Source organism: Lederbergia wuyishanensis (assembly GCF_022900255.1).
Lineage (GTDB): Bacteria > Bacillota > Bacilli > Bacillales > Bacillaceae_C > Lederbergia > Lederbergia wuyishanensis.
On sequence record NZ_JALIRM010000001.1, the window covers coordinates 980,415 to 1,037,487 of the forward strand.

The 57,073-nt window shown below is 35.1% G+C and carries 67 protein-coding genes and 1 riboswitch (2 of these 68 only partly in view); of the genes, 17 read left to right on the forward strand and 50 right to left on the reverse strand.

Annotation, left to right across the window (positions count from 1 at the left end; genetic code table 11):
* The 20 genes from MT489_RS04840 to MT489_RS04935 form a co-directional block, all read right to left on the reverse strand.
* Nucleotides 1-648, reverse strand: partial view of a polyprenyl synthetase family protein gene (locus tag MT489_RS04840; protein WP_244680355.1) — the 5' portion only. 237 nt of this gene lie to the left of the window's left edge; only the first 648 of its 885 coding nucleotides appear in the window; it begins with the start codon at nt 646-648; the stop codon falls past the left edge of the window.
* The gene (gene xseB, locus MT489_RS04845) at nt 645-875 is read right to left on the reverse strand and encodes an exodeoxyribonuclease VII small subunit (protein WP_244680356.1); all 231 of its coding nucleotides are present in this window, start codon (nt 873-875) and stop codon (nt 645-647) included. Before xseB ends, MT489_RS04840 begins: the two co-directional genes overlap by 4 nt.
* Nucleotides 868-2,223: an exodeoxyribonuclease VII large subunit gene (gene xseA / locus MT489_RS04850; RefSeq protein WP_244680357.1), complete on the reverse strand. Its 1,356-nt coding sequence runs from the start codon at nt 2,221-2,223 to the stop codon at nt 868-870. Before xseA ends, xseB begins: the two co-directional genes overlap by 8 nt.
* Nucleotides 2,224-2,355: 132 nt before the next feature.
* Nucleotides 2,356-3,216 carry a bifunctional methylenetetrahydrofolate dehydrogenase/methenyltetrahydrofolate cyclohydrolase FolD gene (gene folD / locus MT489_RS04855; RefSeq protein ID WP_244680358.1) on the reverse strand — a complete coding sequence of 287 codons (861 nt, stop codon included), beginning with the start codon at nt 3,214-3,216 and terminating at the stop codon, nt 2,356-2,358.
* 16 nt (nt 3,217-3,232) lie between these two features.
* The gene (gene nusB, locus MT489_RS04860) at nt 3,233-3,616 is read right to left on the reverse strand and encodes a transcription antitermination factor NusB (RefSeq protein WP_244680359.1); all 384 of its coding nucleotides are present in this window, start codon (nt 3,614-3,616) and stop codon (nt 3,233-3,235) included.
* Between the two features lie 161 nt (nt 3,617-3,777).
* A complete protein-coding gene (locus MT489_RS04865) occupies nt 3,778-4,194 on the reverse strand; it encodes an Asp23/Gls24 family envelope stress response protein (protein ID WP_244680360.1) in 417 nt (138 codons plus the stop codon).
* A gap of 15 nt (nt 4,195-4,209) precedes the next feature.
* Nucleotides 4,210-5,565 (reverse strand): acetyl-CoA carboxylase biotin carboxylase subunit, encoded by a 1,356-nt coding sequence (gene accC / locus MT489_RS04870; protein ID WP_244680361.1) that lies wholly within the window; start codon nt 5,563-5,565, stop codon nt 4,210-4,212.
* Between the two features lie 12 nt (nt 5,566-5,577).
* Nucleotides 5,578-6,072, reverse strand: coding sequence for an acetyl-CoA carboxylase biotin carboxyl carrier protein (accB, locus tag MT489_RS04875; protein WP_244680362.1), 495 nt, complete (start codon nt 6,070-6,072; stop codon nt 5,578-5,580).
* A gap of 462 nt (nt 6,073-6,534) precedes the next feature.
* On the reverse strand, nt 6,535-7,065 hold the full coding sequence (locus MT489_RS04880; protein WP_244680363.1) for a SpoIIIAH-like family protein: 531 nt from the start codon (nt 7,063-7,065) through the stop codon (nt 6,535-6,537).
* Nucleotides 7,065-7,730 carry a stage III sporulation protein AG gene (gene spoIIIAG, locus MT489_RS04885; RefSeq protein WP_244680364.1) on the reverse strand — a complete coding sequence of 222 codons (666 nt, stop codon included), beginning with the start codon at nt 7,728-7,730 and terminating at the stop codon, nt 7,065-7,067. The genes MT489_RS04880 and spoIIIAG overlap by 1 nt, the downstream gene beginning before the upstream one ends.
* On the reverse strand, nt 7,720-8,331 hold the full coding sequence (gene spoIIIAF, locus MT489_RS04890; RefSeq protein WP_244680365.1) for a stage III sporulation protein AF: 612 nt from the start codon (nt 8,329-8,331) through the stop codon (nt 7,720-7,722). Before spoIIIAF ends, spoIIIAG begins: the two co-directional genes overlap by 11 nt.
* Nucleotides 8,332-8,349: 18 nt before the next feature.
* Nucleotides 8,350-9,537, reverse strand: coding sequence for a stage III sporulation protein AE (spoIIIAE, locus tag MT489_RS04895; RefSeq protein WP_244680366.1), 1,188 nt, complete (start codon nt 9,535-9,537; stop codon nt 8,350-8,352).
* A gap of 27 nt (nt 9,538-9,564) precedes the next feature.
* Nucleotides 9,565-9,957, reverse strand: a complete 393-nt coding sequence (gene spoIIIAD / locus MT489_RS04900; RefSeq protein ID WP_244680639.1) for a stage III sporulation protein AD — start codon at nt 9,955-9,957, stop codon at nt 9,565-9,567.
* Between the two features lie 16 nt (nt 9,958-9,973).
* Entirely contained in the window at nt 9,974-10,177 is a 204-nt protein-coding gene (spoIIIAC, locus tag MT489_RS04905; RefSeq protein ID WP_213123793.1) for a stage III sporulation protein AC, read from the reverse strand.
* Nucleotides 10,178-10,194: 17 nt separating this feature from the next.
* Nucleotides 10,195-10,710 carry a stage III sporulation protein SpoIIIAB gene (spoIIIAB, locus tag MT489_RS04910; protein WP_244680367.1) on the reverse strand — a complete coding sequence of 172 codons (516 nt, stop codon included), beginning with the start codon at nt 10,708-10,710 and terminating at the stop codon, nt 10,195-10,197.
* Nucleotides 10,703-11,638, reverse strand: a complete 936-nt coding sequence (gene spoIIIAA, locus MT489_RS04915; protein WP_244680368.1) for a stage III sporulation protein AA — start codon at nt 11,636-11,638, stop codon at nt 10,703-10,705. The genes spoIIIAB and spoIIIAA overlap by 8 nt, the downstream gene beginning before the upstream one ends.
* A 125-nt stretch (nt 11,639-11,763) precedes the next feature.
* The gene (efp, locus tag MT489_RS04920; RefSeq protein ID WP_244680369.1) at nt 11,764-12,321 is read right to left on the reverse strand and encodes an elongation factor P; all 558 of its coding nucleotides are present in this window, start codon (nt 12,319-12,321) and stop codon (nt 11,764-11,766) included.
* Between the two features lie 23 nt (nt 12,322-12,344).
* The gene (locus MT489_RS04925; protein WP_244680370.1) at nt 12,345-13,406 is read right to left on the reverse strand and encodes a M24 family metallopeptidase; all 1,062 of its coding nucleotides are present in this window, start codon (nt 13,404-13,406) and stop codon (nt 12,345-12,347) included.
* Nucleotides 13,406-13,855, reverse strand: coding sequence for a type II 3-dehydroquinate dehydratase (aroQ, locus tag MT489_RS04930; protein WP_244680640.1), 450 nt, complete (start codon nt 13,853-13,855; stop codon nt 13,406-13,408). The genes MT489_RS04925 and aroQ overlap by 1 nt, the downstream gene beginning before the upstream one ends.
* An 80-nt stretch (nt 13,856-13,935) precedes the next feature.
* Nucleotides 13,936-14,436: a YqhR family membrane protein gene (locus tag MT489_RS04935; RefSeq protein WP_244680371.1), complete on the reverse strand. Its 501-nt coding sequence runs from the start codon at nt 14,434-14,436 to the stop codon at nt 13,936-13,938.
* Between the two features lie 134 nt (nt 14,437-14,570).
* Between MT489_RS04935 and MT489_RS04940 the strand changes: the two genes are divergently transcribed.
* Both MT489_RS04940 and MT489_RS04945 read left to right on the forward strand, forming a co-directional pair.
* Nucleotides 14,571-15,515 (forward strand): DUF1385 domain-containing protein, encoded by a 945-nt coding sequence (locus MT489_RS04940; RefSeq protein WP_244680372.1) that lies wholly within the window; start codon nt 14,571-14,573, stop codon nt 15,513-15,515.
* A gap of 60 nt (nt 15,516-15,575) precedes the next feature.
* On the forward strand, nt 15,576-15,920 hold the full coding sequence (locus MT489_RS04945; protein ID WP_244680373.1) for an SA1362 family protein: 345 nt from the start codon (nt 15,576-15,578) through the stop codon (nt 15,918-15,920).
* A 202-nt stretch (nt 15,921-16,122) separates the two neighbouring features.
* Here MT489_RS04945 and MT489_RS04950 read toward each other — a convergent pair whose 3' ends face one another.
* On the reverse strand, nt 16,123-17,007 hold the full coding sequence (locus MT489_RS04950; RefSeq protein WP_244680641.1) for a patatin-like phospholipase family protein: 885 nt from the start codon (nt 17,005-17,007) through the stop codon (nt 16,123-16,125).
* Between the two features lie 110 nt (nt 17,008-17,117).
* Nucleotides 17,118-19,670 (reverse strand): vitamin B12-dependent ribonucleotide reductase, encoded by a 2,553-nt coding sequence (locus MT489_RS04955; RefSeq protein WP_244680374.1) that lies wholly within the window; start codon nt 19,668-19,670, stop codon nt 17,118-17,120.
* A 413-nt stretch (nt 19,671-20,083) separates the two neighbouring features.
* On the opposite strand from MT489_RS04955, the gene MT489_RS04960 reads away from it, so the two are divergent.
* Both MT489_RS04960 and MT489_RS04965 read left to right on the forward strand, forming a co-directional pair.
* Complete coding sequence (locus MT489_RS04960; protein WP_244680375.1) at nt 20,084-20,470, forward strand: rhodanese-like domain-containing protein; 387 nt, start codon at nt 20,084-20,086, stop codon at nt 20,468-20,470.
* Nucleotides 20,471-20,536: 66 nt separating this feature from the next.
* Nucleotides 20,537-21,334 carry an AAA family ATPase gene (locus tag MT489_RS04965; protein ID WP_244680376.1) on the forward strand — a complete coding sequence of 266 codons (798 nt, stop codon included), beginning with the start codon at nt 20,537-20,539 and terminating at the stop codon, nt 21,332-21,334.
* Nucleotides 21,335-21,559: 225 nt separating this feature from the next.
* On the opposite strand, the gene gcvPB is transcribed toward MT489_RS04965, so the two are convergent.
* The 3 genes from gcvPB to gcvT are packed head-to-tail and all read right to left on the reverse strand — an operon-like array spanning nt 21,560 to nt 25,485.
* Nucleotides 21,560-23,020: an aminomethyl-transferring glycine dehydrogenase subunit GcvPB gene (gene gcvPB / locus MT489_RS04970; protein ID WP_307415148.1), complete on the reverse strand. Its 1,461-nt coding sequence runs from the start codon at nt 23,018-23,020 to the stop codon at nt 21,560-21,562.
* Entirely contained in the window at nt 23,013-24,359 is a 1,347-nt protein-coding gene (gcvPA, locus tag MT489_RS04975) for an aminomethyl-transferring glycine dehydrogenase subunit GcvPA (protein ID WP_244680643.1), read from the reverse strand. The genes gcvPB and gcvPA overlap by 8 nt, the downstream gene beginning before the upstream one ends.
* A gap of 19 nt (nt 24,360-24,378) precedes the next feature.
* Nucleotides 24,379-25,485: a glycine cleavage system aminomethyltransferase GcvT gene (gene gcvT, locus MT489_RS04980; protein WP_244680377.1), complete on the reverse strand. Its 1,107-nt coding sequence runs from the start codon at nt 25,483-25,485 to the stop codon at nt 24,379-24,381.
* A 155-nt stretch (nt 25,486-25,640) separates the two neighbouring features.
* Nucleotides 25,641-25,731: riboswitch (glycine riboswitch) on the reverse strand.
* 128 nt (nt 25,732-25,859) lie between these two features.
* Here gcvT and MT489_RS04985 point away from each other — a divergent pair.
* Nucleotides 25,860-27,554 (forward strand): DEAD/DEAH box helicase, encoded by a 1,695-nt coding sequence (locus tag MT489_RS04985; RefSeq protein ID WP_244680378.1) that lies wholly within the window; start codon nt 25,860-25,862, stop codon nt 27,552-27,554.
* The gene (locus tag MT489_RS04990; protein ID WP_244680379.1) at nt 27,523-28,338 is read left to right on the forward strand and encodes a YqhG family protein; all 816 of its coding nucleotides are present in this window, start codon (nt 27,523-27,525) and stop codon (nt 28,336-28,338) included. The genes MT489_RS04985 and MT489_RS04990 overlap by 32 nt, the downstream gene beginning before the upstream one ends.
* 6 nt (nt 28,339-28,344) lie before the next feature.
* Here the strand turns inward: MT489_RS04990 and MT489_RS04995 are convergent, their stop codons facing one another.
* The 8 genes from MT489_RS04995 to comGA all read right to left on the reverse strand — a co-directional run bounded on the left by MT489_RS04995 (nt 28,345) and on the right by comGA (nt 33,063).
* On the reverse strand, nt 28,345-28,524 hold the full coding sequence (locus MT489_RS04995) for a YqzE family protein (protein ID WP_244680380.1): 180 nt from the start codon (nt 28,522-28,524) through the stop codon (nt 28,345-28,347).
* A gap of 64 nt (nt 28,525-28,588) precedes the next feature.
* Entirely contained in the window at nt 28,589-29,095 is a 507-nt protein-coding gene (locus MT489_RS05000; RefSeq protein ID WP_244680381.1) for a shikimate kinase, read from the reverse strand.
* Between the two features lie 199 nt (nt 29,096-29,294).
* Complete coding sequence (gene comGF, locus MT489_RS05005) at nt 29,295-29,792, reverse strand: competence type IV pilus minor pilin ComGF (RefSeq protein ID WP_244680382.1); 498 nt, start codon at nt 29,790-29,792, stop codon at nt 29,295-29,297.
* Nucleotides 29,764-30,072 (reverse strand): type II secretion system protein, encoded by a 309-nt coding sequence (locus MT489_RS05010; RefSeq protein ID WP_244680383.1) that lies wholly within the window; start codon nt 30,070-30,072, stop codon nt 29,764-29,766. Before MT489_RS05010 ends, comGF begins: the two co-directional genes overlap by 29 nt.
* Nucleotides 30,059-30,511 carry a competence type IV pilus minor pilin ComGD gene (gene comGD / locus MT489_RS05015; RefSeq protein ID WP_244680644.1) on the reverse strand — a complete coding sequence of 151 codons (453 nt, stop codon included), beginning with the start codon at nt 30,509-30,511 and terminating at the stop codon, nt 30,059-30,061. Before comGD ends, MT489_RS05010 begins: the two co-directional genes overlap by 14 nt.
* Complete coding sequence (gene comGC / locus MT489_RS05020) at nt 30,489-30,800, reverse strand: competence type IV pilus major pilin ComGC (RefSeq protein WP_244680384.1); 312 nt, start codon at nt 30,798-30,800, stop codon at nt 30,489-30,491. Before comGC ends, comGD begins: the two co-directional genes overlap by 23 nt.
* Nucleotides 30,801-30,983: 183 nt before the next feature.
* Entirely contained in the window at nt 30,984-32,054 is a 1,071-nt protein-coding gene (comGB, locus tag MT489_RS05025; RefSeq protein WP_244680385.1) for a competence type IV pilus assembly protein ComGB, read from the reverse strand.
* Nucleotides 31,987-33,063 carry a competence type IV pilus ATPase ComGA gene (gene comGA / locus MT489_RS05030; RefSeq protein WP_244680386.1) on the reverse strand — a complete coding sequence of 359 codons (1,077 nt, stop codon included), beginning with the start codon at nt 33,061-33,063 and terminating at the stop codon, nt 31,987-31,989. Before comGA ends, comGB begins: the two co-directional genes overlap by 68 nt.
* 251 nt (nt 33,064-33,314) lie before the next feature.
* On the opposite strand from comGA, the gene MT489_RS05035 reads away from it, so the two are divergent.
* Nucleotides 33,315-33,560, forward strand: a complete 246-nt coding sequence (locus MT489_RS05035) for a DUF2626 domain-containing protein (RefSeq protein WP_213110322.1) — start codon at nt 33,315-33,317, stop codon at nt 33,558-33,560.
* A gap of 56 nt (nt 33,561-33,616) precedes the next feature.
* On the opposite strand, the gene MT489_RS05040 is transcribed toward MT489_RS05035, so the two are convergent.
* The gene (locus tag MT489_RS05040; protein WP_244680387.1) at nt 33,617-34,240 is read right to left on the reverse strand and encodes an MBL fold metallo-hydrolase; all 624 of its coding nucleotides are present in this window, start codon (nt 34,238-34,240) and stop codon (nt 33,617-33,619) included.
* Between the two features lie 219 nt (nt 34,241-34,459).
* Here MT489_RS05040 and MT489_RS05045 point away from each other — a divergent pair, with 219 nt between their 5' ends.
* The gene (locus tag MT489_RS05045) at nt 34,460-34,633 is read left to right on the forward strand and encodes a DUF2759 domain-containing protein (RefSeq protein ID WP_244680388.1); all 174 of its coding nucleotides are present in this window, start codon (nt 34,460-34,462) and stop codon (nt 34,631-34,633) included.
* A 68-nt stretch (nt 34,634-34,701) separates the two neighbouring features.
* Here the strand turns inward: MT489_RS05045 and MT489_RS05050 are convergent, their stop codons facing one another.
* The 8 genes from MT489_RS05050 to rpmG form a co-directional block, all read right to left on the reverse strand.
* The gene (locus MT489_RS05050; protein ID WP_244680389.1) at nt 34,702-35,835 is read right to left on the reverse strand and encodes a YqgU-like beta propeller domain-containing protein; all 1,134 of its coding nucleotides are present in this window, start codon (nt 35,833-35,835) and stop codon (nt 34,702-34,704) included.
* A 151-nt stretch (nt 35,836-35,986) separates the two neighbouring features.
* Entirely contained in the window at nt 35,987-37,816 is a 1,830-nt protein-coding gene (locus MT489_RS05055) for an LTA synthase family protein (protein ID WP_244680645.1), read from the reverse strand.
* 560 nt (nt 37,817-38,376) lie between these two features.
* On the reverse strand, nt 38,377-39,348 hold the full coding sequence (locus tag MT489_RS05060) for an ROK family glucokinase (protein WP_244680390.1): 972 nt from the start codon (nt 39,346-39,348) through the stop codon (nt 38,377-38,379).
* Nucleotides 39,338-39,562: a YqgQ family protein gene (locus MT489_RS05065; RefSeq protein WP_244680391.1), complete on the reverse strand. Its 225-nt coding sequence runs from the start codon at nt 39,560-39,562 to the stop codon at nt 39,338-39,340. Before MT489_RS05065 ends, MT489_RS05060 begins: the two co-directional genes overlap by 11 nt.
* 80 nt (nt 39,563-39,642) lie before the next feature.
* Complete coding sequence (locus MT489_RS05070; RefSeq protein WP_244680392.1) at nt 39,643-40,770, reverse strand: rhomboid family intramembrane serine protease; 1,128 nt, start codon at nt 40,768-40,770, stop codon at nt 39,643-39,645.
* 170 nt (nt 40,771-40,940) lie between these two features.
* A complete protein-coding gene (locus MT489_RS05075; protein WP_244680393.1) occupies nt 40,941-41,123 on the reverse strand; it encodes a hypothetical protein in 183 nt (60 codons plus the stop codon).
* 41 nt (nt 41,124-41,164) lie between these two features.
* A complete protein-coding gene (locus MT489_RS05080) occupies nt 41,165-41,734 on the reverse strand; it encodes a 5-formyltetrahydrofolate cyclo-ligase (protein WP_244680394.1) in 570 nt (189 codons plus the stop codon).
* A 95-nt stretch (nt 41,735-41,829) separates the two neighbouring features.
* Nucleotides 41,830-41,979: a 50S ribosomal protein L33 gene (gene rpmG, locus MT489_RS05085; RefSeq protein WP_213097383.1), complete on the reverse strand. Its 150-nt coding sequence runs from the start codon at nt 41,977-41,979 to the stop codon at nt 41,830-41,832.
* Between the two features lie 169 nt (nt 41,980-42,148).
* Here rpmG and MT489_RS05090 point away from each other — a divergent pair, with 169 nt between their 5' ends.
* Both MT489_RS05090 and MT489_RS05095 read left to right on the forward strand, forming a co-directional pair.
* Entirely contained in the window at nt 42,149-42,520 is a 372-nt protein-coding gene (locus MT489_RS05090) for a hypothetical protein (RefSeq protein ID WP_244680395.1), read from the forward strand.
* Nucleotides 42,521-42,522: 2 nt separating this feature from the next.
* Complete coding sequence (locus MT489_RS05095) at nt 42,523-42,978, forward strand: endolytic transglycosylase MltG (protein WP_244680396.1); 456 nt, start codon at nt 42,523-42,525, stop codon at nt 42,976-42,978.
* Between the two features lie 29 nt (nt 42,979-43,007).
* Here the strand turns inward: MT489_RS05095 and MT489_RS05100 are convergent, their stop codons facing one another.
* The 3 genes from MT489_RS05100 to sodA all read right to left on the reverse strand — a co-directional run bounded on the left by MT489_RS05100 (nt 43,008) and on the right by sodA (nt 47,340).
* A complete protein-coding gene (locus tag MT489_RS05100; protein WP_442354875.1) occupies nt 43,008-45,059 on the reverse strand; it encodes a peptidoglycan D,D-transpeptidase FtsI family protein in 2,052 nt (683 codons plus the stop codon).
* 131 nt (nt 45,060-45,190) lie between these two features.
* Complete coding sequence (locus MT489_RS05105) at nt 45,191-46,402, reverse strand: MFS transporter (RefSeq protein WP_244680398.1); 1,212 nt, start codon at nt 46,400-46,402, stop codon at nt 45,191-45,193.
* 329 nt (nt 46,403-46,731) lie between these two features.
* A complete protein-coding gene (gene sodA / locus MT489_RS05110; protein ID WP_244680399.1) occupies nt 46,732-47,340 on the reverse strand; it encodes a superoxide dismutase in 609 nt (202 codons plus the stop codon).
* A gap of 198 nt (nt 47,341-47,538) precedes the next feature.
* Between sodA and MT489_RS05115 the strand changes: the two genes are divergently transcribed.
* The 4 genes from MT489_RS05115 to MT489_RS05130 all read left to right on the forward strand — a co-directional run bounded on the left by MT489_RS05115 (nt 47,539) and on the right by MT489_RS05130 (nt 50,460).
* On the forward strand, nt 47,539-48,048 hold the full coding sequence (locus MT489_RS05115) for a DUF1189 family protein (protein ID WP_244680400.1): 510 nt from the start codon (nt 47,539-47,541) through the stop codon (nt 48,046-48,048).
* 53 nt (nt 48,049-48,101) lie between these two features.
* Complete coding sequence (locus MT489_RS05120) at nt 48,102-48,437, forward strand: hypothetical protein (protein WP_244680401.1); 336 nt, start codon at nt 48,102-48,104, stop codon at nt 48,435-48,437.
* Between the two features lie 107 nt (nt 48,438-48,544).
* Nucleotides 48,545-49,657, forward strand: a complete 1,113-nt coding sequence (gene ispG, locus MT489_RS05125) for a flavodoxin-dependent (E)-4-hydroxy-3-methylbut-2-enyl-diphosphate synthase (protein WP_280518484.1) — start codon at nt 48,545-48,547, stop codon at nt 49,655-49,657.
* Between the two features lie 173 nt (nt 49,658-49,830).
* A complete protein-coding gene (locus tag MT489_RS05130) occupies nt 49,831-50,460 on the forward strand; it encodes a 5' nucleotidase, NT5C type (RefSeq protein ID WP_244680402.1) in 630 nt (209 codons plus the stop codon).
* Between the two features lie 54 nt (nt 50,461-50,514).
* Here the strand turns inward: MT489_RS05130 and MT489_RS05135 are convergent, their stop codons facing one another.
* Genes MT489_RS05135 through MT489_RS05145 form a run of 3 tightly spaced genes read right to left on the reverse strand, consistent with a single transcriptional unit; the run spans nt 50,515 to nt 52,587 of the window.
* Nucleotides 50,515-50,940 carry a Fur family transcriptional regulator gene (locus MT489_RS05135; RefSeq protein ID WP_244680403.1) on the reverse strand — a complete coding sequence of 142 codons (426 nt, stop codon included), beginning with the start codon at nt 50,938-50,940 and terminating at the stop codon, nt 50,515-50,517.
* A gap of 4 nt (nt 50,941-50,944) precedes the next feature.
* Nucleotides 50,945-51,796 (reverse strand): metal ABC transporter permease, encoded by an 852-nt coding sequence (locus MT489_RS05140; RefSeq protein ID WP_244680404.1) that lies wholly within the window; start codon nt 51,794-51,796, stop codon nt 50,945-50,947.
* Complete coding sequence (locus MT489_RS05145) at nt 51,793-52,587, reverse strand: metal ABC transporter ATP-binding protein (RefSeq protein WP_244680405.1); 795 nt, start codon at nt 52,585-52,587, stop codon at nt 51,793-51,795. The genes MT489_RS05140 and MT489_RS05145 overlap by 4 nt, the downstream gene beginning before the upstream one ends.
* 136 nt (nt 52,588-52,723) lie before the next feature.
* Between MT489_RS05145 and MT489_RS05150 the strand changes: the two genes are divergently transcribed.
* Nucleotides 52,724-52,978 (forward strand): DUF2624 domain-containing protein, encoded by a 255-nt coding sequence (locus tag MT489_RS05150; protein WP_244680406.1) that lies wholly within the window; start codon nt 52,724-52,726, stop codon nt 52,976-52,978.
* Between the two features lie 302 nt (nt 52,979-53,280).
* Here MT489_RS05150 and MT489_RS05155 read toward each other — a convergent pair whose 3' ends face one another.
* Together MT489_RS05155 and MT489_RS05160 are read right to left on the reverse strand one after the other, a co-directional pair.
* A complete protein-coding gene (locus MT489_RS05155) occupies nt 53,281-54,183 on the reverse strand; it encodes a deoxyribonuclease IV (RefSeq protein WP_244680407.1) in 903 nt (300 codons plus the stop codon).
* A 25-nt stretch (nt 54,184-54,208) separates the two neighbouring features.
* Nucleotides 54,209-55,522 (reverse strand): DEAD/DEAH box helicase, encoded by a 1,314-nt coding sequence (locus MT489_RS05160; RefSeq protein ID WP_244680408.1) that lies wholly within the window; start codon nt 55,520-55,522, stop codon nt 54,209-54,211.
* A gap of 201 nt (nt 55,523-55,723) precedes the next feature.
* On the opposite strand from MT489_RS05160, the gene MT489_RS05165 reads away from it, so the two are divergent.
* Both MT489_RS05165 and MT489_RS05170 read left to right on the forward strand, forming a co-directional pair.
* Nucleotides 55,724-56,311, forward strand: coding sequence for a YqfQ family protein (locus MT489_RS05165; protein WP_244680409.1), 588 nt, complete (start codon nt 55,724-55,726; stop codon nt 56,309-56,311).
* A 105-nt stretch (nt 56,312-56,416) separates the two neighbouring features.
* On the forward strand, nt 56,417-57,073 hold the 5' portion of the coding sequence (locus tag MT489_RS05170; protein ID WP_244680410.1) for a 4-hydroxy-3-methylbut-2-enyl diphosphate reductase. It continues 300 nt past the right edge of the window; 657 of the gene's 957 nt are visible here — the first part of the coding sequence; its start codon is at nt 56,417-56,419; the stop codon falls past the right edge of the window.

Here is a 57,073-nt window from a genome sequence, read left to right on the forward strand (position 1 = left end):
TGCGAGTCCAAGGTGACGGGAAAATTTATCGAAGTGATCAAGTTCCTCTTCTGTCGCTCCTGCAATTTTCGCACCAGCTATTATACTATATGTTAGAAGTCGACCCGTTTTATGTTGATGAATATATTCTAATTCTTTTAAATGCAATTCTTGGTTTTCAGCTTGAATATCTGCAACTTGTCCTCCAACCATTCCTTCCGGACCAGCGCAAGTTGACAACATTTTCATGAGCCATACTTTTTGATGATCATCGAGATGTTCATCCTCGGCTATGAGTTGGAAGCTATATGTAAGAAGTCCATCGCCGGCTAATATAGCAAGTGCTTCTCCAAAAATTTTATGATTGGTCGGCTTTCCTCTCCTTAAATCATCATCATCCATACAGGGAAGATCATCATGGATTAAAGAATAAGTATGGATCATTTCTAATGCACATGCAGTTGACATGCCTGCTTCGGGATTTTTTTCGAAAGCCTCGATTGTTGCAAAAAGTAGAATAGGTCGAATCCTTTTTCCGCCTGCAGTTAATGAATATAACATTGCCGCTTTTAATGGTTGCGGAGCGTTTAGCTTATTAATGGACGCAGATAATTCCTTTTCAAGCATATCTTTATACTTCGATATGAATGTTTCGTGTTGGACTGTCAAGCCTTATCCTCCTCTTGAAGAAGAAAATCTTCCTCTCCATCATCAGTTAAAATTTTTGTAAGTTGCTGCTCAGCATTTTTTAGCTTATCGTGACAAAGCTTTGAATACTCAATACCTTTTTTATATATTTCTAATGCCTCCTCTAAAGGAATATCTCCTTCTTCAAGACGTACAACAATTTTTTCCAGCTTTTTCATCGCTTCTTCAAATGTTAATTTCTCATCCATTACTTTCACCTTTTTCTATATGATCAATTGTACAAAAAAGCTCTCCATCTGTAACCTGTAAAGTAATTTGCTCACCTATATGGGCTTTATTGGTATTATTCACAATATTTCCAGCTTTTGTATAGGCAACACTATAACCTCTTTTTAGAATATTTAAAGGACTTAATGCCTCCAATGTAGCCACTTTAGTGGAAAACTCGCTAGATTTTTGATTCACAATTATTTTAGCCTGCTGTGTAAGCTGCTGCCTAAGGTGAATAAACTTCTCTTTATGCATTTGCAGTTTCATCGCTGGATGATGAGTTGCTAAAACTTTATGTAATCGTTGAAATTGATCCATCTTTTGAAAAAGAATCTTTTCTTGACCTCTTTGCAATCTGTCTGTCATTCTGTCAACAGATTCCCACTTTTGCTCATATAACTTTCGAGGATTTCTTATCATATAAGAATTTTCTAGTAAGTTTAACTTACCTCTTTTTTCCTTCGTTATCTCCACCATCCCACGATAAAGACGATTTTTACGATTAAGAAGTCGTTCCATCAAATCTTCAATATGCGGCACGGCAAGTTCCGCTGCTCCTGTGGGAGTCGCAGCTCTTACGTCGGCTACAAAATCGGCTATAGTAAAATCTGTTTCATGCCCGACGGCAGAAATTATTGGAATTTGTGAATTATAGATGGCTCTTGCTACAATTTCTTCGTTAAAAGCCCATAACTCTTCAATGGATCCTCCACCTCTACCCACAATTAGGACATCAGCCACAGATAATTCATTTGCTTTTTTTATTGCTGCAGCAATAGAAGCTGATGCCTGCTTTCCTTGTACTAGAACCGGCAATACGATTAATTTTCCAATTGGATATCTTCTATTTATCGTTGTTAATATATCTCTAATTGCAGCACCCGTTGGAGATGTGATAATTCCAATTTTTTTTGGATACACTGGTATTTGTTTCTTTTTATCAGGATGAAATAACCCTTCGTTTTCAAGCTTGTTTTTTAACTGCTCATAGGCTAGAAATAATTCCCCAATACCGTCTGGAAGCATTTCTTGAACGTATATTTGATATTGTCCACTAGCCTCGTATACTGTAATGCTTCCTCGAATTAAAACATTCATACCGTTTTCAGGAATAAATTTCATAGACTGCGAGAAAGAAGAAAACATTACCGCCATGACTCTTGCGGATTCATCTTTTAAAGTAAAATAAAGATGCCCACTTGAATGTTTTTTAAAGTTCGATATTTCACCTTTTACATATACATTTGATAAATGAGGATCAACATCAAATTTTCGTTTAATATATTTTGTAAGTGCCTTTACAGTTAAATATTGCCGTTCAGTCATATGAAACACCTCATAAAAAAGAGCGTAATGATTGATTTTTTAATTTACTCTCGTATTAAGAAAAGCTGCACCTATTTTATTAGGAAAGCAGCTTTTCTAGTATGTTTGTATTTATTTTACTATAATTCGATCTTATTTACGATTAGCAAGTACTTTTTGGGCTGATTTAACAGTATTGTACAATAACATAGTAATTGTCATAGGGCCAACTCCGCCTGGAACTGGAGTAATATAACCCGCTTTATCAACAACATCATTGTAATCAACATCTCCACATAATCTACCATTTTCGTCTCTATTCATTCCTACATCGATGACAACTGCGCCCTCTTTTACATAATCGGCATTAAGCATTTTAGCACGGCCCACAGCAGCAACCAAAATATCTGCTGTTTTCGTAACGGAGGCAAGATCTGCTGTTTTAGAATGGCAATATGTAACAGTAGCATTTTCATTTAATAGCAATTGGCCGGCGGGCTTTCCAACAATATTACTTCTTCCGACAATGACGGCATGCTTTCCAGCAATTGGAATATCCATATACTTCAACATTTCTAACACACCGAAAGGCGTACACGGTAAGAATGTATCCTGTCCCGTCATCATTTTTCCAATATTCACAGGATGAAAACCGTCAACGTCTTTATTAGGTGAAATAGTTTCAATCACTTTAGTCTCCGAAATATGAGCCGGAAGCGGAAGTTGGACTAATATTCCATGGATGTTATCCCGATTATTTAATTTCTCTATCTCGTTTAACAGTACATGCTCTTCCACGTCTTCCGGAAGTTCAATTAGCTCTGAGTGCATACCGATTGCTTTGCAACTCTTCTGTTTAGAAGTAACGTAAGTTCTTGATGCTTGATTATTTCCAACTAAAATAACTGCTAATCCTGGTTGAATTCCTTCTGCAGTTAACTTGGAAACTTTTTGTTCAAGCCCTGCTCTAATATGATTCGATATTTCTTTCCCATCAATAATTGTTGCTTGCATCAAGATTCCCCCCTGTTTATTCTCCTTTGACCTTCGACAAGATTCCATTAATAAACTTTCCAGATTTGTCATCGCCGAATTTCTTTGCAACCTCAATAGCTTCATTGATCGCAACGTTTTCTGGTACATCTATGCTAAATTTTATTTCATAAATAGCCAGCCTTAATATGTTTACATCCACTTTCGATAGACGATCGATGGACCAATTTTCTAAATGCTTGCTAATCTCTTGATCAATTTCTTGAAGATTCTTCAACGTACCTTCAACTAGATTTTGTAAAAATAAATCAGCCTTTTGATCCTCTAAAACAAATTCAATTGCTTCCGCAGGCTCAGTCCCACTGATATCAATCTGGTATAAGGCTTGCAAAGCTTTTTCGCGAGCAATTCTTCTTTTCATGTAATGTTTACTCCTTCTATGATTGAAAAAGCCAAAGGAATCTCCTCTGGCTTTTATTCTTGCATACGAAACTATAAATCGGAAACTTGTTTATTATTTTTATTGAAAGTAGTTTCCGCTTTATCTACAGGCCAAAAGTTAAATGGCAACTGTATTTTTAATTATTGCTCTTCAAATTCTTGGCTGTTTTCTGGCTTTTGGGTTTCAAAAGCTACACCTACAATATGAACATTTACTTCTTCAGCTTCAAGTGCCGTCATATTATATAATGTTTGTCGGATATTATCCTGAACTTTTTGAGCAACTGTAGGAATGGAAACACCGAAATTCATTAAGCAATACACATCTACTTTTATTCCTTCGTCTGTTAGTTCAACTCTAATACCTTTACCGTGATTCTTTTTGCCGAGTCTCTCTACAACTCCTGTTGCAAAATTCCCACGCATTTGAGCGACTCCTTCAACTTCAGAAGCAGCTATCCCCGCGATTACTTCAATGACTTCTGGAGCGATTTCAATCTTACCATGGTTATGACCATTTTCCTGTGTCATTTCAAGCATGTTCAAATTCTCCTCCATTTAAAACACCTCCGCTTATTTTTGATGCATTACATCATGAATCTCAAGAAACTTTGTATTGAAGTCTCCACTAACAAAGGTTTCATGTTCAAGCAAATTCAAATGGAATGGAATCGTTGTTTTAATTCCGTCGATCACGAATTCTTCCAGGGCTCTTTTCATTCTTGCAATGGCTTCTTCACGTGTAGCCCCGTACGAAATAACCTTTGCTATCATTGAATCATAATATGGTGGAATTGTATAGCCAGGATATGCACCTGAATCAACTCGTACTCCAAACCCGCCTGGCGGTAAATACATTTCAATTTTCCCAGCTGATGGAAGGAAGTTTTTCTCAGGGTTTTCTGCGTTAATTCTGCATTCAATGGACCAGCCATTAAATTTAACGTCTTCTTGAGATAGAGATAATTTCTCCCCTGATGCTACACGAATCATTTCTTTTATTAGGTCGACTCCTGTTACCATTTCAGTAACGGGATGTTCAACTTGAATACGCGTATTCATCTCCATGAAATAAAACTTGCGATTCCTATGGTCATAAATAAATTCAATCGTTCCAGCACCTGAATAATTTACAGCCTTGGCTGCTTTAACTGCTGCATCCCCCATTAATTCCCGTGTCTCCATGTCTAGCGCTGGAGATGGCGTTTCTTCAAGTAATTTTTGAAGTCTTCTCTGAATTGAACAATCACGTTCACCAAGATGAATAACATTACCAAAATTATCGCCAATCACTTGGATTTCAACATGCCTAAAGTCTTCAATATACTTTTCAATATATACACCTGGATTGCCGAATGCAGTCAATGCCTCTTGCTGAGTAATATTAATCCCTTTTATCAGCTCTTCCTTATCTCTAGCAACCCGAATTCCTTTTCCTCCGCCACCTGCAGTAGCTTTTATGATGACGGGAAAACCTATTTTTTCTGCGATTTCTAACGCTTCGTCTGAATCGTTAATAATACCATTGGAACCAGGCACTATAGGTACACCAGCAGCTTTCATTGTTTCGCGTGCAACATCCTTCGTACCCATTTTTGAAATTGCTTCAGGACTTGGTCCAATAAAAATGATATTGCATACACGGCAAAGCTCGGCGAAGTCTGCATTTTCAGCTAAAAATCCATATCCTGGATGTATCGCATCACAATTAGTCAACTTTGCTACGCTTATTACATTAGCAGTGTTTAAATAACTGTCCTTAGACAATTTTGGACCTATACAATACGCTTCATCAGCTAATTGAACATGAAGTGCTTCGCGATCAGCTTCTGAATATACCGCAACTGTCTCAATGTCTAACTCTTTACAAGCCCGAATAATTCGAACGGCTATTTCTCCTCTATTAGCAATTAATACTTTTTTTATCATGGGAAACGCTCCTTATCTAGGCTTGACTAAGAATAATGGTTGTCCATACTCAACAAGTTCGCCATTTTTTACAAGGACTTCCACAATCTCTCCGTCCACTTCTGCCTCAATTTCGTTAAATAATTTCATTGCTTCAACGATACAAACAACTGTATCTGCTTTTACTTGTGATCCTATTTCTACGTAAGCTGGGCTATCCGGAGATGGCGATTCATAGAATGTTCCAACCATAGGAGAAACAACTTGGAGATAGTTTTCTTTATTTGTAGTACCTTCGATTTTCGCTTCAACTTTTTGAGTAGGAGCTGGTGTTTCAACAACAGCTTGTACTGGAGGTTGAACTGCTACAGGTTGTTGAACAATCTGTTGTTGAGGCTGTGCTACAGGTACTGAAGCCGTTTGTTTCTTTAATTTAATTTTAGATCCTTCATGCTCGAAACTAAATTCTTCAATATCAGATTCATCGATTAATTTTATGATTTCACGTATTTCTTGAATTTTTAACATAAGTGACACTCCTTCAAAATAATGAGTAGCTCCTAACATCATAATATAATACCTTATAAAAATTCAATGATGAAGACGGAATGTAATATTTTTTTATATTTTCTTGTATTAGACAGTTGATTTATATTCCATACGTTTACTTTCTGCTGGGAACGAAAAGTGGAGACGACATAACAGGAAAAACGTCAAAACTGTAGGAAAATCAACTGACTTAATTCATCCAATAGTCAAGTTGCTTTGTTTTTTATTCAGAGAAATGTTTTTGATACGGTCTAAATGTTAAATGTTCCTGTCTAAATTCTTGAACAATATACTTAAAGCAAATAACCTGATTTGCTAAAAAGTCAGTTCTTATGAGAAGTATCTTGTTTTTGAGTATAATCCATACAGGTACATCCAAAAAATATTTATTAATGCAAAAAAAGAAAAGACGGATGGGCATTATTCCCGTCCGTCCATTAATTATTTCGTATCAAATTCCACTGTAGGAATAAAGTTTGTTCCCATTTCATCTCTGACAAGTCTAACAATCTCCACAGCATCAGCTTTTGAGTGCTCCTCTGCTTTGACTGTAACATATACTTGATTATCTTCAATTCGGACAAGTGAATCACTATACCCTAGGGTTTTGATATAACTTTCAATTGTTCTTTCCTTTACTCCAAGTGATTCAATTTGTTTCATAGTTTCAAATAATTTATTTTTCTCATCTATCGATAATTCAGGTGCAGCCGCTTGTGTTGTTAATTCCTCCTGCTGCTTACCGCGTTTATCCATTAAGCTAATACGCACCGCGTCATATGCCTCATCTCCAGCTGATTCCGTAATAATTTTCATATCTTCATCACTCATTTTTCCGCTCGTATCAGGTGCATTTTTTCCGTTTGTTGCAATATCTTTTACAGCGGGTTCGGAAGTAACATAGTATACGGATAAAACGACAACGAGACTAAGCATTGTTAAGAGCCAGACAGTTTGCTTTTTTAAAAGCATTAAGAATCCCCCTTTGATTTTTTAGGCATGACTGCAACTTTATGACTTGGAACATCTAAGACACGAGTTACTGCTTCAATTATCCATTTTTTCACCTGAATGTTTTCTGCACCACCTGCCACTACAAGAACTCCCTTAATTTCAGGTTTTCTCGTTTCTGAAACGAGGGGGATATCCTTTTCCCCTTCTCGGATGATGACAAGCTCATCTTCTTTTGATTGATCTTCTATTTGACGTTGTCCACCTTTTTCATCTTCTTCGTGTGTCGTTTGATTTCTAAGAATACTATTTTTCTCGTACACCTTTCTTTCAGTAGCTTGAACATTCACGATGACTGTTACAGTATGAACACCCACTATCTCTTCGAGTGCTTCTTTAAGCTGGTTTTCATAATGTTCTTCAATAACCTTCATGTCATTATTGTCTGACTTTTTCACACCAAAAGTTTCTGAGCTATCCTGCTCCCTTGTATCTTCATTAAATACTGCATCAGAGGGTGGAGTGCCATTGTCTTTCCATATGCTACCCATTACCATAAATAAGGCACCTAAAATAAGTAGAAAAAGCAGATAATATGGTTTTGTTTTGTTTTTATCGCTTGGAGTTTTATTATCAAGGAATTTTTGTTTTATCCAATCAATTGGTCCAGAATATTTATTCTTCATTTCCTGGTTCCTCCCTCGAAACAATTTCAATCAATGATATTGGAATTTCCCAAGTATTGGCCAACATTGATTTCATTGTTTCGTAGTCGGTTGTATCCATTTTCGCATCTGTTTCCTGAAAGTTAATATTTACTGGCTGAATGGTTTTGATTACTTTTTCCGAAGGCGTTAGAGAGACAACCACATTATCTAATTCGTTGATTGTTCCATCACTATTTGGTGTTGCGGAAATCCGCAAATTACTAATTTCTGCACTATACTTATCAACCAACTCCTTTTCTACCATTTTTTTCATTTGGACAGCCATTTGCTCTAATATATATGCATGTTGAGAAGCTTGTATCTCTTTTTTTTTCGTTTTCAATAAATTTTCATTGGTTTGATCCTCAACATCTATATTTGTAGTGAAGGATGCGAGTACTTTTTCAAAGTCACTAGAAATTAACTTTAATACTGGTGTTAAAACAATTGCCATTAAAAGCAGTCCTGTTGCGAGTTTAGTATATTTTTTCATACTTGATTCAGGTAGTAGCATATCTACAACCATAGCAATAATTAAAAAAATGATAATATTAAATACCCACTCGCTTAAATATTCCAAGGAAGCTGCCCCCTTTATTTACCTAACCATCATTGTGATATTTCCGGAAGTAATAATGATAGTTATGCTTATAAAGAACATAAAAGATACAATTGCAAGAGATGCGAAAATATACATCACACTTTTACTAACTGCATCCAAACATTCAATGACTGGTCCATCACCTAAAGGTTGCATAAGTGCTGCAGCAAGCTTGTATATAAAAGAAATAACTAGTATTTTTAACGCCGGAAAAGCTGCTAGCAACAAGATAATCGCTACACCCGCTATCCCTACCGTATTCTTCAATAGAAGGGAAGCATTTAAAACAGTGTCTGCAGCATCAGTAAACATTCTTCCAACTACAGGAACAAAATTTCCTGCAACATATTTAGCTGTGCGAATCGCAACGCCGTCTGCAACCGCAGATGCAGCCCCTTGAATAGAAATAACACCAAGGATAATGGTGATAAATGCACCAAGTATTCCAATACTTATTTTTTTTAATAAATTGGAAAGCTGGGATACTTTAAATTGTGAGCTTAATGTATTTGCTATACTTAATAAAGTTGCAAGAAATAATAATGGAAAGACAGCATTTTTTATAACGATACTACTAATATTCACTAAAAATACGAGAACGGGATGGAAGAATGACGATGTAGCCACTCCACCAGACGAAGCGATCAATGCCAATAGTAATGGCAAAAGAGCTAGAATAAATTGACTCATAGAATCAATAGCTTCAATCGCATAATCTGCAGCTACTCTAAAACTATTTAATGCAATAATGATTAGTACCATAAAAATAATTGAATAGGCGACCTTACTGACAGCCCCTTGTTCAAATGCATTATGAAGCGATTGTAGAAACACACTTAAAATCGTCAGTAATAAAAGTGAACCTAGTAATTTAACATTTAGTATGATTTCTTGGAAAATGAATAATATGATCCCATTAATCCAATCCGAAAAGGAAAATGACTTGTCCCCTTTAACAAAATCAAGAAAAGTACCTCTTTTGCTTTCAGGTAAATACCCGCCATATTCGTGAAGAACTTTATTCCAATGTTCGGATAGCTCATCTAAACCAAGGTCCTCTAAATACCGTTCTACTTGATTATTTGACTGATTTAAATCATTTTCTGGTTCCTCTGCTGCAACTTTAGTAACTCCCAAAAATGGAATAATACATAATAATAATAGAATCTGCAGCCTTCGTCGCATGCATTCCACTCCGTTCAATTGCTTTGTCTAATGAATTGGCATTATATTTACAATGGTCTCAATTAAAGCCGTCATTATAGGCACGGCTATTGCTAGTATTAATATTTTTCCAGCCAACTCAACTTTTGCTGCCATTGATCCTAGACCTGCATCCTTGCTTATTTGTGCTGTAAATTCAGCAATATAAGCAATGCCGATGATTTTAAGAATGGTTTTTACGTATAGAGTGTTCACATTCGCAATGCCTGCAAGCTCTTCAATCATTAATATGACTTTATGAACTTGATCTACAAGAAATAAAAAGATGCCTGTCCCTGCAAATAACACAAGCAAAAAAGCGAAATTCGGAGTCTGTTCCTTAATAGCTAATACCAGGAATGTAATAATTAGGGCAATACCCGCAATTTGTAAAATTGCAATAGCGGTTACCCCCCATCTATTGGAATAGAAATACAGACTTTATTTTTTGAAATAATCCATCTACAATCGACACGACCATAAATAAAATATATATAAAACCAAACAATGTAACCCATTGTGCATATTCTTTCTTCCCTACTTGATCTAGTATGGTATGGAGAAATGCAACAACTATTCCTACTCCGGCAATTTTAAAGATGACATCTACATCTATGCCCATATCATTTCCTCCTATCACTACAAAAGCAAAATGATGATTAGCATACCGGTTAGGACTCCAAGGCTTTTCACCATTTTTTCATACTTTTTTTGTTTTTCTCGAGCAAGCTCTTCTTCCCTTTCTAAGTTAGTAAGAGTTAACAAGATTTGTTTCTGCTGTGTTTCACGATCATGTCTACCTAAATTCTCACCAAATTGAAGCAATATTTCGTATTCACTGTGTTTCAATGAAGTGGACTCCCAAATGTTTTTTAAGCTATTTTCCCAAGCAGATTTAACAACTGAATCCTCTTTCCTTAACAAACTAGAAAAGATTTTATAGTGAGTAGCAATAGGTTTGGGAATTTGCTTTGATATTTTTTCAGCAGCCTCTCCAAGAGGAGTATGACTATACATTATTTCCGCTTCCAGTGTTTCAAGAGAATGGCGAAATAATCGTAAATTCTTTGGCCTTTCACTTAATTGCTTTGAAAATTCAAAACCTGCCCAAGTTGTTGCTCCAACTATAAAAATAGCTCCGATTATTTTAATCATATAGACCTACTGCCCTTCTCTTTGTAGCTACTGGAGCACCGCTTGCATCCTTTATCGATATTATTGTGCCTGGACCATCTCTCCTAGACAGTTCGATAAATCTTTCAAAAACTCTATGTTGGATAATTGGTTTTAATAGGGGCCTTTTGCTAATTTCTTCAAAATTATTCCCATGGGTTGTCATCATTAATGTGATCCCAGCATTTATCGCCTCCATAATGGCTATCGTGTCTTCTGGTCTGCCTATTTCATCTACGATAAGAACATTCGGGCTCATTGAACGAATCATCATCATCATTCCTTCTGCTTTCGGACAAGCATCCAACACGTCTATCCTCGGTCCAAAATGAAGGTGAGGAATACCATGTACACACCCTGCAATCTCTGAGCGTTCATCAACAATGCCTGTTTTAAATGAAGGGATATCGTACTCCTGTACTCCACTTGAAATGAGTCTTGCAATATCCCTTAACAAGGTTGTTTTTCCGGTTTGCGGTGGACCGATAATCATCGTATTTTTCCAAGTGTGATCAAATAAATACTGAATATACTTATCGGCTACACCGACTTTTTCTCTCGCTATTCGAATATTGAATGAAGATAAATGTCTGATCGCTTTAACAGAGCCATTTTCAAGTATTACTTTGCCTGCAAGACCAACTCGATGTCCACCTTCAATCGTGATGTACCCCTTACGTAATTCTTCCTCTAATGTGTAAAAAGAATGGTTAGCTAGCTTGCTGATGAATTGCTCTGCTTCTTCTTTTGAAAATAGATAAGGGAGAAAATAGTGAAGTCCGTTATATGCCACTTCTACTTGCCGATTAACCCTTAATCTAATTTCCTCTATTTCGCTAAACGTCTTCGTAGGAAGCTTCATTATTAATTCATTTATTCGAGCAGGCAATATTCGAAGCACCGATTTCAACTTACTCTCCCTCCTACATCTTCACTATCTAATATGTATTCAGCTTGTCTCTAAATATGAAAATAAGGTGTGAAACCAATAAAAAAAACCGAGGAATTTTCCCTCGGCTTTCTGCTTTTTATTATTTATGCTCTTGATACATAAGATCCATCTGAAGTATTAATAACGAGCTTGTCTCCTGCATTTACAAAGAACGGTACTTGAACGACTAAACCAGTTTCCATTTTTGCTGGTTTTGAACCACCAGAAGCAGTGTCCCCTTTAATGCCTGGGTCTGTTTCAACAACTTCTAGTTCTACCGTATTCGGCAATTCTACTCCTAATGTTTCACCTTGATACATAATAATGTGGACAACCATATTTTCTTGTAGAAATTTTAATTCATATTCTATTTGAGAAGCTGGAAGTTCGATTTGTTCATAACTCTCGTTATCCATAAATACATGGCTATCCCCACTGGCATATAAATATTGCATTGTTTTATTATCAATTTGAGCTTTTTCTACTTTTTCACCAGCTCTAAATGTTTTTTCTTGAATTGCACCAGTACGTAAGTTTCTTAATTTAGATCTAACGAATGCAGCACCTTTTCCCGGCTTAACATGTTGGAAATCAATAACTCTCCAAATCCCTCCGTCTGTTTCAATCGTTAGTCCTGTTCTAAATTCGTTTACTGATATCATCTGTATTCCTCCTAAAAAGTACCTTATAAAATTATTAAATCTTTCGTCGAATGTGTCAACGTTTCATTTCCAGATGCGGTTATTAACGTATCATCCTCAATACGAACTCCACCAACACCAGGTAAATAAATACCCGGTTCAACTGTTACAACCATTCCAGGCACTAGCTTCGTTTCCGAACGGTGTGAAAGTCCTGGCCCTTCGTGTACTTCCAAGCCAATTCCATGACCTAAAGAGTGGCCGAAATACTCACCATATCCTTTTTCTGTAATGTAATCTCTTGCAATTGCATCAGCTTCAATTCCAGTCATACCTGGTTTAATTTGTTCCATTGCTCTTAGCTGTGCTTCTAGAGTAACACTATATATTTCCTTCAATTTATCAGATGGATCTCCAACAGCTACCGTTCGGGTGATATCAGATATATACCCTTTATGAAGGGCACCGTAATCCATTGTTACGAAATCTCCTGTTTCTATTGTTTTGTCACTTGCTACCCCATGCGGTAATGCCGCTCTCCAGCCAGATGCAACAATAATATCAAATGAAGACGAGGTGGCACCACATTTACGCATGAAAAATTCGAGCTCGTTAGCAACTTCCAATTCTGTTTTACCCGGCTTAATAAAATCAAGAATATGTTTAAATGCTGCATCTGCTATATCTGCAGCTTCTTTTAATATACTGATCTCTCTAGAATCTTTTATTAAACGAAGGTTTTCAATTACATTTGAAATCGGGATAAGTTCAGCTTCAACTGCTTCTTCATATTGTTTCCAAGTAGAAAAAGGCATATGATCTTGCTCAAACCCTAGTTTTTTAATTCCAAGTTCTTTTGCTTTTTCAGCTACTTCTTGAATAATAGGACCTGTATGTCTGTTAATTTCGAATCCTACAGCTTGCTTAGCTGCTTGTTCCGTATAGCGAAAATCTGTAATAAAAAGTGCTCTTTCTTCTGAAATAAGAGCAACCCCCGCTGTACCAGTGAAATTAGTCATATAGCGGCGATTATATGTACTTGTAATCAAAATTCCATCAATGTCGGATTGTTTAAATTGTCCCCTCAGTCTTTCTAATTTTTCCACTATACCTCTCTCCCTTTCAAATATTCTTTCATCGCATGTAATGCCATTTCATATCCATAAAATCCAAATCCTGAAATTTGTCCAATTGAAACGGGAGCCGTAACAGAATGTTTTCTAAACTCTTCTCTAGCATGAACATTTGAAATATGAACCTCAATAACAGGAAGATCAATAGATGAGATTGCATCCCTTAGGGCTATACTATAATGAGTAAATGCTCCAGGATTCATAATAATTCCTTCAAATCCATTATCAGCAGCTTGATGAATCTCATCTAATAAAGCACCTTCGTAATTGGATTGGAAACATTTTATTTCCACACCCAATTTTTCACTTGCTTCCATAATTCCGTTTTCGAGATCCTTTAATGATTGGCTACCGTAAATTCCAGGCTCACGCTTACCGAGCATATTTAAATTTGGACCATTTATTACGAGAATTTTCAAGATGGTTCACGTCCTAGCAAAGAATGATTACTAGAACATTCTACCATATAATTATTTAATTCAACTAGTTCTACTTTTCGTTCTCATTGCTTTTGATTTACTTTGCTCCAATTTAATTGTTCATCATATTCATAAGAGATTGAATAGCCGATGAAAAGCCCATAAATTAGAAAAAAGCAAAGTTCCGTTGCAATAGTATTAAAATTATAACGGAACAACCATTTTATGTCTGGAATCATTGGGTGCAAGGCAAGAAAAATAATGAGAAAAATAATGATGCCGTAAATCGCTCCCCATATAAGGGATTTTTGTTTTCTTAATACCATATAGTAGAGTAACGCCACTACTATAGAAAGCAACCCATACAATAGAGCAGTAACAACAAATCCAAGCCAGCCATCTGTCCATTTTCCTGTAAATGGTGATAAAATGACCTTAGGATTAATTTCCGTAAAATTAAAATAATTAACGAAATAACCAAATATAGTCCCAATGACACCTCCAAAAAAACCTGTAATAGACGCTAATTGTAATATAGACATTTGATATTTTTTTACCACTTCTATTTCTTTTTCATTTTTCATAAATTCCACCTCCATCATTATCATGTCCATGCTTAACAACAAATTGCATAAATTATTTTATCTGGTGAATTTCTAATTATTTTAGTATGATAAAAAGGGAAGATATATATAATCCAATAAGTTGGTGACAATCTATGAAAAACACAAATAAACCTGCTTATGGCGGGCAGGCTGTAGTCGAAGGAGTCATGTTTGGCGGTAAACATCAAACCGTTACCGCAATTCGCCGTAAAGATCAATCTATTGAATACTTTTATTTACCAAGAAAAACAAAGCCTGTTTTTAAAACATTAAAAAAAATTCCCTTTCTTCGTGGAATTGTGGCTATTATTGAAGCTAGCGCCAACGGAGCGCAACATTTAACTTTTTCAACAGACCGCTACGATGTAGACCCTAGTGAGGATAGTAAGATTCAAGAAGAAAAGATGTCTAAAACTACATTAGTTTTAAGTGTCGCAGTGCTTGGTGTCCTATCCTTTATTTTTTCTAAGTTTATTTTTACTTTAGTTCCTGTTTTCCTAGCAGCATTTTTTAAACCTATCTTCCCAGGGGATATGGCTCAAATTTTGCTAGAAGGACTATTTAAGCTAATTCTTTTGCTCTCCTATATCTACTTTATATCTATGACACCACTTATTAAACGCGTGTTTCAATATCATGGAGCAGAGCATAAAGTTATTAATGCATATGAACATGACCTAGACTTGACTGTTGAAAATGTTCAATCTATGTCTAGACTTCATTACCGATGTGGAAGTAGTTTCATTCTTTTTACAGTTGTAGTGGGTGTGTTTATTTACATGTTTGTGGATGTTAACCCACTTTGGGTCCGAATATTAAATAGATTAGCACTCATTCCAGTAGTACTTGGTGTATCATTTGAGGTTTTACAGTTAACAAATAAAATGCGTAACCTCCCAGTCCTTAAGTGGCTTGGATATCCCGGGTTATGGCTACAGCTGCTAACAACAAAAGAACCGACTGATGATCAAGTAGAAGTTGCGCTCGCCTCGTTTAATGAATTACTTAAAGTGGAAAAGCAAAGTGAAGGTAACATAAAAACAGAGAAAATTATCTAAAAGAGTATAAAACTAGTTCTTTTTGGGAAAAATGTAAATACTCCCGAGGAGGTGGCGCTCTTGAATGTACGAAATTTTTTGGTTGGATTCATTATAGTCATTGCAATAATAGGATTGGGTTCATATATTTTTAATAATCCAGTCGGTTTATTTAAACAACTCTTTATCATCGGGCTTGTTGCTTCTGCTATCTATTTTGTTTATCAATTTTGGGTTCGAAATAAACCCGAACGAAACGAGAGTAGAAATTACGCAAAGGCAGCAAGACTTTCCAAAAGAAGGAAACGAGTTTCACAACAGGCTAGCAGTCAGATGCGCAAAAAACCTATGCGTAAAAGATCGGCAGCACATTTGACTGTAATCGAAGGGAAAAAAAGTAAGAAAAAAGACCGGGCAATTTTTTAAGTTTTTATAAAGAAAAAAGTCAGGCACTCGCCCCGCTTATCGATTACAATCAAATGTTCGGAGAGCAAATTAGTATAATTAGTATTGATTTTCGTACGTCTTAAGTTTTAACCTAGGACCTATATGTCAGAAGCTAGAATGCAAAATCCCAACTTCAATAATAATTTAGACATAATAATAACTTATATTCCCTATTTCTTTTTTAGAAAGACCAAGTCTTCAGAAATTCAATTGTTTTCTCACGTCCTTTTTCTATTAGGGCGTGTTTTTTTTCTTCAGATAGAAAAAATTCAGTTGAAAAACTTTCATCTATTGGGATAAAAATAATATCTTTTTCATGTTTCCTAGATATATATCTTGCATCGTGAGCGTCTTTCATAGTACTAAACAAGGCTTCAAATAATGATAATCCATTTTTTATTACCCTTTTCGGCTGTTCTTCCATATTGAAACTAAGCTTTATACCTAAAACTGGCCTTGACTTTTTCTTGTCTTTATTTTCAAATAACCACATTGGAAAATTACTTAGGAGTCCTCCATCCACTATAATATTTTCTCCTGATAAAGAACGTAATTTAATTGGTTCGAAAAAGAACGGTATTCCACAACTCATCCGAATTGCCCTAGCTACTGGAAATGTCTCCTTGGGGATACCATAGCTTTCTAAATCGTCTGGTAGGACTATCAACCTTCCTGTTGAAAGGTCAGATGCAATTAATCTTAGTTTTCCATTAGGAAGATCTTTGAATGTATAAACCCCTTTATCCGCCATTTTTTTACCGAGCCATTCTTCTAGCTCATTCCCTCTATACATGCCCATTCTCCAATATAACAATAGCCATTTTGCAATCGCAAAAGGCAGCAGTGTTGTCCGTTGGTCTAAAAATATTTTCATATCGGTTTCATCCAATAGAGTTTCTATTTCCTTACTTGTATAACCCACTGCAATCAATGCTGCCATAATAGCCCCTGCACTTGTTCCTGCTAATCGATTAAACGTAAAACCTCGTTGTTCCAATACTCCATAAGCTCCTATGAGTGCGAAACCTTTAATACCCCCTCCAGAAAAAACACCATCGATGTTCATCAACACCCACTCCTCCAAATGGTCTTTATTTATCTTTAGGAAAAAGTGGCGAAGATTAGAACAAAAAACAGGCTTCTCAAACTGAGATAGCCTGTTTTTTCAAAAAATTATTATAGACCACACTTCAATTGGGCATTACAGTTGTCACATGTATTACAGCCGCCTATTTCTTTTACTTGGCCTTTTCTACAAACCGGACATGTGTCGCCGATCTCAGAACCAATAGTCACACTAGTTGAACGGAGATCTTGAATTGTATCTACTAAAACAACTGGTTCATTAAACGTCAATTGTTCACTTGCTTCTAGATTATTTTCCTCAGCTTTCAATGTCAGAACTTGGGAATCACGGCTTCCATCAACGTAAACTGTACCACCCTTAGCTCCGCCTTTATACAAGCGTTCATACACTTTTTCAACTTGTTCAACGGAATAGCCTTTAGGGGCATTTACCGTTTTTGAAATTGAACTGTCAATCCAGCGTTGGATGACACATTGAACATCAGCATGAGCTTCAGGTGAAAGGCTCATTGCAGTTACAAACCAATGTGGCAAGTTTTTTGGATCTGCTTCTGGGTGACGACTCAAATATTCTTCAACAATATCTGCTTTGACTTCAATAAACTTACCTAAACGTCCACTTCGATAATATGTGAAGGAGAAATAAGGCTCCAATCCTGTAGATACTCCAACCATCGTACCTGTTGATCCTGTTGGTGCAACAGTAAGTAGGTGGGAATTACGAATTCCATATTTTAAGATTGATTCGTTGATATCCTTAGGCATTTTTTTCATAAAACCTGTTTCAGTGAAAGCTTTACGAAGACGATTTGTATCCTCTGTCGCTTCACCTTCAAGGAATGGGAAGCTTCCTTTTTCCTTAGCAAGCTCTACAGAAGCCTCATAAGCAGTCGTAGCAATGGTCTCAAATACCTTATCTACTAATTCATTGCCTTCAATCGATCCGTATTCTTTTTCGCAATAGATTAATAGATCGGATAGACCCATTACCCCGAGACCAACACGACGCTCTCCAAGTGCTTGCTTTTTATTTTCCTCAAGGAAATATGGAGTTGCATCAATTACATTGTCTTGCATACGAACGCCGATACGTACTGTTTCTTTTAACTTATCAAAATTAACAGTTTTATTTTCTTTATCAGCCATTTCAGCTAAGTTCACAGCTGCAAGATTACAAACAGAGAATGGTGCAAGTGGTTGCTCTCCACACGGATTTGTTGCAACGACCTTTTGACCATAGCTCTTAGCATTCGTCATATCGTTGGCATTATCAATGAAGAAAATCCCTGGCTCAGCGGAATAAGTTGCACAAATATTAATGAGATTCCAAAGCTCTTTCGCCTTGATTTTACGATATGTGCGTACTTTGTAACCAAGCTTTTCCCATTCACGCACATCTCCTACTTTTTGCCATTCGGTATTATATGCTTTCATTTCTTCAGGACTGTAATTTTCTACATCTGGGAAACGAAGTTCATAGTCTCCATCATTTTCAACTGCGTCCATAAATTCTTTAGTTAGGCAGACGGAAATATTAGCCCCTGTCAGGAACTCAGGATTATGGACTGAATATGTACCGCCTTCAGTCAATTTTTCCTCGGCTTCACGGAAAATCCCTTCACTAAAACCACCAAGGCCAGGGATGTTGCGATAGTTAAGTACACCTTGATACATAGCTTCTTCCGTATTAGAAAGAGGTGTAAACTTCAACTTATCCTTCGCATGTTTCTTAATGATAGGATCCGTTGTATTTTCAATCAAAAATCTTAAGATACGTGGGTTTTGCATTTTAGAAATAATAAATTCAATAATATCGGGATGCCAATCCGCCAACATTATCATCTGCGCACCACGTCTAGAACCCCCTTGCTCAACAAGGTGTGTTAATTTCGCAATGTCATCTAACCAAGATACAGAGCCTGATGATTTACCATTAACTCCTCTTGCAAGTGTATTACGAGGTCTTAGCGTAGAACCATTCGTACCAACTCCACCACCACGGCTCATGATTTCCATCACTTGCTTACGGTGTTCTGAAATTCCTTCGCGTGAATCGGCTACAAATGGCATAACATAGCAGTTAAAATACGTTACATCCGTATCTGCGCCTGCTCCGTATAAAACACGACCAGCCGGAATAAAGTTAAGACTTGAAAGTTCTTTGTAAAATTTTTCAAACCATTCCTGTCTTTTTTCTTCAGTCTTTTCAACAGATGCTAGTCCTGTTGCATTACGCTTTGCAATTTGCTCATAGAAGATTTCGAGTGGCTTCTCGATAATATCTAGAGGGCGGACGATTAATCCAGTCTCTCTTTCTTTATCACTATCAAGGACACTGCGGTACTCTTCCTCTACAATAACTTCTGCTGTCTTTTCTTCCCAGTCAATAGATTTAATAAATCCGAGACCTCTTGCAGGAAACTTCGGATCTTCTTTTATTGTTAAAACAACAAAATCGCCTTCTGTTAAAGTAATCTTTTCTGTATCCTTAAAAGCATAACGGTCGATCATAACAAGCCTTGATACCCCTTTATGGGTAATCTTCATGTCAGGCGTAATTGGATGCACCGGCTTAAATAAACGGATATCTTGATTAAGTCTTTCTACGTTGAGATTTTGTTTCTGCGTATAAACTACAGACATTGCTTCAACCCCTTATACAATCATTCTATTCATTACGTTACCATATATATTACCTGTAAATCAATGACTAAACACTATATATTGTATTTTATTTTTAAACAACTACACTACATATAGTGATACAGTTGAACTTTGTTTGATTTTGTCAAATTTAAAATAGGCAGTAAAAAAAAGATTTTCAAAGATTTTATACGATATTTAAACAAATATATCGATTTTTGAACAAAATTTGCATTTGCTCTTTTTATTTCCTCTTTCATCGTTAATATGATAAGGTTTTATTAGAAAAAGAGTAAAAAATTTTTTTCAAATTATATTTAACAATAGAATAAATAAAAAAGATTTTGATTCATTGCCTAATGATGAATATAATAGACATTAGGGCTATTTACTAGAAAGGGGAAGGAAGAATATTGGAGGCTTTATACACATTACTAATTTTACTGGGAGCGATCATAGCTTTTTCCCTATATAATTACTTCCATCAAAAAAGAATATTAAAAACGCTAACCGAAGAAGAATTCCGCGCAGGCTATCGGAAGGCACAGCTTATTGATGTGCGTGAGCCAAATGAATTTGAAGGTGGGCATATCCTGGGAGCACGTAATATCCCAATTTCTCAATTAAAAACACGCATGAAAGAAATACGCCCAGATAAACCAGTATACCTATATTGTCAATCTGGAATGCGAAGCGGAAGAGCTGCTCAAACTCTTTACAGAAAAGGGTACCGAGATTTGTATCACTTAGAGGGCGGATTTAAAAAATGGTCCGGAAGAATAAAGAAAAAGGAAAAGTAAAATAGCTGAGATGATACCGCGGGTTTCCTCCGCGGTTTTTTGCTAGGAAAAGAGCGTGGTGGATCGATGATTTTAAAAGAAGTAAAGTTATTAAAAAATATAAATAATCGACAATTTCCTTTTACCCTTCCAATAATGAGAGATTTTAATCAGCTTTCGTTCAAGAAACCAATTACAATCTTAGTTGGTGAAAATGGAAGTGGTAAATCTACTTTTTTAGAAGGTATTGCAGCGTCATCCGATTTACCGATTGCAGGTGGAATTGAAATATCACAAGATAAAGAATTGGAACACGCTCAAATTTTAGCAGAAGCATTCAAATTATCTTGGATGCAAAAAACGAAAAATGGCTTTTTCCTAAGAGCAGAAGATTTTATTTCTTTTGTCAGAAGAATAAAGAGTATGAAACAAGATGCCGAAGAAGAGTTAAGAAATATAGAAATTGAATATACTAATAAATCTGCATTTGCAAAAGGACTCGCATCAATGCCTCACGCACGAACGCTTACTGAGTTAAATAAGTTATACAACGAAGGGCTAGATGTACGTTCCCATGGCGAGAGCTTTCTTGATTATTTTCAAGCACGGATAAGGCCAAATGGATTATATTTATTAGATGAACCAGAAACACCTTTATCACCAATGAGACAATTAAGTTTAATCAGTATTATTTTAGAAGCGGTTAAAGAAGATTCTCAGTTTATCATTATCACACATTCACCGATTCTCATGGCACTTCCTGAAGCTGAAATTTATAGTTTTGATGTTCATCCACCTCAATTAATTCAATATGAGGATATAGAACATGTTCAGATTACGAAAAATTTCCTTGATTCTCCACAATCATTTTTACGGCATCTATAAAGAAAGGCTTTTCTCCATTATAACAAACATCAATCACTTCTAAATTAACGAGCATGTGGTATGTATAAAGGGACAATAAAAATATTAGATAATTATTACACTTTATAATACACATAATGTATTATCTCTACTTCTATCGCTAAGCAACTTTTTTTCATATAAGCTTTATCAAAAATCTATTAAAAAGAGACAGACTTGATCATTCGAGTCTGTCTCTATCTTTAATTATTCTTTTATATACCTTAAAATCGGTTTTCTAGCAGCTTTCGTTTCATCGAGTCTTTTGACGATAGTTGTATGTGGAGCTTCTTGTACGATTTCAGGATTTTCTTCTGCTTCTTGTGCGATTTGAATCATTACATCAATAAAGCCGTCGAGCGTTTCTTTTGATTCGGTTTCGGTCGGTTCAAACATCATACATTCTTCCACGTTAAGCGGGAAATAAATTGTTGGTGGATGATAGCCAAAATCAAGCAATCTTTTAGCAATATCCAGTGTACGTACTCCTAACTTCTTCTGACGCTTTCCACTTAAAACAAATTCGTGTTTACAATGACGGTCATATGGAAGATCAAAATAAGGAGCTAGCCTTCGCATCATATAGTTAGCATTCAGAACTGCATATTCTGTAACAGCTTTTAATCCATCAGGTCCCATAGAACGTATATACGTATACGCACGTACATTAATTCCAAAGTTTCCGTAAAAAGGTTTTACTCGTCCGATAGATTGAGGACGATCATAATCAATCACAAATTTGTCGTCTTTTTTCGTAATGACTGGCTTTGGCAAAAATGGAATCAAATCTTCTTTTACGCCTACTGGCCCGGATCCTGGTCCTCCACCACCGTGTGGTCCAGTAAAAGTTTTATGAAGATTTAAATGGACAACATCAAAGCCCATATCTCCAGGACGTGCTTTTGACATTACAGCATTTAAATTTGCACCATCGTAGTAAAGCTTACCACCAGCACCATGGACGATTTCCGCCATTTCAAGGATTTGTTCTTCAAATAATCCGAGGGTATTTGGATTTGTCAGCATTAACGCTGCAGTATCAGGTCCAACGAGTTCTCTTAAATGATTCAAATCAACTAAACCGTCCTCGCCAGATCTTACCGTTACTGTTTCTAATCCAGCTACAGTTGCTGATGCAGGATTTGTTCCGTGAGCGGAGTCTGGAACAATCACCTTTGTTCTTTCATTATCACCATTAGCCTCATGGAATGCACGAATCATCATAAGTCCGGTCCATTCACCATGAGCTCCAGCCGCAGGTTGCAAGGTTACTTCGTGCATTCCTGTAATTTCAATTAAATGCTGTTGCAAATCATACATTAATTCAAGAGCACCTTGAACAGAGGATTCTGGTTGCAACGGATGAATATGGGCAAATCCAGGGAACCGAGCAACTTGTTCATTAATTTTAGGATTATACTTCATCGTACAAGATCCAAGGGGATAAAATCCTGAATCAACACCATGATTATGAGTGGAAAGTTCAGTAAAATGACGCATTATATCAAGCTCTGAAACTTCAGGAAGCTCAGGTTCATTTTCTCTTACATATCCTTCTGGCAAACATTCTACTATATCAATTTCTGGAACATCCATTTCAGGCAAACTATAGCCAATTCTTCCCGGAGTAGACATTTCGAAAATTAATTTTAAGTCATGGTTACTCACAGCTCTCCCCCACTTCTTTTACAAAGCTATCAATTTCTTCCTTCGTTCTAAGTTCCGTTACTGCAACAAGCATATGACCATCAAGTTCAGGATAATCTCTACCCAAATCGTAACCGCCAATTATTCCTTTAAGAAGCAATTTCTCATTTACTTCACCTACAGGTTTACCAACTTTCACTACAAATTCATTGAATTGGTAACCATTGAACGGAATTGTAAATCCTTTTTCATTAAAAACGTTTTTTGCATAATGTGCTTTTTGAATATTTTGCACAGCCATTTCTTTTACGCCTTTTTTACCTAGGGCCGTCATAGCTACAGAAGAAGCTAATGCATTTAATGCTTGGTTTGAACAAATGTTCGAAGTAGCTTTATCACGACGAATATGTTGCTCCCTAGCTTGCAAAGTTAAAACGAATCCTCTTTTTCCATTTTCATCAGTAGTTTGACCGACTAAGCGACCAGGAACTTTGCGCATTAATTTAGATGTTACGGCAAAATATCCACAATGCGGTCCTCCATAAGAGGCTGGAATCCCAAATGGTTGAACATCTCCAACAACAATATCTGCACCAAAATCACCTGGAGGAGTTAGCGCTCCAAGTGCAAGTGGATTACTTGAAACGATCAATAATCCTTTTTGTTCATGAATCAATGGTTCGATATCCTTTAATGGCTCAATTTGGCCAAAAAAGTTTGGATATTGTACAATGACGGCCGCAACTTCATCACAAAGTTCATTTTTCAAAGCATCTAAATCTGTTTTACCGTTTTTGTACGGGATTTCCACCACATCGATATACTGACCTTTTGAATATGTTTTTAACACATCTCTTGATTCAGGGTTGACTGTTTTAGAAACAAGAATCTTTTTTCGCTTTGTTTGACCTGCACTTAACATGGCAGCTTCTGCAAGAGAAGTTCCTCCATCGTACATGGAAGAATTGGCCACATCCATTCCTGTTAATTCACATATCATCGTTTGAAACTGGAAAATCGCTTGCAGCTCACCTTGAGAAATTTCAGGTTGATATGGAGTATAGGCAGTATAAAATTCAGATCTAGATATAACATGATCAACAATTGTTGGGATATAATGATCGTATACACCAGCACCTAAGAAAGAAACATTTTGTTTCAAATCCGCATTTTTACCAGCAAGAGAAGCTAGCTCCTTTAGTAAGGCTGGTTCTGATTTCGCTCTTTTAATATTGTACTCGCCTTTAAAACGAACTTTTTCCGGGATATCTGAAAATAATTCATCAATTGACTCTACACCGATTGTGTCAAGCATTTCTTTTTGATCCTGTTCAGTCATCGGTAAATAGCGATGTTTAATCATAAATTTCTCCTCCAACTTAATTTTTGGCTCTCTTATAAAATGGAGTCGATACAACAACAGCTTTCAGCCGTTTCCCCCGAATCTCCACGGTAAGCTCATTTCCAAGTTCCTTATAATCAGATTTTATAAGTGCGAGTCCAATATTTTTTTTCAATGTGGGAGATTGCGTTCCCGATGTAATCAAACCTATTTCCTCGTCACCAACAAACACTTTATACCCATGTCGCGGTATCCCTCTATCAATCATTTCAATTCCTACGATGGATCGAGGAATACCTTCGTCCTTTTGTTTTTTCAATGCTTCTTTTCCGATAAAATCTTCTTCTTTATTTAGTTTAACAGCAAAGCTAATCCCTGCTTCTAGAGGAGTGATATGCTCTGACAGTTCCTGTCCGTATAATGCTAAGTTTGCTTCAAATCTTAGTGTATCCCTTGCACCTAGGCCACAAGGTAGTATACCTTCTTGTTCTCCTACAGAAAGAAGATCATTCCAAATAGTTACGGCATCAGATGCATTGCAATAAATTTCAAATCCGTCTTCACCTGTATACCCTGTTCGGGAAATAAGTACGTTTGACCCGTTATAATCGATGTTTTCTTTAAATTTAAATAATTTTATTTCTTTTAAATCTGTACCTTTAACTAATTTTTGTAGTATTGACTCTGCCTTTGGCCCTTGAATGGCGATTAGCGCATATTCATTTGAAACATCATGTATTTCAACATCTCCCTCTACATGGTCCCTTAGCCATTTAACGTCCTTCTCGGTATTTGCTGCATTAACTACAAGGAAGAAATCCTCCTCAGCTAATTTATAGATAAGGAGATCATCAACAGTTCCACCGTCTTCATAGCACATCGCCGTATATTGCGCACTACCAGTCTTAAGCTTTGAAACATCGTTTGTCATCATTTTTTGTAAAAATAAGAGACTGTCCTTACCTTTTACCGATACCTCACCCATATGCGAAACATCAAAAATTCCGGCTTTCGTTCTTACAGCTTCATGTTCTTCCTTAATACTAGAAAATTGGACGGGTAGATCCCACCCACCAAAATCAATCGTTTTTGCACCTAATTCTTTGTAAAGCGGATACAGCGGAGTTCTCTTCAATTCTGTCACGTTTAAAACCTCCTTTTATTAGGTTGGTATGTAGAGAAATACAAAAAAGGACAGAGAAATCCCGTAGTATGGGATTCTCTGTCCTGGCACCTGAGAGTTTGACCTTACGGCTTACCCCTTTGGTGGTTCACACTTTAGAACACTCTCCAGAGTTGCGTCAAACAAGGGTTCTTTTGCCTGAGAGATTCACAACTATGTTGCTTGCTCCTTCGGCGCTGCATATGCAGTCTCTCCCCGTGTCTTCATTCGCCAATATTATGTTGATTTTCTGGGCATACTAAAAATAGTTTTTCTTACAATATACTGTAACATCAACAACATCGTATCACCATTTCAATTAATTCTCAATGCTTTTCGTTATTTGGGAGGTAAATATGTCAATACGGGTAGACTTTCAACAAGATTGGCAAAAAAACTTTTTGCAAAAAATAGATAAAGATGGACCATGGGCAAATCGTGCATTATTTAATTTAGCGATACAAGCTGAAAAATTTTTAAATGTACCGTCATTTGAAGGATTAGTTGCACCTAAATTTCTTCCAAATCTAACTCCTTTGCCCCACCAGCTTGAAACTGCGCGCCAGGTTGTCGAAAACATGAACGGAAAAGCAATATTAGCCGATGAGGTTGGACTTGGAAAAACCATTGAAGCTGGCTTGATAATTAAAGAATATATGATTCGCGGTCTAGTAAAAAAGGTTTTAATTCTAGTTCCCGCCTCATTAGTTTCTCAATGGGTTTCGGAGCTCAATTCAAAATTTTTCATCCCTGCTGTCGCTCAACGAAAAAGTTATGTGTGGGAACAATATGATTGCGTTGTATCATCTATTGACACAGCAAAAAGAAGTCCGCATAAGGAACTAATCGCAGAGCAAAATTACGACCTTATCATTATAGATGAAGCCCATAAACTTAAAAATCATAAAACCAAAAACTATGAATTTGTACAATCGTTAAAAAAGAAATTCTGCTTATTATTAACTGCAACACCAATTCAGAATAAAATTGAAGAAATTTTTTATCTTGTATCCTTGCTTAAACCAGGACATTTAGGTAGTCAAAGCGGGTTCATAGATAAATATAAGGATAAAAAATTATCAGTTCATGAAGATGCATTTTTAAAGGAACTTGTCAATAAAGTTATGATTCGTAATAGGCGTGGTGATACAGGAATAGAATGGCCTGATCGGCATGTTGAAACAATTCCAATTGAATTTACAAGAGAAGAACGGGAATTATATAACGCAATTGAAATGCTGAAAGGAACTCAGTTACCGATACACGGTTTTTCTCTAATTACACTGAAAAGAGAGGCATGCAGCAGCAGGGAATCAGTTTATTTCACATTGAAAAACATGCTTTCAAAATATGAAAATCCTTCAACTCAACTGATTGAAGCACTTCAATTTATTCAGCAAAAAATTGATGCAGTTACCCAGAATTCCAAAGCGAATAAAGCATTGGAATTAATAAAATCAATTGATGATAAAGTAATAATTTTTACTGAATATCGGGCAACACAAATGTATTTACAATGGTTTTTAGGACAAAACGGTATTCGTTCCGTTCCTTTTAGAGGTGGTTTTAAACGTGGAAAAAAAGATTGGATGAGAGAATTATTTAAGAACCATGCACAAGTATTGATTGCTACTGAAGCTGGTGGAGAAGGGATTAACTTACAATTTTGTTCACATATCATTAACTTTGATTTGCCATGGAACCCAATGCGCCTTGAACAGAGAATTGGACGAATTCATAGACTTGGTCAAGAAAATAACGTTCATATTTATAATTTTACAATTATAAACACTATTGAAGAGCATATTGTTAACCTACTATATGATAAAATCCAACTATTTGAACGTGTAGTTGGTGAATTGGATGAAATCTTATCGAGGTTTGATTTTAAAAATTTTGATGAGTACTTAAGAGATATATTTGAACAATCAAAATCGGAAGGTGAAATGAAAGTGAAAATGGGAAATTTAACTTCATTGATCCAGTTTGCGGAAACGGTAAGATCGGAGGAAATTGCTGATGCTACAAAAGGAAATTCATCAATATCTTGAAACATTTTTTAAGGAAAATGATTGCGCAATTGAAGATAACAGTCCCGGACATTTAACAATTCAATTAACAATTGATATGGATAAAGAATTGATGAATCGCCCTTTTTATTGGACCTATTTAGAAAAAACCGGCGGTATTCCGAATCCTATGAAATTAACCTTTATTACCGATCAAGAAAAAACACCGGATAACATAAAAGGAGAAGTCATCCATTTTGGGGCTCCAAGACTTCACCAAATTTTTAATGTAACCAAAAAACTTTCAGCTAATATTCGATTGTATGAAATACCCAGTAAGGCGGATAGCACTCAACAGATTCCTCTTCATCCTTGGCTCATGCTTAATGTGAAGATTTCATATCGTTGCGATAGAAAAAAAGATTTGATCAAATCAATTGGTCTAAATTTAATTAATGGATCACTATTTGAGGATTTTTATGAAAAAGCGGAAACTTTAAATCTTCAGCCAACGATACCGGACTATTGCTTCACCATTTCACCTATTATTAAACCTATGAGCGGAATAAAACGAATCGAAAATCATTTAATCAATGAAGTAAAGAAAGAAGATCACCCATGGGCAGAGGATGCCATTAACAGATGGAACGAGGATTTACAACTTTTAGATCATTTTTATGAAGATCATAGTGAAAAACCTGAAACATATGAAATTGAAAAAGAAGCATTAAAGGATCAATATGAACCTGTCGTTAATATTGATATTATCAATGGTGGCCTCTATTATTTGAACACACATCCATACAATATAATTGAAAGAGGCTGAACTTGATCAGCCTCTTCTTTTAATTAGCATACTTATGGAAACTGGAAGTAGTCCAAACCAATGCGTTAAAATAGGCCGCTTCGCAATTTTCTTATCGAGTCTTAGCTGCTTCCTTTCATCCTTTGGCATCTCAAAATGCTTTATGAATGCTTCGGTTAAATATTTGACATAATCATTTGTAGACATGAATCTATTCCCACTCCCTAAAAAAGCTTTATTAAAATAATGTATTAGAGAGTATTGCCAAGTTTTATAGATTCATTCTATTAATAATAAGCTCAGCAGCTTCTTCAATGGATAAATCAGATGTATCAATCGTAACTGTGGAACTTTCCATATATAAAGGCAATCTTTTTTCATACATCTCTTTAATTTCCTCAACTGACTTATTCTTAATTAATGGTCGCGTTTGATCATCCTTTAGTCTATCTAAAAAAACATCAGGATGACACTGCAAAAATATCACCCTTCCACTCTTCTGTAAGAATTGTCGATTTTTTTCTTTTAAAATAATTCCTCCACCTGTTGTTATGATTGATGGATGATTAGAAAGGTTAAGCAATATTTCCGTTTCTTTTTCTCGAAAGCGCTGCTCGCCATATAGCTCAAAGAAGTTCCTTATTTCTATACCTGTAAATTTTTCAAACAGTTCATCCGTATCAATGACAGGCAGCCCTGTTTTTTTCCCTAATTCGTGTCCAATGGATGTTTTTCCAGCACCCATAAAACCGATTAAATAAATAGATTTACCTTCCACTTTTATCCACCTCTTTATCTTCTCCTATCATTATATAATAGGTAATCCTTCATAACATCCTCATTTTCATCAAAGGTGTTTTCTAGCAACTGGATTATCTGTTTTTCGTAGTAATCCTGCATTTCTTTAACATAGCTTAATTCTGTTATATATATTTGCGTGATTTCATATACGACAAATAGAGAAATGAATGCAAGCATTAATACGACTGGATAAGTGGCTCCTTTTTCATTTCTACAAATTGTACTTCCTCCTTTTCCGGCGGAATTACAAAACGCGCCTCTTCTTTTACACCACTTGAAAAAGTTACATTCACGATTAGCAACTGATCTATTTTAGAGAATTTTACTGATGAAACTTGTTGAAGTACAATTTCATGACCTCTATCATTTACAGTTCTTCTAACACTACTGCTGTACGGTTCGTAAATAATCATAAAATTTTTTTCAATTAGAATTCGATTAGGATGGCTATAAACATAAACTTTTTCTGCATCCTTTAATTCTTTACGAAGGTGAATCAAAAATAAATTCCATTCAAAATCTTCATCAACATATATCGTTCGATCAATCGTCGCGAACGATTGAAAAAGTAACGGCATCAATGACATGATGATCGATAAGATGAGCATACAAAATATTGAGTCTAGCAATGTAAATCCTTTTTGATCATTCGTGACATATTTGACGTTCAGCATATTTTACACAAGCCCTCCAAAAGTCATTAGCATTTTTCTCGATTGATAATTCATATTGAATATTTCGGAAGGTTCTTATTTCGTACGAAGGAGCTTTAATAGGTAATTGCTGTTCAACATGTTCATATAGGAGTCTACTTGCGATTAAATCATTTTTTCCATCAATTAAATTAAGAAGCATCTTAAAAAGTAATGGAAATAATAAGACACAAATTATTATGGCAATACTTAAAGACAATAGTCCTTCCACCATCGTAAAACCATCCTCATTGTTCCTCAACTAAGAACCGCCCCCTACCAATATAAAAAGTAATTTTCACATATTTTCCATTCACATTTAACAACATGGTTCCAAAATTAGAAACATTCCCATCAGGTGTAATATTAAAACTAGGAAGATTCGATTCTTCTATCCTTATCGAGTAAGGAAGCTTTTTATTGATTATTGCTTTATTTGCATCTTTACTTACAGCTTCATACTGCTGGCTAATACGAGAAAACCTAAATGTGACAGTTTCTTCTCGGTTTATTGCATATGAATGTGCAAGGTATAAATCAGATTGCAATTGATTTAAAAACATATTTTTCTGCATTAAAGTCGCAAAAGTTTTCAAGGTGAAAAAGCTAAAGGATAGAATTATTGTTGTAACGGAAATGACGATTAATGTTTCAAGTAACGTAAAGCCGTTTTGATTTTTACTTAACATTTCCATTTTCATCAATCGAAATAGCAACTCCATTAGGGCATATAAATTCAAAATCCTCATTTATATAATCATTTTTTAAATCTTCAAGGGTAGCTGGGTATTCTTTTTTGTCCATATAATAGGCCTGAACTTGTCCCTGCACCATATGTACTAATGCCTCACATCCTTTTTCGTTAATGCTCGAGCTATGCTTCGTCACATTTGGAAGCGCAACAAGTAGAATAATCGTAATGACCAAAAGCACAATCATCATTTCTATTAGAGTAAAACCTTTTTCGTTTTCCTTTAAAAATTTTCTCATGTGTATGAATCCCCTTTTAAATATTTTTCTTTTGTATTCTTCAGGCTTTCGTTTTCCAACGGCGTTATGAAGACTCATAACCCATGTGGCAGTGAAGTCTCCATTTGCCTTTTTCTCGAAATAAACTCGCATCTTCTTTCCAATCAATTAAATATTAGATTTACAGCACCGCAACAAATATTTTTAAATAGATTCCATCATCTGGAACATAGGGAAAAATATTGACATGTAGATGATAACAATCACAATCCCAATGATCGTAAATATGATAGGTTGGACAATTAAAAAGATATTTTCGGTTTTCTCCTCAAGTTTTTGTAGGCAATGGTTACTGTAATATAGTAGTTCCTTATCCATTCGCCCATTTTTATCACCATGATTTACAATATAAATCATTTCTTTTTCAATAAAGCTTAAATTGGATAAAGCGTCTCCAAAAGAATGTCCAATTAGTAGCGATTTTTTCAATTGTTGAGCAGATTCATGCAATAGAGGTCTATACAATTGACTTTCCATAATTGCTATAATTTCGTTCGTTGAAAAACCGCTTCTAAGCATATATCCCCATTCCCTTGATATAAAAATGGTTTGATACAGCTTGTAAAAAGATTTAATGAGAGGCAAGGAAGAAAGAAATGCTGCTATTTCCAACGCAGATTTTTTTTGAAATATCTGTTTCGCTCCTAAATACATAACAAAACAAAATATGAAAATCACAATTAAATATGTTGGGATGTTCTGCATAATGTGAAGGACTAGCTTTATCCCTACAGTCGGTTCATATCCCATTGACTGATAAAGATATTGAAATCGAGGCAATAATAATGTGTTAAGTAGAATGGCTACAAACAAGAGGATTATGATTAAAATAAGTGGATACTGCAAAAGCTTAATTAGCTTTTTTCTTTCGTTATCTTTCCTTTTTAAATACTCTCCCGATTCAAGTAATGCCTCAGCCAAAAATCCATGTTTTTCGGAAAAATACAGTTGAATACATGCAGATTGGTCAAACTGATGCTTTAAGAAAACTTCATGTATTTTATGTCCGCTTTTCAAATCATCAATCATAGAATTCATTAAAGCGTAATGTTTATTTTCAAGCTTACTAAAAAACTGCAATACCTCTAATAAGGTAAAACCATTATTCAGCATATCGCTCGCTCTAGTTAAAAAGATCCCTTGCTCCTTAAGAGTTAACTTTCTCTTTTTCTTCAACAATCCAACGGTCATATTCTTCTTGTCGCAAAAATCCAAGCGCAATCCCCTTTCTAATTAATTTTTGAAGTGTTTTATAACTGGATTCACCTTCCTCTCCCCTAGTTTCCTTAATAGCTTCTAAAAGTGCTTTTCCGTGAAGAATCTCATATAGTCCGGTACGTTTTGGACGATATTGACTATTACAGTACTTAGAGCAATCCTTTCCACAAAATGGACAATTAATTGTAACTAACCTTTGGGCTGTTATGGCTATTAATGCTTGTTCTAATACCCGCTCCCCAATTCCAAACTCAAGAAGTCGATAAATAGCTCCCTTTGCATCTCTTGAATGTAAACTTGTCAAAACAAGATGTCCCGTCATAGCGGCTCTTACTGCTATCATAGCCGTTTCTGCATCACGAATTTCACCAACAAGAATAACATCTGGATCATGACGTAAAATAGCTTTTAACCCCGTGCTGTAATTCAATCCTGCTTTCTCATTCACTTGAATTTGGAGAAGATGATCATGAATTTTTTCAACTGGATCTTCTAGCGATATAACATTACGATTTAAAAATTCTGAGCAATATTGAGCCAGTGCATACATCGTTGTCGATTTTCCTCCACCAGTAGGACCAGTCAGAATAATCATTCCAAATGCCTGGACCATCATTGAAGTCAAATGATTGATACTATAAGGAAATAAAGATAAATAATCAAGGGTTAAGGATTGTTGAGGTAAAATGCGGATGGCCATACTTTCTTTTGAGTGTGCAGAGGGTAAGGTTGAAATTCTTAAGGAAGTTTCTTGTTTATTGATAGTAGTTTGAAGGGAACCGCTTTGTGGTTTTCTTGTTTCGCCAATATCCATCGAGGCTAAAAATTTAAAATGAGAAATGAGTCTCTCTCCAACATCTAATGAAAAGTTTTTAACCGGACTTAACTTTCCATAAATCCGAAATTGGATAAGATATTTTTCGGGGGTAGGTAAGATGTGGATATCTGTTGCATGATTGTGCGACGCTTCAGAAAGTAATAGATCTGCCTTTCTTTTAATATTCATTCTTCATAAAACACCACCTTTAATTTATCGTTAATTATTACATTCGACATAACTCTGCATTCTCCTGCAAAAAAAATAAAGATTTTTTATATTATTATTTTTTTCTTTTGTGAGGTATAATAAATACGTGAAGAAATATGATAATATCACTCAATCGTCACAAACATCAGCTGCACATATATTTACATTATTAAGCTTATTCCTTTATAATAATGTATTGATGGACTTAAGGCTGCAAAGGAGGGATACATATGGATCGTATGTACAGGGTTTTAGGTTTTTGGACTGGTATTTTTACAATTATGTTTTATCTTGGCGGCATGGAAAAAACCGCATTGCTTTTTCTAGGACAAACGGGATTCTTTGTTCTTCTAAGTTATTTAAGATTATCTGAACGTATGTATATGTATGTGTTTGCTGCATATCTAACAGTATTTTTTGCTGGATTTACATACTATACATTGTTCCTAATGCCTCCAGGCGGTGGATTAGGTTAATCTCAAGCATAAAAAGGCGATACCTTTTGTTTAAAAGGTATCGCCTTTTTACTTTTTTATTGTAAAAATGGATTACTTACTTTTTCCTTCTTAATAGTCGTGGCAGGTCCGTGACCTGGAAGTACTTCCGTTGAATTTTGGAAAGGGAATAGTTTTGTTTTTATGCTCTTGAGTAATTGTTCATGATTTCCACCTGGGAGATCCGTTCTTCCAATACTTCCATCAAAAAGAGTATCTCCTGCGAACAGAGCATTAGCCTCTTTAGAATAATAAGAAATACTGCCAGGAGAATGACCAGGAGTAAAGAGAATATTTAATAAAAACGGACCAATTTCTAATGGTTCCTCAAATGAAATAAGATTATCAGCTGCTCTTGAAGTTATAGTTATTCCATAACGCGCAGACCCATTTAATGTTGGATTAGTTAGCCATTCTGACTCTTTTTCGTGGATATATACTGGTATTTTCCATTGATCCCTGACAGAGTCAATCGCACCTATATGGTCGAAATGAGCGTGAGTCATCAAGATGGCAAGTGGTCTAAAGCCTTCGCTCTTTAAATATTTATTTAAGTCATCACCTTGATCACCTGGATCAAAAATAATACATTCTTTATCCGAGTTATGTAGAATATAACAGTTAGTTTGCAGTGGACCAAGTGGAATTTGTATCCATTTCATCGACTTATCCTCACCTTCATTTTATTTCATTATACCTCAGCTAAGGTTTGTTTTTCACAAAATAGGGCAATATAAATATGCTTCTTCTTTACATTCATAGAAGTGTCACTTTTGAAACTCGACAAAGCCAGTTAAAAGTAATAAAATATGTAAGAGCACATCATATTCAAGTACATAGTATTTGCTGAATTATTTTTTCGAAGGGAGCTTATAATAAATATGGGTACAGCTATTATTTTCCTTTTAGTTGCTATACTTGCAGTCTTTGGTACTTTTAGTGCATTAAAAAACAAAAACATTATGGGAATCCTTTTTGGAGCGGGTGCACTTGGCGTATTTGGCTTTTTTGCCATTATGACACTAATTCATCTTCCAAAATCACTTCCTCAATAAAATGGAATGAAAAGAGGTTATACCAAAACAACTTGTTTAAGGTATAACCTCTTTTCTTATTATTTTATCTAATGAACCAATTGAATTATCTTTCCTGTATTTAAATTAAGAACTTGTTCATACTGGTAACCATACAAGCATAGATCTCCCTCTTCGGAACATAAAATAGGCTTATTCTCTAAATCATTGAAAATTGTAGTTTTTTTATGCCTCTTTATATCCACACTTACTAAATCAAAACCTTCATTGTAATGTTCTAAGCTATCATGTTTCTTAGGTACAAACGTAACAAATAAACTTGACTTTTCGATAAAAGAATAAAATGGAATGAGCCAATCTGAATACTGCGAGATGTTGGGAAATGTGGCATTAAATATTTCCTTATGGTGCATATCAAAAAAAGAATATATTAATGACTCTTTATTCTTTTCTTCCACTTTAATTGTCATCATGTTATTGGCAAAAATATCGAATCTAAATACCTCATCGAAAATTATCTCAGATTTAGATGTATTATTAATAGATTTCTTAAGTACCGGTGCAAAAAAAGTAAGTTCCTCAGGTTGCCAATCTTGTTCTAAGATTTCGTTACCATTAAACCACTTAAAGAACGGTTGAAGGTCTTCTATTTCTTTAATTTTACCGGTTTTGCTGTTAATCAGATGTACTTTATAGGACCAATCTTCAAAGAAGGCTGTTACAAGCATTAATGAAGGATCAGTTTCGTTCCATTCATAAATGAGTTCATATGAATCTATTTCAGTTGAAAAATCAATGTTTCCTTTGAAATCTGTAAAAAAAACTTTGGCAGCGTGAGAATAAGGCGAGGTATGAATAAAAAGTTGTTTAGAATGTTTGTGGATTAAAACATTCATGATCGGTGCTTCTGAAGTAAAAATAACTTCATGGTGTTTAGAAAAGAGTTGATAGGATTCTAAGAAATATTTCCCTTCATTATTATAGGAATAAATTACCGTTTCATCATCCAGCCAGCCGTATACTTTTTCAAAAGATCCATTTTGAATGTTAAGTGGCTCTGGAATTTTTGTGATTACCTTCTCTTCCTTCTTATTTTCTTCTACAGGAAGCTCTTTTTTAGGAATATCAGGTGGAGGTGCATCTGTAACAGTTATAGAGCATCCCGAAACTACAAAAATAAAAATTAATCCTATTATTATATTAAAAAGAGAAATTCTATACATATGCACCCCCCTTTCAACTTTTCCACATATTTAATTATACATTTTTTTAAAGAGAATGTTTCACTTTCTTAACAAATTTTACAGTTATTTTACAAATTTTCTTTTACAAAAAAACCCCGGCAACTTTTTTTCGTTGTTAGGGTTTCTTTGTTTACTGTATTTGTTCATCCCTATTTTCATAGAAACGAAGCAAATCACCGTATATTATTTTATCAGAATAATCAAGTTCGACTCTTGACTTCTCTTTATATGGCTCACAAAGTGCTTCTTCGACGGGTTCCTCGGTATCTTTAGAATAACAAGTATTATCAGTAAATATATAGTCTTTTGTAATAAAACTACCATCCCTAAATACAGCGAAGTCGTGATGATTCGGTGAAAATAAGTCTTCTCCAAATTGAATATCATTTTTTGTATTGACACCTAAAAGATGAAGCAAAGTTGGTTTTAGGTCTATTTGCCCGCTAACCTTTGAAATTGTCTTCCCTTTTCCATGATCCGTTACGCCTGGAATATGAATGATTAATGGGACTCTTTGAAGCTGTGCACTCACAAATGGTGTAACTTCTTTCCCTAAATATTGGGCCATCGCTTCATTATGATTTTCTGAAATACCGTAGTGGTCTCCATACATTACAATAATAGAATTCTCATATATACCTTCATCCTTCAGCTTTTGGAAAAATTCCTTTACAGCTTCATCCATATAACGAACAGTAGTAAAATACCTGTTTAAAGTACCACTTTTTGAGTCATACTCTTGAATGAATTTATCCTCTTCGTCCAATTTAAATGGATGATGGTTCGTAAGTGTAATCATTTTGGTATAAAAAGGCTTTTTCATCGTCTTCATGATTTCTACAGACTGATCCAAGAATGGTCCATCTTTCATTCCCCAGCCAACAGAATTTTCGGGTGTAATCTCATAATCTACTGCCGAATAAAAATAATCGTATCCTAATGATTGATACATAATGTCCCGATTCCAGAAACTTTTGTTGTTCGCATGCATAGTGGATGTGAAATAACCTTTTTCACCTAGCTTTTCAGCCAATGCATCGTATTCATTTCCGGAATGGGTAAAAAACACTGCTCCGCGACTTAAAGGATATAAGGAATTTTCGAGTAAAAATTCAGAGTCAGATGTTTTCCCTTGTCCCGTTTGATGGTAAAACTCATCAAAGTAATAACTATCCTTTATTAACTCATTCAGGAATGGTGTAACCTCTTGACCGTATACATGATTATTTATGACAAAGTTTTGTAAAGACTCTAGTGAAACAACGATTAAGTTTTTATTTTCTGCAATCCCAAACATATCCTTATTTGGTCTTACATAGTTAGCTTTAATATAGTTATCAATATCGACTAACTCACTGCCATCTGCCATCGCCCTTTGAGCGGAAGATTTAGACTGTAAAAAAATATCGTATAAATGATAATTGTAGGTTCCAATATTTTTAACAAGCATTTCCCTATCAAATGTACGTGTCAACAATTGAGGACGTTCTGTCTCAGCTAGACCGATATTTAAAAACAGTATGGCTGCTGCAACAAGGAAGTAAGCACGACGATTAACCTTATTGATAGGTTTCATTTCTACATTTCTTTGTTGAAATTTAATTAACAAGAATAATAGAATTACATCAATAAAATAGATGAAATCAAACCATTTGATTTCTGTAGCAGCACTATCTCCTAAATCTCCAAAATTACTTGTTTGGAATAAAACAGGTAGAGTCAGAAAATCAGTGAAAAAACGGTAAAAAGCGACATTTGCATAAAGGATAAAACTAATAAGAAAACTTGTAATTAATATATACCGATTGCGCGCTTTTCTCGATTTAAAAAATAATGATAATCCAAAGATAAATAGCAAAAAGCTCAATGGGTTAATAAATAAAATAAGCTCTTGCATGAAATTTTCAATTTTGATGTTAAAGCTTGTTTTGTAGACAATATAAGTTTTAATCCAGAGCATCACGACGGCTATTACTGGAAGAACTATATTGGCTTTCTTAAGCCTATTCACTTATATTAACCTCCTTGCAAATAGAAAAGCTGAAGCGCCTTGGTCGACCTCGATATGCAAAACTCTAAGGCAAAAATGGTTTGTCTAACTCAAATTTGCCATTGTTTTTGATTACAAGGGTTTAGGCGCTATCGCTATAAATGTATTATTTAATATTTCCAAAAAATTGGAAAGGGCTAGAATAACTAACGACTATCATAATATGTTTCAGGAGAAAAATCAAATACCTAATTTTTTGGTAGACAACCACAAAAGAATCTTATTCTGTATTCCTTATATATAGACGTGTAAAACATAAAAAAGTTTCAAAAGTTGTCCGGAAATGGAAATTTCATACTTTAGACACATATTATTAGCAATCATTACGTGAGAGTTAATAAATCAAGCATAACCTCTCAACTTTGGGAATAATAATCTTTAATTCATATGAATTTTGACTAAATAAAAAATGATAGAGAAAAGGATAAAAATGAAAAAAGGCGAGAAGCTTATTCTCACCTTTTTCTTTGTTAATTTTTATTTGCTGCTAGCCATGCAGCTCCTGCAATACCAGCGTCGTTTCCTAGTTGTGCTAAAACAATTTCAGTCGACTCTCCTACTGGTTTAAAAGCGTATTTCTTGAAGTATTGTTCAATTTTACCTACTAAAAAGTCCCCAGCTTTTGATACTCCACCGCCAATGACAATTCGCTCTGGATTAAACAAACTACCTATATTGGCTAGTGCTAAGCCAAGATGATCAGCTAACGAATCAACAGTTGATAAAGCAAGTTGATCACCGGCTTGTGCAGCATCAAAAATATCTTTAGCTGTAATATCTCCGTTACTATCTAGCAAAGCTTTTAATTGAGAATCACCTTCATAATCCGCGAGCAATTCCTTTGCTGTACGTACTATACCTGTTGCAGATGCAACAGTTTCTAGGCAACCGGCCTTGCCGCAATTACACATATACCCGCCATGAGGAACTGCTGTAATATGACCTACCTCACCAGCAGCACCCTTTGCTCCATGTACAATATCTCCATTTACAATAACGCCACCACCAACTCCCGTTCCAAGCGTAATGGCGATTAAATCTTTCGCTCCTTCTCCAGCACCTTTCCACATTTCACCAAGAGCTGCAGAATTAGCATCATTTTCAATAGCAACCGGAACACCCACAGCTTCTTGCATCAAATCTCTAAGTGGGAAGTTATCTGGCCAGCCAAGATTGACAGCTTCGAACATTACTCCTTTTTCTTGATCAATTGGTCCAGGGGCCCCTACACCTGCTGCTTTTAACATATCATGGGACACGTCTAATTCAGAAAGCTTTTTGTGAACAGCTTCGCCAATATCTTGTATAATGTTACTTCCATTATTTTCAGTATTCGTTGGGATTTCCCATTTATGTAAGATGTCACCTTCTTCAGTTAAAAACGCCAATTTAACTGATGTTCCTCCAATATCAATACCTAATAACCATTTTTCATTTTCCATTTTCTTCCCCACTTTTCTTCCTATTTTTTTCTATATTTATTTCATTTCTTATGATTGAAAGTGCTTTGTGCAAATCTTCCTTATCAATAAGACTTGAAAAATATAAATCTTTAATTTCTGCTTCCATTATTTCCAAATCCAATAATCTCTCACCCAAATAAACAAATATTCCAAATCTCTTAAGTAATTGTTGTACTTCATAAAGCGTATTCATGTTTTCACCACATTAAAAAGTTCATAGTCACGTTATTTCTCTAGTATTAAGAATATCTTCTTCCCGCTGATAGAGCAAGATTAATTATTATGAAAACCGATGTATAATAATCCACTTACTATAATAAATGTGGAAAGTAAAAATAACGTTTGAGTCTTTTTGTTCCGCTTATTTGGAAAATTAGCCACTCCTGTTGCCAAAAACCCTCCTATTAATCCACCGATATGCCCCGCATTATCAATTCCTTGCACAGTAAAACCAAAAATTAAATTAATGATAATGACTATGATCACATTCATACCTATTGATCGAAAAAATACTTGCGAATTGGTAAAACCAAGATACAAAAGAGCACCAAAACATCCAAAAATGGCACCGCTTGCACCTGCGGATATTGCAGGAGTAAACACAAAGCTTGCAATCGTTCCCATAACACCTGAAAAAAGGTAGATCCAAAGAAAACGCAATTGACCAAACATTTTTTCTACTGTAGTACCTAAATAATATAAGGCTAACGTATTCATTGCAAGATGAAAAATCCCAATATGAATAAAAATCGGTGTAATGAAACGCCACCATTCTCCTCTTAAAATGAGTGGATTAAACTTCGCCCCATACTTTATAAGCGTTTCTAAATTAGTTGTTCCACCATTGAACTCTATCATTAAAAATATCACTATTTGAAAAACGATAAAAAAATAGGTCAAACGTGGTTTAGTGAACTCAAACAGTTTTTGTTCCTCTTCTCCATCCATGTATGCAGCCTTTTTTAATACTCCTTGGCGAAGAATAAAAATTTCTGCTTCTTCGTATTCTTCTTTAAGCAAAAAATCGATTTGGATGTTAAGGATATCACTGATTTTTTTTAAGGGATTATTATAATCCTCACTCGTTAATATGAAGGTAGAAACATTTGATTTTCCCACTGTTTCTGTAACGTTTTTTTCCTGTAAAAAACGCTTTGCATCAATCGGAAGTTTGTGGGTAACATAAATATTTAAAACGTTCAATGATCTACGAAATGAACGTTTCCTTAATACTTCGGCCTGACTTGCTGCTTTTTGTTGATCCCTTATCACAGGATTTGCCCAATATAAATCAGCTCTTATTATACGAATAAATGTGGCATCTTTATTATTTCTATTTTCAAACCACATTCCCGTTTGAGCATCATTAATATTTATTAATCGATATCCGCATTCTTCCATTAAAAAAAATGCAAGACGCCAAAATAAAAAAGTTTCCTTCCCTACAATTAATAAAACCTCCTAAGCGTTTACTTCTATTTATATTTTACTATACCAAAAAACAGACTGTTGCAAAAACTTAAAAAAGCTGGTATCTAGAAGATCCAGCAATTTGAATACAATTAATTTAATTATTTCCTAAAAGCTGTGCCCATTAGTTTTGAACGAACACCAGGAATGTTCATCATTGCATTGACACTTACTTTACGTAAAAAACTATTTCCAAGAAAAGCATTTAACAATTTGTAACGAAAGCGATAAGCCGTTCCTAAGACCGCGAGAGCTGAAAGCATTTTTATTATTGATCGTATCATTAGTATCCCTCCTAGTCTTATATTTACTTATCGGCTTTTTTTTATGCATTGCATGTGACTATTATCTCACTCTCTGTAATGATTTTTTCAACAGGAATATCATGACTTTCTATAGGAATATCGTCAAAGATTTGCATAGAAAAGCAAAGAGAGATGAAAGTACGATTAAATTCTGTTAAAAAACGATCATAGTAACCTCCACCAAAACCTATACGGTATCCTTTTCGATTGAATACTAAACCAGGGACAATTAATAAATCTATATCCAGCTTATCAACCATTATGGTTTTAGCTACGATTGGCTCAAATAAACCAAAGAAGACTGTTTCCATTTGATCAAATGCAGTAATTTGTCTGAATTCCATCACTTTTTCAGATGGATCACATTTAGGTATAACAATCTTTTTTCCTTCTTCCCATCCTCTTCTAATGAGTTGCCACGTATCAACTTCAGGAAAATGAGAAACAGTTATGCCAATGATTTCAGCATTTTTCCATTCACTAGATTGAAAAAGCTTATTTGCAATCATATATGATTTGTGTTCGTATGTAATACGATTTAGATTTTTTAAATGATCTTTTACATTTCTTCGAATTGTTTTCTTTTCCACAAAGCAATCAACTCCTTATATATAATGATATCAAAAAAGCCAGAAACACTGTATTATGGAAGTGTTTCTGGCTTTTTGAATTAACGTTGTTTATGTTACTTTGTTTCGCGGTGCAAAGTAACTCGTTTTTCTCTAGGGCAATATTTTTTAAGCTCAAGACGGTCAGTATTATTACGTTTATTTTTTGTTGAAATATAATTACGCTCACTGCATTCCGTGCAAGCTAATGTAATGTTCACGCGCATGTCTTTCCCTCCAAACTTCAATGCATTCTTCACTGTACATACGACTTTTTTATAATATCACTATTTTTTCCGAAATGCTAGTATCTATTTTCTACGGTAATTAATTTTATATGAATAGAGATAATCTTATGGTATAAATAAAGGAAGTACAACACATCTGGGGTGGCATATGGATACAATTATCATTTTCTTATTAGGTTTATCAATCGTTTTATTTATTATTTCATTTTTCCAAACTGATAAGGTCAAGGTATTAGAAAAAGAGGTTGAACAATTGTCAATGAATGTCTTACAAGACCATTACCTTATGAAAAAAAGACTTAAAGTTCTTGAAGAAGAATTATTAATGGGGCAGAATTTTATAGATGATATTCCAAGACGTGAATTGGATCAAGAACCGAATGAAATATTAAAAAATCATGTATTGGCTCTATATAATCAAGGACTTGAAATACAACAAATTTCCAAGCAGTCTTCCTTGTCCGTTGAAACAGTAAAAAATATCATTAAAAAGCGACAGGGTACTATTGGAGGAATTTAAGGATGAATAAACAAACAACAAGAGCCTTCGCTTCAGGATTATTAGTTTCTGCTTTAATTCTATATGCCTACGTTCAATTCTTCCAGAAAAAACCTGATCCTGTACCTGCTTTAAAGGAAGGTTATATTGAAATTAACCAAACTGAGTATGAACAGTTAAAACAAGAATCCGATGAATGGAAAAATAAATTTGAAACGCTCGCTAAGAAGAAAGCAGAACAAATTTCTAAAACTACTGAAAAAACTGTTAATCACTATGAAATTGTTATTCCCGAAGGCGTGTCTTCAATAGAAATAAGCACTGAACTTGAAGATGCAGGTATTATAGACAATGCAGAAGACTTCAATAATTATTTAGCAAATAAAAATTTGCAGCGTTATATCCAATTTGGAAAGTTTGAATTAAATGATTCAATGTCTTATGAGGAAATTTGTAATGTCATTGCAAAGAAGCCATAAAAAAAGAAAGCAGAATTCTGCTTTCTTTTTTATTCCTGTTCTTCCTCTTCATCTTTGGAGTTTCCTTGTTTAGCTCTCTTTTCTTTTAAGTCAAAGTAGGCTTTCATAACCCTTGTACCAATCTCCATATTGACATTATTTTCTGCTCCTCCTTTGACATATGCGGAAGGAACAACAACGGACATAGCTACTTCGGGATTTTGAAATGGGGCGTATCCTACGAGTGATAAATTCCATACACCCGTACCTTGGTCGACTGTTTCAGCAGTTCCTGTTTTACCAGCTGCATGGAATGATTTATAGTCTGGACCGTTAAATACTACACCAGTACCATTTGCTTCATGAAAGACTCCATAGAAAGCATTTTGTACATTTTTGATTTGATAATCACTAGCATCAATTCGATTTAAAACTTTTGGCTTTATTTCTTGGACAATCGGTCCAATATTACCTTTCTCATCTCCAGGATCACGAATTTCTTTTACAATATGCGTTTGCATTCGGTAACCGCCATTCGCAATAGTTGACACATATTGTGCAAGCTGAAGTGGAGTAAAAGAATCGAATTGTCCAATGGCGAAGTCAAGTGTAGTACCTCCAGGTGCCGTATCAACATTTCCTTTAAATCCTATTTGTTCACCAGGCAAATCTAAACCAGTACGGACACCAAGTCCAAATTGACTAAAATAATAGCGTAAATCATTAAAAACTTGATATTTATCAATCGTTAACTTTTGATAAGGTTGAGTATATGTCATTCCACCCATCAACATGGCAATTTTAAACATATACGCGTTTGATGATCGTACGATTGCCTGATGATCAGACAACTGCATAGGTCCTCTATAACTAAACCAAGATTTTTTTGGGGGTGTATCTTTAAGATAAATAACTTCATCACGAAGTATTCTACCTGGACTAATAGCCCCCGACATATACCCTGTTAACACTGTTGCGCCTTTTACCGCCGAACCTGGTACATAGGCGGTTGTAAAATTGCCCGATGCAAAATCGCTAAAGATATATTTTCCTTCTTTTTCATTATAGGAATATTGTTTTCCGGACATAGCTAGAATTTCTCCAGTAAATGGATCTATCATCGTGACAAAAGCTCTGTCTAAAAGGCGCGTTCCTGATTTTGCTTTAGTTTTACGGATTTCCTCTTCTAGAATTTTATCAATCTCTTGCTGCAACTCCATATCAATTGTGAGGACAAGATCCTTACCTCGTTCACCCTCATGAACGGGAATTGTTTCAAGGATTTCACCAGATTTTGTTATATTTTTTACTTTTTCTTTTTGTCCACGAAGGACATCTTCGTACTGTAATTCGATATAACTTTTTCCGACTCGGTCATTTCTGCTATATCCTCTTGATTCATAGTAGTCCAACTTTTCTACAGGTAATCCAGTTGTAACATTCCCTAAAATAGAGCGTAATGTATCTCCAAATAAATATATCCGTTCCCAATCCGTCGTAGTGTCAACACCAGGTAGCATCCCTAAATGTTCATTTACTTCTGCATATTCTTCCAATGTTACATCATTATTTTTAACAAATTGAGGATCAAGGGCATATCCTCCCGTAAACTCTCTGTATATCGCAAGGACTTCCAAGTCTTCCTTGGTAAGCGTTTCTAGTTCTTCTTCTGTCACTCGATCTCTTTGGAGTTTATATAATTCGGATTCTTTTCCTTTGTACTTCTCAATTTCTTTATTAGTCACTTTTGCTTTTGCTTCTTCAGGATGGAGCATAAGCCAAAAATCTACCTTATCCCTATGTGTAATTTTATCGGTATCTTTATGGATAATTTTTGCGAGAGTTCGAGCGGTTTCCAACGTTTTTTTCTGATCAAATTGATTCGGAGCTGTATACGTAATCGCTTTTTGAGGCTTATTTTCAACAACTGGATTGTAATTACGGTCATAAATAAGTCCTCGTGGGACAGATGTTTTAACTGTTACATCCTCCGTACGATCAATTTCTCTTTTTGCGTCCTCCCCATTTACGATTTGAACATATCCCAAACGAAGTATAAGCATCGAAAACATTATAAACACAACAAAAAACAACATGTTCATTCGTAAAGGAACATGAGTTTTTTTCTTTTTCTTTTTTTCCAAATTACCCCGTCCCCTTCTTTTCAATCATATCCTAATTGTAAAAGAAAAAAGAGGACAATGCCACCTAAAAATATTACAGCAAGTTGAACTTATTCCGTTTTTAACTTAAGTAACATGAATGCAGCCAATGTATTGCCAGCACCGAGAATAATAAGCAAAATTGGAATGCTTGTCTTTGGGGCAAAAAGATAGACTGCTGCTATGAATGACAATATGGATACTACCCTTCCGATATTCAAAAATAATTCTCTAACAACGATATATTCAATCCTCATTTCTGCAGCCTTCCAGCTTTTACCTATCGCGTCGTAAGTCATAGAAGAATAAGGTACGAGCATAAGCGGATAAGCAATTCCGATGCATGCAGCGTATATTAAGAGCCTTGTATATGTAGGGTCAAAAACGATAATAAAGATGGCAGCATATAGAATCAAGCCACCGACTACCATGATTTTCTTTCTCATATCTTTTTTAATGAGCTTCGTGGCAAGGGTGTAGATTATAAAGGAGATACCTGCATGGATTAATCCGAATGTACCAAGTGCTAACTCACTGTTTGTTGCAATAAAAACAAAAACAGAGATGACAAATACAAATGTCCCTTCCCTTAAACCTTGAAGAAGATGTGCATTTGTAATTATTCGCCAATTATGATTGTGTTTTCTTTCCTTGTAGATTCTTGTAAATAAATATTGCCCTGAAGATGGCCTGCGATTTATATAAAAACTTGTTAAGACTGCAGCAGAAAATAAACCTAGAGATATGGCAAAGATGATTGTATACCCAATATTTGAAACAAACCGTGTAATGATAAACCCCGCCGAAATGGGCCCTATTAATCCACCCGTTGATGAGAGCGCCCCCATAAATCCGTTGAAAAAATCCCTCGTTTCAGGTTCTGTTATTTCAAATGTTAAGACATTGAATGCAAGCCAATAAAAACCATATCCTACACCAAGCAGTGCACCTAGAAGGACAAGATGATGAGAGGATTTTTCTCCAAAAAGTAGAACGACTATAAAAAAAATTGCGAGAAAAATCACTCCTAGACGCAGCACAATCACCCTGTCGACTTTTTTAGCCCATCTTCCAGCAATTATGAAAATAATTGGTTGGATGACGACAATGGTTAAATTATAAATAGCAAGATCAATAAAACTTTTTGATTGCTTCCATAAATAAACATTTACGAATGTATTTGATAAAGAAATACTTAAAGAATATAGACCACCTATTAACAATAACAACAATAAATCTTTAGTTACTTCAATATCATTAAAAAGCTTTTTAAATTTCAACATAATAAAACTCCCCTTTTCCTTCCTTCTATCTTTAGTGAACAGGGAAGTTTTATACTAAAAATTTTGCGTTTTCTTGAAAACATAAATAACGATACATATTAAAAACATTTAAAAGAAGATACATCTTTGTGATTTCTTTAATCTCTTTAATGTCCCAGAAAAATAACGCTCCTACATCACATATGATATATTTAGAGTGCCGTGTTCAATATGGGATGTAGCTTTCTTAACATTCAAAGTTCCATTAATTCATAAATGAGGTACTTAAATCAATATACTTTTTCAATAAAAAAAACGAACTGCATTTAAGCAATTCGTTTTTTATCTGCTTATTTTGCAGCTTCGTATAATTTTTGAACTTCGTCCCAATTTACAACATTCCAGAATGCACTCATATATTCAGGACGACGGTTTTGATATTTCAAATAATATGCGTGCTCCCATACATCAAGACCTAGTAAAGGTGTTTTACCTTCCATAAGAGGACTATCTTGATTAGGTGTGCTTGTAATTTCAAGTTCTCCATTATTCAATGCAAGCCATGCCCAGCCTGAACCGAAGCGTCCAGCTCCAGCAGCTTGGAATTGCTCTTTGAATTTATCAAAGCTACCAAATTTGCTGTTGATTGCTTCTGCGATTGAGCCAGTTGGTTCGCCACCGCCATTTGGTGAAAGAAGCTTCCAGAATAACGAGTGGTTTGCATGTCCCCCACCGTTATTTCTTACAGCAGTACGAATGGATTCTGGAACTGAATCTAGATCAGCAATCAAATCTTCTACAGACTTGCTTGCTAGATCCGCATTCCCTTCAAGTGCACTATTTAAATTTGTCACATATGTGTTGTGATGCTTTGTGTGGTGAATGTTCAATGTTTCCTTATCGATATGCGGCTCAAGTGCATCATATCCATAAGGTAATTGTGGTAATTCATATGCCATAATAATTCCTCCTATGTAATTATTTTGAATCGTCTAACGATTCACGCTCACAATTATAGATTACCAAATTTAGTAATCGCATACAAATAATTTGCTTAGAAAATCATTCAAATTTCATAATGTGATAAACTTGTCACTTGAAACTAACACCTATTCACATCTAAACTAAAAATGATAGATCATAAAGGGCGTGACAAAATGCATAAAAAATCCATTTTTTCTATTTTTATAAAATGCTTATATTCATTCAAAGACATTGCTAAATTTAGATTTCTTGGCATTGGGAAATCTATAAACTATACTTTTTTTCTAGTTTTTCTATATTTTTTGCCAAGTCTATACAACACAATCATATTAAAGAGAGATTCATCAAGCTTGCTGCCAGATTTCGATACAGGCAGTATCGCTATCATGCTACCTATTTTTATTATCTTTATGTACTTATTAAATACAGGTATTTTCTTTTTAAAAATATCAATTTTAGCAGGTATTGCTGTATTACTGGCCAAGGTATTAAATAGAAAGCTACCATATCGGCAAAGTTGGAGATTGACAGCTTTCAGCATTACTTTACCCACTTTACTTTTCGGTTTAGAGCCATTATTAAGCAAACCAATCCCATATGGTACATTATTCGATTTCTTAATAAGTATCATTTATATATTTTTTAGTATAAAAAAAATACCTCGTCCCAAAATACTTTCATAAATGTCCTTTTCTCTTCATATACATCATACATCTTATGAAGAGGCGGGATAAATATGAAAAAAATCGTAGCATTCATCGCAATATCTATTCTTATCTATAGTGTCTATTATGATTTGACAATAGGAGTGATTCCCAGAAGTTCTGCCGCATCATCTAAATTAGTTGAAAATCAACCTATACCAGTTGAAAAAGAGCCTATTACTAGTGTTGAAATTAAGCCTGGGGATACCGTTATTTCTATTATCGAAGGACTGCAACAAGGCCCACTGCCCGTTCCAATAAGTCAAGTAGTATTAGATTTTCAGGAGTTAAACGAAGGAATAAAACCAGAGCAAATTCAAATAGGGAAAACCTATCAGTTTCCTGTCTATAACCAACAAAATCGTTAATTATAGCCAATCTGTTGTCAATTTCACGTAAAAGTTGATACAATATATATGTATTTCATTATATATAGAGATGAAAATCTCTATTTTTTTAAAGGAGAGAATTACCGTTGGGTGAAATAATACATCGTTCCAAAACGCGCCCGGTGAAAGTCGGTAACTTAACAATCGGGGGAAGCGATCAAGTTATTATTCAAAGTATGACGACGACAAAAACGCATGATGTTGATGCGACTGTACGTGAAATAGAACGTTTAGAAGAAGCAGGCTGTCAAATTGTTAGAGTTGCCTGCCCTGATGAAAGAGCTGCAAATGCAATTTCTGAAATCAAAAAAAGAATTAATATTCCACTAGTAGTTGATATACATTTTGATTACCGTCTTGCCCTAAAGGCGATTGAGGGTGGCGCAGACAAAATTAGAATCAACCCTGGAAATATTGGAAAACGTGAGAAAGTTGAAGAGGTTGTAAAAGCAGCTAAGGCAAAAGGTATTCCAATTCGTATTGGTGTTAATGCAGGAAGTCTCGAGAGACATATCTTGCAAAAATATGGTTATCCTACTGCTGATGGAATGGTGGAAAGTGCCTTACACCATATCAAAATTCTTGAGGACTTAGATTTTCATGATATTATTGTGTCCATGAAAGCATCAGATGTTAGTCTTGCAATTGAAGCATATGAAAAAGCATCTAGATCATTTGACTATCCACTTCATCTAGGTATTACAGAAAGTGGAACACTATTTGCTGGTACCGTCAAAAGTGCTGCTGGACTTGGAGCAATACTAAGCATGGGAATTGGTAACACTCTAAGAATTTCACTAAGTGCGGATCCAGTTGAAGAAGTAAAAGTTGCTCGCGAACTATTGAAATCTTTTGGATTAATTTCAAATGCTGCCACACTTGTTTCTTGCCCTACATGTGGAAGAATTGAAATTGACTTGATCAAGATTGCCAATGAAGTCGAAGAATATATCCAGAATATCAAAGCTCCTATTAAGGTATCAGTACTAGGATGTGCTGTTAACGGACCGGGAGAAGCTCGTGAAGCGGATATCGGGATTGCCGGAGCTCGTGGAGAAGGTCTTCTCTTTAAAAAAGGAAAAACTGTAAGAAAAGTTCCTGAAGCAACAATGGTCGAAGAGTTAAAGAAAGAAATTGACATAATGGCTGCTGAGTACTTTAAAAAACAAGAAGAAGAAAAGCAAAATTTAGTTAATTAACAAAAAAGTATAAGTGTTTGTGAATTAACGGACGTACTTCCATAACTTCGACTAATATAATGGTCGCAATGAGACAGAAAGGACAAATCGATTGTGACTTTTCGAAAGGAGAAGAATAAGAAGCTTTGTTTGTTAACAAGCACTTATAACTAAACAAAAGAAGGGGCTGTCTGATGACGGCTCCTTTATCGTACATAAAGGAGTTTGATTTTTTAATGAAAAGATTTGGAATTGATATTGATGGAACTGTTACCTGCCCCACTTCGCTTATTCCTTATATCAATAAAGAGTATCAGTTAAATATAACATTAGATGATCTAACAGAATATGAACTAACGGAATGTTTAAAAGTAGATAAGGATTCATTTTATAAATGGTTTGTTAAAAATGAACCTATTATGTATGCAGAATCCCCTCTTGCAGAAGGAGCAAAGCCTGTTTTATCTAAATGGGTTCATGAACATGAATTATTTTTCATTAGTGCTAGAAGCCAAACGCTGTTTGATGTAACAACAACATGGTTTCATACTCACGAAATACAATATCACCATATTGAATTAGTGGGCTCTCATGATAAAGTCGGTACAGCAAAAAAATACAAAATTGACTTATTTTTCGAAGACAAGCATGATAATGCAGTAGATATTTCAGAGGAGTTAAATATTCCAGTTATCTTATTCGATACACCATATAACAGAAAGCCGTCTCCTGAAAGTGTAATTCGCGTCCATAGCTGGAAGGAAGCGGAACATTGGGTAGATAACTGGATCAAAATGGAAGATGAAATAAAAAAGGATGCTTAATTTTCATATAAATGAAACGCTTGGGATGAAGTTCATTCCCAAGCGTTATTTATACTAAGCGCTTTTACTTTTCCTACAGTTAGGACACGTCCCATAAATCTCAAATTTATGATCCGCTACATCATAGTCTTTTAAGTCTTCGGTAACAAAATTCATTGGGCATGCTTCAATTGCCTTCGTACTTCCACAATCTAGGCATATAAAATGGTGATGGTGGTCATGAAGAGAGCATGTGTAGCGAAAATTTTTCTCGCCCGAAAGTTCTGTTGATTCAAGAATGCCAAGCTGGTTAAAAAGTGAGAGATTACGATAAATGGTATCAAAACTTAAGCCAGGGTAATCATCACTCATTATTTCCAGTAATTCTTTCGCAGTTAAGTATTTATCACTTCTTGCAAAGATTTCAAGAATCAGCTCTCTCTTCCCTGTTACTTTATACCCTTTATTCTTAACAATTTCAATTGCTTCATTTACGTTCATTTTCTCACCTCACCTTTACAGGTCTTTGACTTTGATTCCGTTTATAGAAAATAATCCCCAAAAGAATTAAGATCGAAATCATCACAATTGTTCCACCAGGAGCCAAATCCAGATAATAGGCACTGATCAATCCACCTATTACTGATATCTCACCGAATAATATCGATAAAAAGATAGTTTGCTTAAAGCCCCTTGCGATTCGCATACTAGCTGCAACAGGCAGCGTCATGAGTGCTGATACAAGTAATATACCTACGATACGCATTGAAGCAGCAATTACCAAAGCAATCAAAATCATAAATAATAAATGAATGCTTTTGGCCGGAATACCTGAAACTTTTGCGTGCTCCTCATCAAAAGATAAGAGGAAAAGTTCTTTATATAATAATAAGATGATTACTCCAACAAAAATGCTAATTCCTAATATTACATATAAATCTAATCTACTTACAGCACTTACACTTCCAAGTAAATAATTCAATAAGTCTGTATTAAATCCATCAGCAAGTGAAATAAAAATAACCCCTATTCCTATTCCACCCGATAAAATAATGGGAATAGCCAATTCTTGATAGTGTTTATATACAATTCTTAACCTTTCAACTAATACTGATCCTAGGACAGAAAATCCCATCCCAAAATAAAGAGGATTCACACCTGCGAACAACATTGTTTTTTTGCTTAAAAATAAACTTGCTGCAATCCCTGCCAGTGTTACATGACTTAAAGCGTCGGCAATTAAGGATAATCTTCTTACAACGATAAAAGTCCCCAATAAAGGAGCAATTAGTCCGATTAACAACCCTGTTAAAAATGTATTTTGTAAAAATTCATAATGGAAAATTGCAGAAATCATCTAGCTGTACCACCTTCTTCAATATGGACATGCTCATGGTCATGTGAAAGCAGATGGACATCATGAAGATAAATTGAAGACAAATCTTCCGAATGTAGTTTTTCAAAATCCTCTACTGCCCCATGAAAGTGCAAGGTTTTATTCAAGCATGCAACATGAGTGACTTTATTTGTAATTGTCCCAATATCATGAGTAACGAGTATTAATGTAATCCCTCGTTCTTTATTTAATTTTTCAAGCATATGATAAAACGATTTGACGTTTTCCTCATCTACACCAACAGTTGGTTCATCAAGTATAAGTACATCAGGTTTTGAAACAATTGCGCGGGCAATGAACACTCTCTGCTGCTGTCCACCGGAAAGTTCACCAATATTCTTTTTCGAAAACCTACTCATACCAACTGCAGCAATGGCTTCCTTAATTTCTTTTTGTTGCTCTTTTCCTATAAAATGAAATAAACCTAATTTTCCAGTTAAACCGCTAGCTACCACTTCAAAAACGGATGCAGGAAAGCCGCTATTAAATGAATTTGCTTTTTGTGAAACATAACCTATACGTTCCCAATCTTTCATTTTAGCTTGTGGCTGACCGAATAAAAATACATCGCCACTTTGGGGTTTAACAAGTCCAAGGATTATTTTTAATAGTGTTGATTTTCCTGACCCATTCGGACCAACAAGCCCTAAAAAAGCTCCTTTTGGAACATCAAGATTAATATGTTCAAGCACATTCTCTCTCTCATATCTAAAACTGACATTCTTTATTTTAATAACAGGTTCATTCTTCATAAAAAACTTCCTTTTCAAAATAAGAATCATTACGATTTGGTTCATTTGAATTATACACAATTATTTTTTCTTTGTAAATGAAGGCGTCACTAATGACAACCTTCTTACATACATTTTTGAATAGGGGTGATTCATAATGAAACTAATTCAAAATATGATCAACATGAAAATAAATGTAATTACCACAGATGAGTTATTGAAGTATTCAGGTCAATATAATATAAAAGTTTCAAGACCACAAGCGGAAAAGATAGCTGCATTTTTAAGAGGTAAAAATTTTGATATTTTTAATGATCAGACAAGAGCACAAATTATTAGAGAAGTTGCTAAAATAGCCGGACCGAATACTGCTAAAGAAATTAATAAACTCTTTATACAATTTACGAGATAGTAGTAACACTTAAGCTGTCTTACTCATTGCCTTTTGGATTGTATGAGGTAAAAGCAACACAACTAATTGATGTTGTTTTTACATAAGTAAGGGAACATCCATCAATACTTTCAAGGCAGACGAACAACAGAGCAAACGTTCAAATGCTTGTTCAGCAAAGCAACCTATATGGTGTAGGTAATCAATAATGCCGGAGGACAATAGTGGTTTAGTCATCGTATAACAACGAAAAAAGTAAAGACTGTCTATTTGTCTCTAATACATACGTATAGAGAAAACATATTAGACAGCCTTTACTTTTATTATTTTACTAAAGTACCCATAATTTCTTCACGTAATTGCTCGTTAAACATACCACTTCTAATCATTTCAATTTCATGCTTATATGGAGCTTTTTTATTATTTTTATCTTCTCCTACAAACGGTGTCTCCAGTATTTTAGGTACTTGCATTAGTTGAGGATGATTAATTATATAACTTAAGGCATTGAATCCTATATGTCCAAAACCTATGTTTTCATGTCTGTCTTTTTTCGCTCCACGTTCATTTTTACTATCATTAATATGGAGCACCTTAATACGATCAATACCTATAATTTTATCAAATTCCTCAAGAACTCCATCGAAATCATTTACGATGTCATATCCAGCATCATGGGTATGGCAAGTATCAAAGCAAATTGATAATTTATCATTATGTTTGACTCCGTCAATAATTGCCGCAAGCTCCTCGAATGATCTTCCACATTCAGACCCTTTACCCGCCATTGTCTCAAGGGCAATTTGTACTTCATCTTCCCCTGTTAATACTTCATTTAATCCTTCAATGATTTTTTTGATACCTGTTTCTGCACCTTCCCCAACATGTGCTCCAGGATGAAGAACAATTTGCTTAGAACCAATTGCTGCAGTTCTGTCAATTTCGGAGCGCAAGAAATCGACTCCTAATGCAAATGTGGCAGGATTCACTGCATTTCCGATATTAATAATATACGGAGCATGAACAATAATTTCATCGATTCCATTTTCTTTCATATGGAGTTGCCCTGCCTCAATATTTAAATCTTCTACTTTCTTTCTCCGAGTATTTTGGGGGGCGCCTGTGTATATCATGAACGTATTTCCCCCATAGGAAATTGCTTCTTCACTTGCTGCTAAAAGCATTTTTTTTCCACTCATAGATACATGCGAACCTATTTTTAACATATTTCCCTCTCCAATCCTCTAAATTTTATTTATTTCTATTGTTCACTTTTCTTTCACGTCTCTTGATTTGCTCTCGTTGCGCTTGCATTTTCTTTTTATATCCTGGTTTAACCTTTTGAGGTTTTCTGACAAGTTGTCTTGCTTTCACTTCTTCTTCAGATACTGTTTTAGTACGGTTTTTCCTACGATTACGTTCAGCTATTTCTACCCAATTTCCTTTATGAATGTCCATATAGGTAAAATCAATACCCATTTTATCCAAACGAACTAGTGCTTCCTCATCAGCTGGTTCATAAATTGTAATAGCTAGACCTTTATTTCCTGCTCTCGCAGTACGTCCTGTTCGATGGATATAAAAATCTAGGTCTCTAGGTAGTTCATAATTAATGATATGACTGACACCTTCAATGTCTATTCCCCTTGCAGCAAGATCAGTGGCAACAATATATTGAAAATCTAGGTTTCTTATCTGTTTCATTACTCTTTTACGTTCACGAGGACTAATATCGCCATGTAGTCTCCCAACTTTTAAACCTCGTTCTAGCAGCTGATCCGCAACCTGATCTGCCATATCCTTTGTGTTAACAAATACAATTGCTAAGTAAGGATTATAAGAACGTAATATATCCGATATTAATTCTACTTTTCTTCTGCTTTTTAAAGGAACTAAAATATGCTCAATGTTTTTTGCGGATAATTGTTGTGGTTCTACCTGTTCAAAGACCGGATTTTCCATATATTTTTTTAAAAAAGGTTTTAATTTTTCGGGAATTGTCGCAGAAAAAACGAGCATTTGCAAATTCTTTGGCATTTTCCCAGCAATTTGGTCAACATCGTGAATAAATCCCATGTCAAGCATTAGATCTGCTTCATCTACAACTAATAATGATGCAGTATGGACAAACAGCGCTTGCTCTTTTATAAGATCGTTAATGCGTCCCGGTGTTCCTACAACAACATGTGGCTGTTGTTTTAATTTCTCGATATCTCTTTTTTTGTCTGTTCCGCCAATATAACATCTAGCCGTTATTTTGTTTTCTTCATCATGTTTCACTATTTTCAAAATTTCTTGATAAATTTGATTAGCCAATTCTCTAGTGGGAGCTGTAATAACAGCTTGCACCTGCTGAATACCTGAATTAATTGATTCAAGCAACGGAAAAAGATATGAGTGAGTCTTACCAGTACCTGTTTGGGATTGTCCGATTGCACTAGCACCTTTCAATACTACAGGTATTATTTTTCTTTGTATTTCAGTCGGATTATGAAATCCGAGTTCCTCAATTGCAGTATTAATAAATGGTTTAAATTTATATTGAGTAAAATTATTTTTATCCATTTTCTTTCACTCCTTCATAGAGAGAAATCCCTCCGACCCATTATAAACTATAAAGTTGACATGTACAATTTAGTTAGTTGAAGCAAGACAAGCATTTTTTAGACATTAGCCTGTTCATTCCAATCGAATAACGGCTAATAACCAAACTTTTAACTTATTCCTGCATATTATATCAAGAGTAAGAAGGGAGTGAGATTTATTATGTTGGGTAATCGAATGCCTCCCCCACGAGGAATACCTCCTATGTTCAGAGGTCCTTCTATGGGACCAGGTGCTTTCGGAAGAGGATTGGGCAGGACACCTCAGTTAGGCCAAAATGCGGGTGGGGGAAATTTTTTGGCGAGGCTATTTCAAAGGCAAGGTGGATCAATGGCTTCGCAAGCTCCGCAAGCTGCCAATATGTTTTCACGGGGAGTCGGCCAAACATCATTTCTACAAGGCTTAACAAATCCTCAGTCAATTAATAGTTTCTTAACTAATACACAGCAAGTTTTAAATACTGCAAGGCAAATTGGTCCACTCGTCCAACAATATGGTCCTATTGTTAGAAATCTCCCAGCCATGTGGAGGCTTTACAAAGGATTTAAAGATATGCCATCATCCGATTCAGAGGATACTAATACAAACTCAGAAGAAACAAAAAATGACCAACCAAAATCTAAAAATGAATCAACGAAAAAATCAAATGTAAATATTTCAAGTACAGACGAAGAAGAAAAGAAACATGAAAATCAATCTGCACCAAAAAGAAAAAAAGGAGAATCAATTCCAAAGTTATATATTCCATAATTTTGATAAAATCCTCCATTCATTGGCTTTTTTATAGATGTCCTATATAATAAAGTTATGAGTTCAATAGATTAAGGCAAGTTGCCTCTAGTCAGGAGGATTTAAATGAAACTAATTAAAATTTCACCAAGGGGTTATTGTTACGGAGTAGTTGATGCAATGGTTATTGCGCGCAATGCCGCTTTAGATAAAACATTGCCGCGTCCCATTTATATATTGGGCATGATTGTTCATAATAAACATGTTACGGATGCTTTCGAAGAAGATGGCATTATTACATTAGATGGTCCTAATCGTAAAGAAATCTTGCAAAAGGTCGATAGTGGGACAGTTATTTTTACAGCACATGGTGTATCACCAGAAGTTAGGGAGCTTGCCAAACAAAAGGGACTTGTTACGATAGATGCCACATGTCCAGATGTGACAAGGACACATGATTTAATTAGAGAAAAAGAAGCAGAAGGCTATGATGTCATTTATATTGGCAAGAAAGGGCATCCGGAGCCTGAAGGTGCTGTAGGAGTAGCTCCACATATCGTCCACCTTGTTGAAACAATGGATGATGTAGAAGAATTACAAGTGAATAATGATAAAATAATTGTCACAAACCAAACAACTATGAGCCAATGGGATGTTCAGGCGATTATGGATAGAGTAAAGGAAAAATATCCTCATGCTGAAAAACATAAGGAAATTTGCCTTGCTACCCAAGTCCGACAAGAGGCTGTTGCGGAGCAGGCAGGGGAAGCTGACGTGCTAATT

Excerpts from the sequence above, each read along its gene's own strand:
- xseB (WP_244680356.1), bottom strand. The coding sequence starts at position 875 with ATGGATGAGAAATTAACATTTGAAGAAGCGATGAAAAAGCTGGAAAAA.
- xseA (WP_244680357.1), bottom strand. The coding sequence starts at position 2,223 with ATGACTGAACGGCAATATTTAACTGTAAAGGCACTTACAAAATATATT.
- folD (WP_244680358.1), bottom strand. The coding sequence starts at position 3,216 with ATGCAAGCAACAATTATTGATGGGAAAGAAATATCGAATCATATTAGA.
- nusB (WP_244680359.1), bottom strand. The coding sequence starts at position 3,616 with ATGAAAAGAAGAATTGCTCGCGAAAAAGCTTTGCAAGCCTTATACCAG.
- MT489_RS04865 (WP_244680360.1), bottom strand. The coding sequence starts at position 4,194 with ATGGAGGAGAATTTGAACATGCTTGAAATGACACAGGAAAATGGTCAT.
- accC (WP_244680361.1), bottom strand. The coding sequence starts at position 5,565 with ATGATAAAAAAAGTATTAATTGCTAATAGAGGAGAAATAGCCGTTCGA.
- accB (WP_244680362.1), bottom strand. The coding sequence starts at position 6,072 with ATGTTAAAAATTCAAGAAATACGTGAAATCATAAAATTAATCGATGAA.
- MT489_RS04880 (WP_244680363.1), bottom strand. The coding sequence starts at position 7,065 with ATGCTTTTAAAAAAGCAAACTGTCTGGCTCTTAACAATGCTTAGTCTC.
- spoIIIAG (WP_244680364.1), bottom strand. The coding sequence starts at position 7,730 with ATGAAGAATAAATATTCTGGACCAATTGATTGGATAAAACAAAAATTC.
- spoIIIAE (WP_244680366.1), bottom strand. The coding sequence starts at position 9,537 with ATGCGACGAAGGCTGCAGATTCTATTATTATTATGTATTATTCCATTT.
- spoIIIAC (WP_213123793.1), bottom strand. The coding sequence starts at position 10,177 with ATGGGCATAGATGTAGATGTCATCTTTAAAATTGCCGGAGTAGGAATA.
- spoIIIAB (WP_244680367.1), bottom strand. The coding sequence starts at position 10,710 with ATGATTAAAATAATCGGAGCTATTTTTATAGTTGGAGCAACAACTTGG.
- efp (WP_244680369.1), bottom strand. The coding sequence starts at position 12,321 with ATGATATCAGTAAACGAATTTAGAACAGGACTAACGATTGAAACAGAC.
- MT489_RS04935 (WP_244680371.1), bottom strand. The coding sequence starts at position 14,436 with ATGAAAAATGAAAAAGAAATAGAAGTGGTAAAAAAATATCAAATGTCT.
- MT489_RS04940 (WP_244680372.1), top strand. The coding sequence starts at position 14,571 with ATGAAAAACACAAATAAACCTGCTTATGGCGGGCAGGCTGTAGTCGAA.
- MT489_RS04950 (WP_244680641.1), bottom strand. The coding sequence starts at position 17,007 with ATGAACATCGATGGTGTTTTTTCTGGAGGGGGTATTAAAGGTTTCGCA.
- MT489_RS04955 (WP_244680374.1), bottom strand. The coding sequence starts at position 19,670 with ATGTCTGTAGTTTATACGCAGAAACAAAATCTCAACGTAGAAAGACTT.
- MT489_RS04965 (WP_244680376.1), top strand. The coding sequence starts at position 20,537 with ATGATTTTAAAAGAAGTAAAGTTATTAAAAAATATAAATAATCGACAA.
- MT489_RS04985 (WP_244680378.1), top strand. The coding sequence starts at position 25,860 with ATGTCAATACGGGTAGACTTTCAACAAGATTGGCAAAAAAACTTTTTG.
- MT489_RS04990 (WP_244680379.1), top strand. The coding sequence starts at position 27,523 with ATGCTACAAAAGGAAATTCATCAATATCTTGAAACATTTTTTAAGGAA.
- MT489_RS04995 (WP_244680380.1), bottom strand. The coding sequence starts at position 28,524 with ATGTCTACAAATGATTATGTCAAATATTTAACCGAAGCATTCATAAAG.
- comGF (WP_244680382.1), bottom strand. The coding sequence starts at position 29,792 with ATGCTGAACGTCAAATATGTCACGAATGATCAAAAAGGATTTACATTG.
- comGD (WP_244680644.1), bottom strand. The coding sequence starts at position 30,511 with ATGAAAATGGAAATGTTAAGTAAAAATCAAAACGGCTTTACGTTACTT.
- comGC (WP_244680384.1), bottom strand. The coding sequence starts at position 30,800 with ATGAGAAAATTTTTAAAGGAAAACGAAAAAGGTTTTACTCTAATAGAA.
- comGA (WP_244680386.1), bottom strand. The coding sequence starts at position 33,063 with ATGAATATTAAAAGAAAGGCAGATCTATTACTTTCTGAAGCGTCGCAC.
- MT489_RS05035 (WP_213110322.1), top strand. The coding sequence starts at position 33,315 with ATGGATCGTATGTACAGGGTTTTAGGTTTTTGGACTGGTATTTTTACA.
- MT489_RS05040 (WP_244680387.1), bottom strand. The coding sequence starts at position 34,240 with ATGAAATGGATACAAATTCCACTTGGTCCACTGCAAACTAACTGTTAT.
- MT489_RS05045 (WP_244680388.1), top strand. The coding sequence starts at position 34,460 with ATGGGTACAGCTATTATTTTCCTTTTAGTTGCTATACTTGCAGTCTTT.
- MT489_RS05050 (WP_244680389.1), bottom strand. The coding sequence starts at position 35,835 with ATGTATAGAATTTCTCTTTTTAATATAATAATAGGATTAATTTTTATT.
- MT489_RS05055 (WP_244680645.1), bottom strand. The coding sequence starts at position 37,816 with ATGCTCTGGATTAAAACTTATATTGTCTACAAAACAAGCTTTAACATC.
- MT489_RS05060 (WP_244680390.1), bottom strand. The coding sequence starts at position 39,348 with ATGGAAAATGAAAAATGGTTATTAGGTATTGATATTGGAGGAACATCA.
- MT489_RS05065 (WP_244680391.1), bottom strand. The coding sequence starts at position 39,562 with ATGAATACGCTTTATGAAGTACAACAATTACTTAAGAGATTTGGAATA.
- MT489_RS05070 (WP_244680392.1), bottom strand. The coding sequence starts at position 40,770 with ATGGAAGAATGCGGATATCGATTAATAAATATTAATGATGCTCAAACG.
- MT489_RS05075 (WP_244680393.1), bottom strand. The coding sequence starts at position 41,123 with ATGATACGATCAATAATAAAAATGCTTTCAGCTCTCGCGGTCTTAGGA.
- rpmG (WP_213097383.1), bottom strand. The coding sequence starts at position 41,979 with ATGCGCGTGAACATTACATTAGCTTGCACGGAATGCAGTGAGCGTAAT.
- MT489_RS05090 (WP_244680395.1), top strand. The coding sequence starts at position 42,149 with ATGGATACAATTATCATTTTCTTATTAGGTTTATCAATCGTTTTATTT.
- MT489_RS05095 (WP_244680396.1), top strand. The coding sequence starts at position 42,523 with ATGAATAAACAAACAACAAGAGCCTTCGCTTCAGGATTATTAGTTTCT.
- MT489_RS05100 (WP_442354875.1), bottom strand. The coding sequence starts at position 45,059 with ATGAACATGTTGTTTTTTGTTGTGTTTATAATGTTTTCGATGCTTATA.
- MT489_RS05105 (WP_244680398.1), bottom strand. The coding sequence starts at position 46,402 with ATGTTGAAATTTAAAAAGCTTTTTAATGATATTGAAGTAACTAAAGAT.
- sodA (WP_244680399.1), bottom strand. The coding sequence starts at position 47,340 with ATGGCATATGAATTACCACAATTACCTTATGGATATGATGCACTTGAG.
- MT489_RS05115 (WP_244680400.1), top strand. The coding sequence starts at position 47,539 with ATGCATAAAAAATCCATTTTTTCTATTTTTATAAAATGCTTATATTCA.
- MT489_RS05120 (WP_244680401.1), top strand. The coding sequence starts at position 48,102 with ATGAAAAAAATCGTAGCATTCATCGCAATATCTATTCTTATCTATAGT.
- MT489_RS05130 (WP_244680402.1), top strand. The coding sequence starts at position 49,831 with ATGACGGCTCCTTTATCGTACATAAAGGAGTTTGATTTTTTAATGAAA.
- MT489_RS05135 (WP_244680403.1), bottom strand. The coding sequence starts at position 50,940 with ATGAACGTAAATGAAGCAATTGAAATTGTTAAGAATAAAGGGTATAAA.
- MT489_RS05140 (WP_244680404.1), bottom strand. The coding sequence starts at position 51,796 with ATGATTTCTGCAATTTTCCATTATGAATTTTTACAAAATACATTTTTA.
- MT489_RS05145 (WP_244680405.1), bottom strand. The coding sequence starts at position 52,587 with ATGAAGAATGAACCTGTTATTAAAATAAAGAATGTCAGTTTTAGATAT.
- MT489_RS05150 (WP_244680406.1), top strand. The coding sequence starts at position 52,724 with ATGAAACTAATTCAAAATATGATCAACATGAAAATAAATGTAATTACC.
- MT489_RS05155 (WP_244680407.1), bottom strand. The coding sequence starts at position 54,183 with ATGTTAAAAATAGGTTCGCATGTATCTATGAGTGGAAAAAAAATGCTT.
- MT489_RS05160 (WP_244680408.1), bottom strand. The coding sequence starts at position 55,522 with ATGGATAAAAATAATTTTACTCAATATAAATTTAAACCATTTATTAAT.
- MT489_RS05165 (WP_244680409.1), top strand. The coding sequence starts at position 55,724 with ATGTTGGGTAATCGAATGCCTCCCCCACGAGGAATACCTCCTATGTTC.